This window comes from Empedobacter sp. 225-1 (genome assembly GCF_030328185.1).
Classification (GTDB): Bacteria; Bacteroidota; Bacteroidia; order Flavobacteriales; family Weeksellaceae; genus Empedobacter; species Empedobacter stercoris.
Genome location: NZ_JACALO010000003.1, coordinates 57,672 through 114,030 on the forward strand (window position 1 = coordinate 57,672; position 56,359 = coordinate 114,030).

The following is a 56,359-nucleotide window of genomic DNA, read 5'->3' on the forward strand; positions in this document are numbered from 1 at the left end:
TTAGGATTTAGATTATACCATTAAAAAAACTCTCCTAAAGAGGAAAGTTTTTTACTATTTCGTTACATCTGCTGAGCCTTATTTCCTTCAAAATGAATCATCCAAGGAATTCCAAATTGATCTATAAATGATGCAAATAATTCCGCAAATAACTGTTCGCCTAAAGGCATTTCCATTACTTTTGCATGTACAGATAATCGATCATATAATTTCTTAGCTTCATCAGCAGTCTCTGCATCTAACATAACATAAGAGTTATTTCCTTGTACATATTTCTGTCCAAATTCTTCTACAATATCTGATCCCATAAGCATTGTTGATTCATTGATAAATAGAGCAGTATGCATTACTTTATCTTTTGCATTTTCTGGTAATTGGAAATCTGGACTTGCAGGCATATCTCCCATTTTATGCATTCCAATATTTTGCGTATCAAAAACAGTTTCATAAAATTTGAAAGCTTCTTCGCAATTTCCATTAAAATTTAAATAAGCGTGTACTTTAGCCATAATAATTTATATTTTTTTGTGATTATTTATTTAAAATAAAGGTTGACCATTTTCGTCAGTAGTTAAAACCTCGGTCATATAATTTAGAAAAGGTTGTAAAACTTGTATTGATTTTGCAACTTTTTTCGGAAAATCTTCTGCTAATACTTCTTCATCTGTAAAATTTTTAATGAAAAAATATTGTTTTTTACGGAGTAAAGCAATTCGTTCATGATCTTTCGAAAAGCCTTTTGGTGCAGACTTCACTTCCTCTCCTTGCATTTCACCAAATTCTTTGATAAGTGTTTTAGATTGTAAAATCTTTTCCAATTCATCGGAAACTTCAATATCTTTTCTGATTCGAAATAGATCATCTCGTTCTGGTCCCCAAAATCCTATTCCAATAAAATTATGATTCGGTTGAATATGAAAATAATATCCACCTCTATTGTGTGGTTTTTTACGACCCGATTGTGCTGAAAAATGTATTTTATATGGCGTTTTATCATTCGAAAAACGAACATCTCTATAAATTCTATAAATTTTCAGTGGTTCTAATTCTTCCTTTTTAATTAATTCTTGGTAAATCGCATTGAAGATTAAATCAGCTTCAGCTTTTGCGGTATCAAATTCATTTTTATGTGTATTAAACCAATCACGGTTATTGTTTTTTTCTAATTGTTTTAAAAAATTAGTGATGTTTGACATGTATTATTTATTTCGAGTTAGAAGATTTTTTTCATAAGTTGCTATCCATTGATCTGGCGTAATTTTAGATGCTAATTTGCCAATTAAATCATACGGAATATCATCTGTTTTTTTGAATCGAATACAGCTTTTTCCCATATCCAATTTTCTTTTTGCATGTTTTGGATATTCTTCTATAAACCAATTTAATAACTTTTCATCCGAATAAATTCCCATATGATACAACGCAATAAAATTCTTTTGTGAAGCTAATCCAATAAAAGGTAAAGGAGATGTTGGATCGCAATGATAGCCATTTGGATACATCGAATGAGACACAACAAACCCTATATGACCATAACTTATTTGTTCTTCAAACCCATTAGGCAAATTCATTTTCAAGGTTTCATATATTTTTTTTACAGCTTCTTTTCTTTCTGGAGGAATACTTTCAAAATATTCATCTAATGTCGAGACTTCGTATTGCATTATTTCGGTATTAATTGTACTATTTCATTAAAACTCTTGTTATAAATTAATTAGAAAGTTTAATCTTCACAAATTTCTTTCAATTTTCGCAACGCTCTCAACCACATTTCCCTCATTTGTATTTCAGAAAAAATTGTTTCTTCTACATCAACGGAACAGATTAAACGCGTGTGTCCTTCTACATTTTCGAACTTATAAGATTCTTCATTATTTTTCCAAGAATCAATTTCAGGACCATCAAAAACCTCTTGTCCATTTTCTTTTAACATTCCGATATGCCGCATTTTGATTGATTCTCCTAATTTATTTTCTTCTATTTTAGCGATCATTGCAGCTGTACCTTTTTCAGTTTTATAGGTAAAATATACATTCGAACCTTCGGACCAATCACCTTTATAATCTGAATTTTCGCTAAAAGGTTTTGTCCAAATTCTATACGAATCTGGCGCTAACATGATTTTGTGCACATGTTTTGGTTGTGCATAAATGACTTCGGTAAATGATACTTTTTTCATAATAATTATGTATTTGTTAATCCAAAACTGTTTCGACAGGTTTTTCTACAATTACTACCTGTAATGCACAATTTTTCTGGTTGAAAAAGCGATAAAATAGTTATTCATTTTAAAAGGATTTATAATCGCATCGAAAACTTTATGTGGTAGTTTTTGAATTTGAATAGATGCTTTTGTAGTTAAGTTCATATCCTTAAAATTTAGACTAACTAATTTAATCAAAAAAAGTATTTAATTTTCTATATCATAGAAAAAACATTTAACTATTATTAAATTCTGATTTCAATAATTTACTTTTCTATCAAAAAATTAGAATAAATATGAAAATATATCAATAGAAACTCATATTTTATTTCGATCTTAAATTTTTTACAACGTAACTTTAGCTATTTTTCCTTTATTTCCAACTAAAATTACATATTTTTTGTCCGGTGAAACAGTACACGTATTGTAACTATCTTTAGTAATATTTACCCAATTATGTCCTCCATCGGTAGAGTAGTCAACTCCAGAATAGCCACAAACTAAAACTTTATCTTTAGAAATTATTGTTACACCAGATTTATATCCAATAGGATATTTCCATGAATCTTGAAAAGAAATTTTCCCATTTATCATTTTAAATTTATAAAAATTATAGCTTGAATCTTCTGGTTTCATAAAATCACCTCCTACCAAATACCCCACATTATTCGCTGCGTCATAAGCCATTCCATTTATTCCAGAAGTCGTACTTTTAGTTTTTTCCAACGTATACATTTGTCCACCTTTTGGTGTGTAATAATACAAATTAGACAATTCTCCACCCGTAACTATTAACGTTTGTTTTGTATCAACATACAAATTACTTCCACTCGATGCAAAAAAAGCTTCTTTTGGATTTTTCAATCTTAAAGGTTGACCGTTAAACGATTTAGCAACCTCCCATTTTGTAGGATTTGTCATCGTAGAAGTTAAGACAAATGGTTTATCTGGAGACATAGGATCGCCCAAAACAGTAATCTTTTTAGAATTTTTATCCACATAAATGGCATCTAAAAAAATTCCTTTTTCATTATTTTCATAAACTTTATTCCACGTATGACCACCATCTTTCGTTTGTAAAATATAAGCAGGAGAATCGATTCCTAAAGCCAAATAATTACCTTTACTTAAAACTTCAATATCCCTGAAATCTCTATTCTCTACAACTTTCGGGTTGATCCAAGTAAACGTTTTTCCTCCGTCAATTGTTTTTCCAATGGTATTTTTAGAACCCGAGACTACAAATGTTTTAGCATCCTGAAAAGCTAAACCTCTGTAACTTACGTCTAAATTTTCTTCATTAATGATTTGATACGTTTGTGCAAAAGAAAGGCTCGAAAGCAATAGGAGAATATATTTCATGTATTATAATTTTTGATTAAACATTTATATAAAGCTATTTTAACTAAACGAATCAACCAAATATTTTTTAAGTTTGTGTTTTAGTAAAATATAAATGAAGCGATATACATTTTCAACACTACTTTTAAGTTTAACCTTAACGTGTTTTAATCCAATTAATCAACAGGTTTTTGGGCAAAAAACAACAATAAATACAGGAAAAAGTTTACAAATTACTGAAAATGCATTAACTACGATTCTCGAAAAAAATAGAGCAAATTATAAAGAAGGAAAAGTTGCTGATTATATTCCTGAACTTGGAAAAATGAAAGCAGATAAAATTGCCTTTTCTGTGGTTGATGAAAATGGAAAAGTGATCAATGTTGGCGATGTTAATCAAAAATTTACCATTCAAAGTATTTCTAAAATCATTGCTTTAATGATTGCAGTTTCTGAAAAAGGAGAAGAAAATGTATTTTCTAAAATGGGATATTATGGAACAAATATGCCTTTTAATCATTTTGCGAATCTCGAAACAACTGGAAAACCATTAAATCCAATGATGAATGCAGGTGCAATTTTAACCACTTCTATGATTGATGGTGAAGGAGAAATTCCTTTTCAAAAAATTCTTAAAATGGTTCGTTATATCACCAAAAATAATTCGATAGATTATAGTAAATCAGTTTACAATTCTGAAAAAGAAACAGGACATCGAAACCGTGGAATGTTTTATTTGATGAAAAACAATGGATTGATTGAAGGTGATGAAGAAAAATTAAACAATTATTTCAAACAATGTTCCATCGAAATAACAACTGAAGATTTAGCTAAAATTGGTTATTTCTTTGCACATCAATGCACACGTTTTGATGGTGATACTACTTACAAAAACGCTCAGATTTCACAATTAATTCAATCGCAAATGTTAACTGCCGGTATGTATGAATTTAGTGGTGAATATGCACGAACTGTTGGTTTACCAAGTAAATCGGGTGTTGGTGGAGGAATTACAGTTTCTGTACCAAATAAAATAGGAATTGGCGTTTTCAGTCCGGCATTAGACAAACACGGAAATTCTGCTGCAGGTTATCACATGATTTTAGATTTAGTGAAACAATATAATTTAAGTTTATTTCAATAATTTATATCAACCATGAATTTTCAATTTATAAAAAATATTGCACTCGGAATTGGATTATCATTTTCGAGTTTTGTTTCTGCACAAACGTATACCTTAAAATTCAAAACAAATTACGGAAAATTTGATGTGATGCTGTACGATTTCACGCCAAAACACAGGGATTTAATTTTAAGTGAAATAAACAAAGGAACATATACTAATGCTCAATTTAACCGAGTTGTAAAAAATTTTGTGATACAAGGTGGAGAATTAGACGATCCTATTTTGGCAAGAGAAGCTGAAAATCCTGAGCAAAAGCCAATTCGTTTAGCTCCTGAATTTAATCCAAAAGCTTTTCATAAAATGGGTGCATTAGGCGCTGGTCGAGATGACAATAAAGAAAAAGGATCGTACTATAATCAACTCTATTTTGTAGTTGGAAAGATAATTACAGCAAAGGAATTGGATGATTTAGAAAATAAAAAAGGAATTAAATATACAGCTGAACAACGTGCTGAATATCTGAAGAATGGTGGTTTACCACGTTTGGATCATGATTATACAGTTTTTGGAGAAATTACAAAGGGATTGGATAACGCAATAAAAATAAGTGAAGTCGAAACTCAAGACGAATTGCCATTAAAACCAGTTATATTTTCAATTAAAGTAAAGAAGAAAAAAACACCTTCTAAATACAACAAAACAAGTATTTCTTTGGGTGGTACAGCAATCGGTTTTTAATTATCCAAGACATTAATAATTGTTTATTTTTGCTCGACAATACAATTTTATGCAACCATCAATTTTATTAACGACTTTAAACGCAAAATACATTCATCTCAATTTGGCGATTCGTATTCTTTACGATTTGAACCATCATCGTGGCAATATTTATTGGAAAGAATTTACGATAAAATCCGACTTTGATGATGTTGCTGAAAAATGTGCTAAATATAATATTGTTTGTTTTAGTTGTTACATCTGGAATATCACGCAGACATTAGAAGTTTGTAAACGTATTAAGCAAGTTTCACCTGAAACCAAAATTTTACTTGGCGGTCCTGAAGTTAGTTACGAATATGATGATGTAATTGCAAATGATTATATCGATTATATTATTGTAGGTGAAGGTGAAATACCTTTTCAAGAATTTGTTTCGAACTATCCAACAATTGATAATGTTCCAAATTTAGTTTATAAAAAAGAAAACGAAGTTGTTTTTAATGCACAAAACATTCAGTTTGATATTAATCGATTAGAGGGTCGAAATCCTTATCAATACGATCACCCTGCGGATTTGGAAAAGAAGGTTTGTTACATCGAAACTTCTCGTGGATGTCCATATAAATGCGAGTTCTGTTTAGCCAGTTTAGACAATAAAATGCGCTATTTGCCAATGGAAACCATCAAAGAGAATTTGTTGTATCTCATGAAACATGGAAAAACGATTAAGTTTTTGGACAGAACATTTAATATAAAACGTGATTTTACGATCGAATTATTTCAATTTATTTTGGATAATTATCGAGAAGGAAATGTTTTTCAGTTCGAGATCACAGCCGATATTGTTCATCCAGATATTATTAAATTCATCAACGAAAAAGTTCCAAAAAATCTTTTCCGTTTTGAAATCGGTATTCAAACTGTTAATCAACAAAGTAACCGAGAAGTTTCGCGTAAGCAGAACTTTGAAAAAACATCGAATGTTATCAATCAATTGAAAGATCGAATTGAGATGCATTTAGATTTGATTGTCGGTTTACCTTTAGAGTATATTGATGATTTGAAATTTAGTTTCGAAGAAACATTCAAACTTTACCCACCAGAACTGCAATTAGGTTTTTTGAAGTTTTTAAAAGGTACACCAGTCCGTCAAAAATATGAGAAATATGGTTACCAATTTGATCCACTTCCGCCCTATCAAATTATAAAAAGTGATTTTTTAAGTGAGCAAGATTTAGCGAATATTACAGCTTTAGAAAATGCTTTAGAAATTTATTGGAACAAACCGAGAACGCCAGAAACCTTAAAATATATCGCTCAAAAATATTCTATTTTCGACTTTTTATTGGGATTAGGTCAGTATTTTGAGCAACATCATCTATTTCACAAACATACGTTGAATGATGTGTATCAAACGATCTATAATTTTGCTAAAACATTTTCAAACGATAAGATGATCTTAGAATTAATTGCGATTGATTACTACAGTTTCCATAAATCAAAACCAAAAGATTTGTTTAAAATGGAACAAAAAATTGAAAACGATTTGAGCGAAATTGCTTCGCATCCAAAAAGTAAATTTGTTTCGATTCCGATTTCATTTCATTACCCAAATTGGAAAGAAAATAATCAAATTGAACAAACTCAAGAAAATTGGTTGATCGAATTTATAGGAACCTCGCATAATATCATTCACTGCGAAGTTTTTGAATAAAACTAAAAAAGATGTCTTTACAGACATCTTTTTTAGTTTATAAAATTCCCATTAACTCTACTTCGAAAATCATCGTAGAAAAAGGGCCTAATTCTTTTGATATTTCACGGTCTTTATAGCCTAATTCTGGTTTTACAACAAACCTAAACTTACTACCAACAGGCATTAATTGCACACCTTCTGCCCAACCTTTAATCACATTTTCCAAAGGAAAAGCTGCAGGTTTTTTGCGTTGTACCGAACTGTCAAAAACTTCTCCGTTGATATTTGTTCCATGATAATGACATAAAACGGTATCAGACAAAGTTGGTTTTACACCTTCTCCCAACGTGATTACTTCGTATAATAATCCACTTTCGGTTTCAGTAACACCTTCTTTTAATTTATATTCTTCTCGAAAAGCCAAACCTTCAGTTTTGTTCTTTTCGATTAATTCTTGTTTACGTTTTAATAATAATTCTGCTACTCCCATACCACAAAGTTAAAAGGAATATTTTAAATATATTATCGAAATAATACATCTAAACAAATAAAAATATAATTTTTAGAATTGTAAAACTCAGATGAAATATAATTAAAGTAAGGTTTTATTTTGATTTGAATTGATTAATTGCGTTGATTGTAAATTCTGATAAAACTAATTCACCCGAAATTTTTGCTCTTTCGATTAATAATTCGTTCCAATTTTCTGTTCCTTCCCAAGAAACACGTTTTAAGTATTTCATCGCTTCTGGATTAGAATTGGCTAATTTTTTGGCTAAAATTTGGATTCCTTCGTCCATTTCTTCTGCATTTGCATAGACTTCTGCGTATAAACCTTTTTCTTTTGCCCATTCCGCAGACTGAAATTCTGTTGCATTAATTGCCATCTGCGTAAAAGCAGAAGTACCTACTTTACGTTCTACAGCTGGTCCTACTACGAAAGGTCCAATCCCTACCGCTAATTCAGATAATTTAACGGCAGCAAAATCTGTTGCAAACGTGTAATCAGCAGCTGAAGCAATACCAACTCCTCCTCCAACAGCTTTTCCTTGAATACGTGCTAAAACAAATTTTGGTGCTTGACGAATTGCATTAATCACATGTGCAAATCCAGAGAAAAACTCTAAACCTGTTTCACGATCTTTAATAGAAATTAATTCATCAAATGATGCTCCAGCACAAAATGTACGGTCACCAGCACTTTTTAAAACTATAACTTTCACTGCTTCATCGTTTCCTAATTTTTCAATTTCAGCAGCTAAATTTCTTAACTGAGAACCTGGCATCGAATTACTTTGAGGGTGAAAAAATTCGATTGTACCAATTCCGTTTTGTATATCTGATTTTACGTAAGCTTCCATTATATAATGTGATAATATGTTAATGAGACAATTAGCTAATTTACCAAATTATCTCATTAACGAATTAATTTTAGTCTTGATTTAATTTTTTAACCATTGTTAAGATAGTTGCGATACCAACAGTTTCACCTGTTTGGTCGTAGATATCCACTAACCAACGAACGATTCCTTTTGCAATATCGTTTTCGTCTTTTTTCTCTTGTTCTATTTTCTCTTTACATGTAAAACGAACGCCAATAGTTGTTCCTGGATAAACAGGTTTCACAAAACGACACTCGTCTACACCATAGTTTAATAAAACTGGTCCTTTTTTCGCTAATACGAATAAACCTGCCGCTTTCGACAATAAATAATAACCGTGCGCAACATTTTGTTCAAAAACTGTCCCTTCTAAAGAAGTCGCATCAACGTGAGCATAGAAATTATCTCCTGATAAAGCTGCAAAGGCATTGATATCTGATTGTTGAACTGTATGTTTTGATGTAATTAACGTATCACCTACTTTAATTTCTTCAAAATGTTTAGCAAATGGATGTTTATCTTCTTCGATATAATCTGCACCATATTGATATTGTTGAGTGACAGCTGTTAATTTGTTTGGAGAACCTTGGAGTGCTGTACGTTGCATATAATGGAATACACCACGTTTTCCACCCATTTCTTCTCCTCCACCTGCACGACCTGGACCTCCGTGTACTAATAATGGAAGTGGAGAACCGTGACCAGTTGATTCTTTGATACATTCAGCATCTAAAATTACGATACGACCATGTAAAGAACTTGCATTTAAAACAAATTCAGTTGCGACATCATTATCTGCTGTTACAATAGAACACACTAACGAACCTTTCCCCATACGAACTAACTCAACTGCTTCTGCAGTTCCGTTGTAAGGTATAATTGTAGAAACCGGTCCGAATGCTTCGATGTTGTGAACATCAGTTTTATTGAATGGATCGTTGTTGAAGAATAAAATTGGAGAAATGAATGAACCTTTGTTTTTATCCGCTCCTTTTACTTCAAAATTATCTAAGTTTCCAAAAATAATTTCTTGTGATTTAGCTAATTCTTCTACTTTTTCACGTACTTCTTTTACTTGAGCAGCACCAGCTAAAGCGCCCATGCGAACACCTTCTACATTTGGATCCCCAATCGTTGTTGTAGCTAATCGTTGTCCTAAAGCAATTTGAACATCTTCAACTAAATGAGCAGGAACCAATGCACGACGAACTGCTGTACACTTCTGACCAGCTTTTGTAGTCATCTCACGTGTAACCTCTTTGATAAAAATATCAAATTCTGCCGAACCAGGTTGTACATCTTCACCTAATACACATGCGTTAAGTGAGTCTGCTTCTAAGTTAAATGGCACACCTTCTGAAGTAATTCTTTCATGTGCTTTTAACATTTGTCCTGTAGATGCAGAACCAGTAAATGTAACAACATCTTCAGATTCAACGTAATCTAAGATTCCATTTGCAGAACCACTAATTAATTGTAGCGCTCCTTCTGGTAAAATTCCAGATTCAATAATAGCGCGAACTACAGTTTCTGTTAAGAATGATGTAATTGTTGCAGGTTTAACGATTGCAGGCACACCCGCTAAAAAGTTAACCGCAATTTTTTCTAACATTCCCCAAACTGGAAAGTTAAATGCATTAATATGAATTGCAACACCACGTTTTGGTGTTAAAATATGTGTTCCTAAGAATGTCCCGTTTTTAGAGATTTTGTGTGTTTCTCCTTCTACATAAAAAGGTTGATCACCAAATTGACGTCGTAAAGATGCATTCGCAAATAAATTTCCAATACCTCCTTCGATATCAACCCAAGAATCTGCACGTGTTGCTCCTGTTGCCCAAGAAACAGTGTAGAATTCTTCTTTTCTTTCCATTAAGTATAATGCTAATTTTTTTAGCATTAACCCTCTTTCTTGAAAAGTCATTTTACGTAAAGTTGGACCTCCAACCGTACGTGCATAATCCATCATCGCACCGAAATCTAATCCAGCTGATGATGCAGTAGCGATTTCGTCACCCGTAATCGCATTATATAACATTTGCCCTTCAGACGAACCTTTTGTCCATTGTCCTAAAGCATAATTTTCTAATTGATTAGCCATTTTTTTATGTTGTTTGTGTATTTTATTAGTATTGAGATATTAGATTTTAGTAATTAGATAAAGTAAGATGAGATTCTGAATCAAGTTCAGTATGACATTTTACATAATACTTTTTACTTACTTTCGTTCCATGTTTTATAATTCGAAGCCATTGAATCAAAATAATAATCTGGCGCTTCGGTCAAAGGTTCACAAGGTTTTAAACTTTCATGACAATCACTTGGTAATTGCATATATTGTTGAGTTCCTTGATCCTTCCACTCAATCATTTGATCAGAAACCTGTTTTACGATTTTAGCAGGATTACCAACAACCACACTTCGGGTCGGAATATGCGTATCTGCTTTTACAAATGCTAAAGCGCCTACAATACATTCATCCTCTACTATTACATTATCCATGACCACAGCGTTCATTCCGACCATACAATTTTTTCCAATTGTAGCGCCATGAATTATTGCGCCATGACCAATATGTGCTTTTTCTTTTAAACGAACCGTTGTTCCTGGAAACATATGAATGGTACAATTTTCTTGCACATTGCAATTATCTTCAATAATAATTTGTCCCCAATCACCTCGTAACGCACAACCTGGCCCAATGTAAACATCTTTACCTATAATTACATTTCCCGTAACTACAGCTTGCGGATGAATAAATGCTGTTGGATGAACGACCGGTTTGTATCCTTTAAATTCGTAAATCATATTTATTAGATTTGAGATATTAGTATTGAGCTATTAGAAATTATTAAAGACATCCTGAATTTATTTCAGAATCATATCAAAATGAATGGGATGTTGAACAAGTTCAACATGACAAATGATTCTGAAAATCTAACTTCTCAATACTAACATCTATTTTTACGCTCTTTCTATAATTGCTGCATATCCTTGTCCTAAACCGATACACATTGTAACCAATGCATAACGTTTTCCTGTCGCTTGTAATTCATACGCTGCCGAATTTAAGATACGAGAACCTGACATTCCAAGTGGATGACCTAAAGCAATAGCACCACCATTTGGATTGATACGAGAATCATTATCAGCTAAACCTAATGCACGCGTACATGCTAAAGATTGAGCTGCAAATGCTTCATTTAATTCGATTACATCAATATCATTTATCGTTAATCCAGCTTTTTCTAACGCAATTTTAGATGCATTAACTGGTCCAATTCCCATGATACGAGGTTCAACACCTGCAACACCTGAACTTACAATGCGAGCCATTGGTGATAATCCAAAATCTTTAATCGCTTGTTCAGAAGCTAAAATATTGGCCGCAGCACCATCATTCAATCCAGAAGCATTACCAGCAGTTACAGTACCATCCGCTTTAAATGCAGGGCGTAACTTAGATAAAATCTCCATTGTTGTGTTATTTTTCGGGAATTCATCTGTATCAAAAATAATCGCATCACCCTTACGTTGAGGAATAACAACAGGAACAATCTCTTTTGCTAAACGACCATTCGCTTGAGCAGCAGCTGTTTTTTGTTGTGACCAAACCGCGAATTTATCTTGATCTTCACGCGAAATATTATCACGTTCCGCTAAGTTTTCAGCTGTATTACCCATTCCATCAACACCCCACATCTCTTTCATTTTAGGGTTGATAAAACGCCATCCAAAAGTAGAGTCATAAATTTTTGCATCACCACCAAATGGAGAAGCTGATTTTGAAACCACTAAAGGAGCACGTGTCATAGACTCAACTCCACCAGAAATCATTAATTGAGCATCACCAACTTGAATTGCTCTTGAAGCAGCAATTGCAGCAGATAAACCTGATGCACATAAACGATTGACTGTTTCACCCGGAACCGTATAAGGTAATCCAGATAATAAAGCTGACATACGTGCAATATTACGATTATCCTCACCTGCTTGATTTGCATTACCTAAGATTACATCATAAAATGCAGCAGGATCAATAGAAGGATTTCTTTTTAATAATTCTGCGATTACCAATGCGCCCATATCGTCTGGACGAACAGCAGATAATCCACCTTTTAATTTACCAATTGGAGTTCTAACTCCATCTATAATATATGTTTGGTTCATTTTTATTTCGTTTAAAGGTTAACGGTTTATGCTTTACGAAAGTCGTTCAGCGTTGACCGTTTAACGTTAAGCTACTTCAATTAAAGGTTTACCTGTTCTAAAGCAAGTTCCTTTAAATAAAGCAATTAACTCGTTATTTTGATTTGTTACTTTAATATCGTAAATACCTGTTCTTTTAGTTGAAGAAACTTCTTGTGATTCAATTGTAAATACATCTCCATCATGCCCAGCTTTTGTAAAAGAAATATGAACGTCTAATGCAACAGATATATTATTGTACATATTACAAGAAAAAGCAAAAGCAGAATCTGCCATTGCAAATGTAATTCCTCCATGAACAGAGCCAACTCCATTCATCATTTCAGGACGAATTTTCGCTTGCAATTTTGCATAGCCTTCTTTTACTTCTATCACTTCAAGACCTAACCATTCGCTAAATTTATCGTGGTCAAGCATTCTATTTAATAACTTTTGTGGTTCCATTTTTTTGTGTGTTCGTATTGTGATATTTTTTAGTAGAATGTTTTGTTTTCTTTCACCATATTACGGATAATAGGGCTCAAACGGTAACGATCTTCATGGTAATAATTGTACAATTCATCTAAATCGTTTTGTACATTTTTGATACCATATTCATCTGCCCATTTCAATAAACCTTTTGGATAATTAACCCCTTTCGTCATCGCTGTATCTAAATCCTCACGATTTGCAATGTTTAAGAATAAAGCATCTGCTGCTTCGTTAATCAACATAACTAAAACACGCTTAAAGATTTTTTCTAATAAAGCTTGATCTTGAACTGGTGCTTTCTTTTCGATGCCTTCGGCATAATTGTAAAATCCACGTCCTGACTTACGACCGTAAAATCCTGCTTCGAATAATCTTTTTTGAGAAAAAGATGGTTTAAAACGAGGATCGTAAAAGAATGATTCGAAAACCGATTCTGTAACACGGTAATTTACATCATGACCGATGAAATCCATTAATTCGAAAGGTCCCATACGGAAACCTCCTACAGATGTCATTGCGTAATCAATCGTTTCTGCATCAGCAACACCTTCTTCTAATAAACGAATTGCTTCGCTATAAAATGGACGAGCTACTCGATTGACAATAAATCCAGGTGTATCTTTTGTGATAACAGGTAATTTATTTACAGATTGAATTAACGTTTTAATTTCTTCTGCCAAACATTCGCGTGTTTGCACAGCTGGAATAATTTCTACCAAAGCCATTAATGGTGCTGGATTGAAAAAATGGATCCCAATCACACGTTCAGGTTTAGAACATGCCGATGCAATAGATGCAATGGATAATGATGAAGTATTTGAAGCTAAAATACAGTCTTTAGAAACAATTTCTTCTACTTGTTTGAAAACCGATTTCTTGATATCTAAATTTTCAATAATTGCTTCAATGATTAAGTCTGCAGATGAAAATGCATCTAAGTTTGCAGCATATTCTATATTAGCTTGAATTTCTTGTGCTTTTTCAGCGGTATATTTTTCTTTAGCGACTAACTTTTCAAACGTTTTTGCTAAGTTTTGTTTTGAACGATCTAATGCGTCTTGGTTAGTGTCATATAAAACAACGGGATGACCTGATTGTGCAAAAACTTGCGCAATACCAGACCCCATTGCTCCACCACCAATAATTCCTATTTTTTTCATGGCTTATTCTCCTTTAAAAACTGGATTTCTTTTTTCTAAAAATGCATCTACACCTTCTTTGTAGTCAGCTGTATTTCCTGCTTTTGCTTGAAAAAGACCTTCTTGTTTTAATTGTTCTTCAATTGAATTTTGAAATGATTGGTTCAATAATTTCTTTGTATAAGCCAATCCTTTTGTAGGTAAATTAGCTAATTTATGAGCAATTTTGGCTACTTCTGCATCAAATGTATCGTCTGCAAAATAATCGTAAATCATTCCGATTTCTTTTGCTTGTTCAGCCGAAACTTTATCAGCTAATAACATTAATGCTGCTGCTCTTTGAAAACCAATTAAACGAGGTAAAAAATAAGTTCCTCCACAATCAGGAATCAAACCAATTTTAGAAAATGCCTGTATAAAGTTAGCAGATTCTTTAGCTACCACTATGTCACAAGCTAAAGCTAAATTTGCTCCCGCTCCGGCAGCAACACCATTTACAGCAGCAACAACTGGTTTGTCCATGTTTCTAATTTTAAGAACCAATGGATTGTAATTTTCGTTGACGATTTTGTTGAAGTCGATTTCTTTTTCATCTAAAACTTCACCTAAATCTTGGCCAGCGCAAAACGCTTTTCCAGTAGCAGTTAATACAACTGCACGAACTGAGGCATCTTGAGCTGCAACATCTAAATGATGTTGTAAGGCTTTAATCATTTCGTGATTAAAACTGTTAAAAACAGAAGGACGATTCAACGTGATCGTAGCAATTCCTCCCTCTTGTGTGTATAGGATTGATGTTGAATTTTCCATAATTTTTTAGTGATGACATTTGAAATAGTCAAACGGTTCGTGGCAACTATTACATTGATACATAGCTTTGCAGGCCGTTGAACCAAATTGACTGATAAGACGCGTATCGTGCGAGCCACATTGTGGACATTCGATATTTTGTTCGTCTGAAAAGAGCGCATCGCTCGAAGGATTTTTTGTTGGAGGCGCAATTCCGTACGCTTTCATTTTTTGTTTTCCTTCTTCAGTCATCCAATCAGTTGTCCACGATGGGCTCAACTGATTGATGACATTGATATTTTTTAATCCTTTCTCTACTAATTTTAGTCGAATAGAAATAGAAATCGCACTCATTGCAGGACAACCAGAGTATGTTGGTGTGATGGTTACATTGACTTTTTCATCTGCTGTAATTTCCACCTTACGTACTACTCCTAAATCAAGTACACTAATCACTGGAATTTCAGGATCAGGAACTTCCTCCAACCATTGCCAAATTTCTTTTTCTGTTACCATTGTAAATTAGGATATGTTCTTTGCATATATTGTAAGTCAGTTAAGATAAAACCTAAATGTTCTGAATGAACTCCTTCTTTACCTCCTTTTTGTGCAAACGTATTTTCGACATCAGCTTCTATTGTTGCTTCATCCAAAACAGCTTTTACATTGGCTAACCAAGTTGCTTTAAAATCGATTGGATTATCAATCAAACCTTCTTCGATTAATGCTTTTTGATAAGGAGCTAAAATAAATGCTTCACCTACATAAGGTAAAATATCATAAACTGCTTGTTGAATTTTATTGTGAGATTCTTCTGTTCCGTCTCCTAAACGAATCATCCATTCTGCAGACCATTTTAAGTGATATTTCACTTCTTTTAATGATTTTTCAGCGATTGATTGTAATTTAAGATCTTTTACTTTTAAGAATTGCTCTAACAATAATGCATGGTATGAATCGTAAAAAAACTGACGTGCAACTGTATCACCGAAATGTCCGTTTGGTTGCTCTACTAACAATAAATTTTTGTATTCGCGTTCTTCGCGTAACATTGCTAAAGTATCTTCTGTTGTACCATTACCGATTATTTCGGCTGCATAATTGTAATAGTTAGAGGTTTGTCCCAATAAGTCTAAAGCCATATTCGACATAGCGATATCTTGCTCTAAAACTGGTCCATGACCACACCATTCGCATAAACGTTGTGCCAAAATCAGATTTGTATCTGCTAAATGCAAAATAAAATCGATGTAATTTTGGTTGTTTTGATAAACTGTACTTGTCATAAATTACATGTTTTTAATTTCTTCTGGAACATCATAAAAAGTTGGATGACGATATACTTTGTCTTCCGCAGGATCAAAGAATTGCTCAGATTCATCTGGGTTTGATGCGTGGATATTCACTGATTCTACAACCCAAATACTAACACCTTCTAAACGACGTGTATACACATCGCGCGCATTTTGTAATGCCATTGTAGCATCTGCTGCGTGCAAACTTCCTACATGTTTGTGATCTAATCCTTGTTTACTTCTAATAAATACTTCCCATAAAGGCCAATCTCTATTTTCCATCTTTTTATGCGTTTTTGCGTTGTTCTTTTTCTAATTCTCTTTGTTTTCTTTTTTCGTGGTAAGCTGTTGCTGCATCACGAACCCAAGCTCCTTCGTTGTGTGCATTACGACGTGCATCTAAACGTTGTTTGTTACATTTTCCGTTTCCTTTAACGACATTCCAGAATTCTTCCCAATCAATTTCTCCGAATTCGTAATGACCTGTTTCTTCATTAAATTTAAGATCTGGATCTGGAATTGTTAAACCTAAATATTCGGCTTGAGGAACAGAAACATCTACAAAACGTTGACGTAATTCATCATTCGAAAAACGTTTAATTCTCCATTTCATTGATAATTCTGAGTTAGATGATTCTTCGTCTTTTGGACCAAACATCATTAATGTAGGCCACCACCAACGATTCATTGCATCTTGCATCATCGCTTTTTGTTCTTCTGAACCACGTGATAACACAACTAACGCTTCGTAACCTTGTCTTTGGTGAAAAGATTCTTCTTTACAAACACGAACCATTGCACGTGCGTAAGGTCCGTAAGAAGTTCTACACAATGGAACTTGATTTAAAATCGCTGCTCCATCAACCAACCATCCAATCATTCCGATATCAGCCCAAGTAAGTGTTGGGTAATTGAAGATTGAAGAATATTTTGCTTTACCAGAATGTAAGTCATTTAAAGTTTGGATACGAGATGTTCCTAATGTTTCTGCTGCACAGTATAAGTATAGACCATGGCCCGCTTCGTCTTGTACTTTCGCTAATAAAATTTTCTTTCTATTTAACGAAGGAGCTCTTGTAATCCAATTTGCTTCTGGTAACATTCCAACAATTTCTGAGTGAGCATGTTGAGAAATTTGTCTAATTAATGTTTTGCGGTATGCTTCTGGCATCCAATCTTTTGGTTCGATACGAACTTCATTTTCAATCTTTTGATCAAAGATTTCTTGAAAATCAATTTCTTTTGCACTCATTTTAAAAAGTTTTTAAAGTTGATTATTTGGCATCAAAATCTACCACGACTTCGGCAGAACGAGGATGCGCTTGACACGCTAATACAAAACCTCTTTCTAATTCATCTGGTTCAAGTGAGTAGTTGATGTCCATTTCTACTTCACCTTTCTCTACTTTACACTTACAAGTTGCACAAACACCACCTTTACAAGCGTAAGGTAAATCTGCACCATTTTGTAAAGCCGCATCTAAGATTGTATCGCCGTTGTAACCTAAGTCAATTTGTAAGGCTGTTGCATCTAATTTGATGGTCACTTTACTCATCGTGTCATCCGACTTTTTGACTGCTTTTTGACGTTCAACCTTTTTCGCTTCAGCTGTTGCACTGTAGAATAACTCGAAATGCAAATGTTTTGCATCTACACCTGCTTCTACAAAAGCATCGCGTCCGCTTAAAATCATTTCTTCAGGACCACAAAGGAACACTTCGCTTACATCTTCTGGTTTGATGATATGTTGTAAGAAATACTCAATCTTAGCTTTATCAATTCTTCCACTCAAAATTTCAGCATCAGCTGTTTCGCGACTCAAAATATTGTAAACGCTAAAGCGTTGCATGTATTTATTTTTAAGTGCTTCAATTTCTTCTTTAAAGATAATTGAACCTTTATTTCTATTCCCGTATAATAGCACAAATTCGCTATTTGGTTCTGCTCTAAGAACTGTTTTGATGATAGAAAGAACTGGTGTTATTCCTGATCCTGCTACAATTCCTACATATAATTTTTTGTTATCTTCGTGTACTTCTGTAAAGAAATTTCCTTGTGGAGTCATTACATCAAGAACATCACCAACTTTAACTTGTTCGTTGATAAATGTTGAGAAAACCCCGTCTTCTATTTTCTTTACAGCTACTCTCAATTCTTCGTCCATTGGGCAAGAACAGATCGAGTAAGAACGTCTAATTTCTTCGTTATTTTGAATATTTTTAAACGTTAAATATTGTCCATGTTTAAATTTGAATTCTTGATTCAATTCTTCAGGCACATCAAATGTAACGGATACACAATCTGGTGTTTCCTTTTTAACATTTTTAACGCGTAGTTTATGAAAATTTACTGCCATATTATTTTTGAAATCCGTTAATTAATAATGTCATCAAATCGTTTTCTAATTGATCAGGTGTTATATCTCGCCCTGGTTTGTACCACAACTCTATCCAACGAAGAGATGATAATAAAGTAAATAAAGCAACCGATACATTAAGATTTTTGAATTCGCCAGATGCGATACCTGCTTTGATTAAATTAGCAATCCGTTTTTCATACCCTTTTCTAATTGTTTTATACAATTCTTTTTTGGTATCGGATAAATTTTTCCAATCGTTATTTGCTACAGATACTTCGTTTGGCTCGTCAATAATCATTCGAACGTGAAGTTGAATTAAATCTCTTAATTTCTGAACATTTGATTCTTCAGTATCTTCAATCGAGCTAATGTGCGAAACATATTGATTGGCCACTTTAAAACAAATTTCTTCTAAGATTTCATCTTTCGAGCGAATATGATTATACAAACTCGCGGCTTCCATTCCAACTTTTTCAGCCAATTCTCTCATCGACGTTGCTGAATAACCTTTTTGTTTAAAGATTAAAGCAGCTTCTTTAATAATCAGTTCTTTTTTACTTTGCTTAGGCATATAGTTTTATAAATGTCTATTATCTATAATTCGGTTCAACTTTCCTCCTTCACTTTTAGGAAGTCCATCTACTTGGTATAATTTGACATTCATTCCTAATCCAATGTTGTCTCTTATTTTTTTATGAATATTTGCGACTAATTTGCAACACGCAACATTAGATTCGTCATTCAAATCATCACAAGTCAAACCTTTTTCTGCAAAATAGTCAGGATTTATTTCAAATCCAACTTCTACTGCATCCATATTTTTTGGTTTCGTTAAAACTACTTGATAATTTGGTGATAATTCAGGGAAATCTGGAATAAAATCCGCGATTTGTGTATGAAAGAAATTCACACCACGAATAATCATCATATCATCAGCACGACCAATAATAGGTCCCATTTTGACATGTGTTCTTTTCTTAGAATGTTCGTACGTTAATGTTGTAATGTCTCCTGTCCAATAGCGCACTAATGGTAAGGCTTCTTTTGTAAGTGTAGTGATAACTAAAACACCTGGTTGTCCATAAGGAACTGGTTCACCCGTTTTTTCATCTACGATTTCTGGAAAGAAATGATCTTCCCAAATATACGATCCTGTACCTTGTTCTTCGAAATCTTCATTTGACACACCTGGACCTATGATTTCGCTTAATCCATAGATGTTAGAAGCTTTGATATCTAAACTTCCTTCTACTTCTTGCCGTAATGCTTCTGACCAAGGTTCAGATCCTAAAATAGCAAACTTTAAATTGTAATCTGATAAAGTTTCACCTCTTTTCTTGATTTCTTCAGCAACTGTTAACGCATAAGATGGTGTTGCACAAATTGCATCAGCTTGAAAATCTTTCAATAACATAATTTGTTTTTCTGTGTTACCACCAGAAATTGGAACAACAGTCATTCCTAATTTTTCAGCACCATAGTGCAACCCTAAACCTCCTGTAAATAAACCATAACCATAGGCATTTTGTAATGTCATACCTGGCTCACATCCTGAAGCAGCTAAAGATCTTGCTACTACTTCTGAGAATAATTCGATGTCATTCTTAGTATACCCTACTACTGTTGGTTTTCCAGTTGTTCCACTTGAACAATGTAAACGAACGACATTCTCTTTAGGTTCTGCAAATAATCCAAATGGATAATTTTCTCTTAAATGATTTTTCTTTGTAAAAGGTAATTTGTGTAAATCTTCAACACCTTTAATATCTTCTAACTTGATACCAGCTTCGTCAAAAGCTTGTTTATAAAAAGGTACATTATTATACACTTTTTTTAACATTGATTGAAGTCTCTCGTTCTGAAGAACACGTAATTGCTCAATAGGCATCTGTTCAATCCCAGGATTAAATATCATAATTTTTGCAGATTTGATTTTTGATAATAACAAATTTAATCAAAAAAACTAAAAAAACTAACGTTTGTTAGTTTTTTTAGTGTAAAAAGTACAATTATTTATCAATTGATGACTTTTAGTATTTTAACACACTGCTAATCAATGTTTTTAACTTTTCTGAATTTGGTAACATTTCTATTTCTAAGGTAGAATTTAATGGAATTGCAGGCATGTCTTGTGCTCCTAACACTCGAATTGGTGCATCCAAATACTCAAAACATTCTTCATTAATTAAACCCGCAAGGCTTTGAGCAAAAGAGTTTTGCTTAGCTTCTTCAGTTAATACAATACAATGATTGTGTTTTTTTACACTATTAAAGATTGTTTCCTCATCTAAAGGAACCAATGTTCTTAAATCTATAATTTCAACTTGATTTGGAAATGCCTTTGCAGCTTCTTTAGCCCAATAAACTCCCATACCATAGGTAATGATAGTTACAGAGTTATGATTTTGAGAGGATTCTGCCAATAAAACATCACGTGCTTTTCCAAAAGGTAATATATAATTTTCATCTGGTTCAACTGTTGCAGCATCTTCCGTTCCTTTTATTTTACTCCAATATAAACCTTTGTGCTCTAACATCACCACAGGATTTGGATCGTAATAAGCAGCTTTCATCAAACCTTTTAAATCTGCTCCAGTAGACGGATAAGCTATTTTAATCCCTTTTATATTGGTCAATACACTTTCCACTGAACTCGAATGATAAGGTCCTCCACTTCCGTAAGCACCAATCGGAACACGTAAAATCATAGAAACTGGCCATTTACCATTTGACAAATAATTTGAACGAGCCACTTCAGTAAATAACTGATTAAGACCTGGCCAAATATAATCCGCAAACTGCACTTCTACAATAGGTTTCAAGCCTACCGCAGACATTCCAACCGTAGATCCAACAATAAACGCTTCCTGAATTGGTGTATTAAATACACGATTTTTTCCATATTGTTTTGCCAAAGTTGCTGCTTCACGAAAAACACCTCCTAAACGCAAACCAACGTCTTGTCCATATAATAATGCTTCAGGATGTTTTGCCATCAATTCGCGAATTGCAAAAAGAGCAGAATCTACCATTACCGTTTTATCCTTCCCTTCAGGAGAGCGATTTCCTTTTTCTTCGGTAATTAATGTTGGAGCAAAAACATGTGTATATAAATCTTCAGGACGAGGATCATCTGCTTTTAATGCTTGTTGATATTCTGCCTGAACTTTTTGTTTAATCGTGTTTTCGACTTCAATTAACTCTTTTTCGTCAAAACCTTCATTTAATAAAGTATCCCTTAATTTATTATAAGGATCTCGAGCTTTTGCCTCCTCTAAATCGTCACGGTACCATTCCATACGAACCCCAGATGTATGATGATTTAATAATGGAACTTTTGCATGAACCAAAATCGGACGACGTTCTGAACGGATAGTGTCAATTGCTCTTTGAATAGTGTTATAGGATGCTAAAAAATCAGTTCCATCAACTACAAACACTTCTAACCCTTTAAAACCTTTCGCATAATGCGCTATATCTTGAGCTCGAATCTCATCTGCTGATGCTGAAATATCCCATTCATTATCTTGAACCAAAAATAAAATAGGTAATTGTTTCAAAGCTGCCATTTGAAAAGCTTCTGCTACCTCACCCTCTGTGCATGAAGCATCACCTAAGGAGCATACTGCGACTGGTTTAACCTCATCACGACAAAGACCTTCCAATTCTTTGTATTGCATTCCCATCGCAATTCCAGTTGTAGGAATAGCTTGCATGCCCGTTGCACTACTTTGGTGCGGTATTTTTGGCATATTATCACGACGCAAACTTGGATGAGAATAATAGGTTCTTCCTCCCGAAAAAATATCATCTCGTTTTGCTAATAGCTGCAACATCAATTCATAAGGCGTAATTCCTATCGATAATAACATCGCATCATCACGGTAATAGGCGCTTAAATAATCTTGTGGTAATAATTGTAAACCTGTTGCAATTTGTATCGCTTCGTGTCCACGCGAAGTTGCGTGTACATATTTACTTGTTGTAGTTTTATTTTCTTCGTATAATTCGGTTAAAGCCTTAGCTGTAACTAATAATTCGTATGCTTTTTTTAATAATGTTGTTGATGCTGTTGTGGTTTCCATTTTTAATTAAATTTGTGTATTAACATCCCAATTCTCCATGTAATCTGAAATTCGTTTCAAGAAAACTCCTCCTAATGAACCATCGATTACACGATGATCAAAAGAAAGTGATAAATACATAAATTGTCTCGCCACGATAATATCACCAAATTCAGTTTCTAAAACTGCAGGCTTTTTCTTAATTACACCTGTTGCTAAAATGGCAACTTCAGGTTGATTAATAATAGGCGTTCCCATTAAGTTTCCGAACGTACCAACATTACTTATTGTAAATGTCCCGCCTCGAACATCATCTGGAGAAAGTTTATTTGTACGCGCTTTATCTACAATAGTATTAACATGTTTTGCTAAGCCTTCTAAATTCAATTCATTGGCTTGATGAATCACCGGTACAATCAAATTATTATTTGGTAATGCAGTAGCAATTCCAATGTTTATTTCGTTGTGTTTGATTATTTTAGTCTCTGTTTCATCAACTGATACATTAATCATAGGAAAGTCCTTTATTGCACGAACAACGCAATCAACAATCAAAGGCGTAAACGTTAATTTTTGTTTATATTTTGCTTCAAAAGCACCTTTATTTTCTTCGCGCCATTTTACAAAATTTGTCACATCTGGTTCAACATAAGCTGTTACATGAGGGGAAGTCTGTTTACTATGTTTCATGTGTTTTAAGATCATTTGACGCATTTTATCCATCTCAATGATTTCATCTTTTGCACCAATAGAAGTACTTGAAACAACTGTATTTTGACTTAAAGTATTACTTGAATGATTAGATGTAAATGATTTATTTTTAATGTAATTCAACACATCATTCTTAGAAATCCTTCCATCTTTACCAGATCCTATTATTTGAGAAATATCTTCTGTTTGTAAGTTTTCTTTTTGAATAATACTTTTAACTAAAGGTGATAAAAATTGATTACTATCAACTTTATTCGTTGGTTGAGAAGTTAAATTCGGTTGAGTTGTTTTTTCTTCAATAATTGTGCTATTGTCAACTAAATTTAGTTCATTTTCAGAAGGTTCTATAATGGCAAAAACTTCTCCAATTTTGATCTCATCACCTTCATCAAATTTAAATTCAATAATCTTTCCAGCCTTTGTAGAAGGTACATCTGAATCTACTTTATCCGTCGAAACCTCAGCTATTATTTCATCTTCATTTATGAAATCGCCAATGTTTTTTGTAAAACGAACAAGTTGAACAGACGCAACACTTTCTCCCAATTTTGGAATCGTTAGTTCTATATTTTTCATTTTATTTGTTTGCAGTTTTAATGCGTTGAAGATAATCAATTTTTATAAAACTAATTAATGTTAGTTAAATATTAACCTGCTATTTAGCATTAAAATTTAAGCTATTCTATCAACTTATTTTCAATAAAAAAACCATTAGAATTAAACCAATGGCTTTAAAAATTTATAAATTTCCTCTTCTGTCTTGCTCTCTTTCTAAGGCTTCAAACAATGCTTTGAAATTACCTGCTCCAAAAGATTGTGCTCCATGACGTTCGATAATTTCATAAAATAATGTTGGACGATCTTCAACAGGCTTTGTGAAAATCTGTAACAAATAACCCTCTTCGTCACAATCAACTAAGATTCCAAGATTTTGTAACTTTTTGATATCTTCATCAATTTCTCCAACGCGCTCCGGAATCATATCATAATATGCCTCTGGTGGAGCTGATAAAAACTCTACACCGCGTGCTTTTAACTCTGTAACAGTTTTGATAATATCCTTAGTTGCAACAGCAATATGCTGCACTCCTTCTCCCTCGTAAAAATCTAAATATTCTTCAACTTGAGACTTCTTTTTACCTTCAGCTGGTTCATTAATAGGAAATTTAGAATAACCATTTCCATTACTCATCACTTTCGACATTAATGCCGAATATTCTGTATTAATTTGTTTATCATCAAATGATAAAATATTAACAAATCCCATTACATCTTGATACCATTGAACGGTCTCATTCATACGATTCCATCCTACATTCCCAACACAATGATCAACATATAACAAACCACAATCTGTAGGTTGATACGTTGACTCAGATTTTACATAACCTGGCATAAAAGGGCCATTATAATTTTTACGCTCGATAAACATGTGAATTGTTTCTCCATACGTATAAATTCCTGCCATTTTTACTTCACCAAATTCATCTGTAACAGTAGTTGGTTCCATGTAAGGTTTTCCTCCACGCTTTGTTGTTTGCTCAAACGCATCATAAGCATCATCTACCCAAAGTGCTAAAATTTTTACTCCATCTCCATGTTTCATCGCATGTTGGCAAATTGGCGAATCTGATTTTAATCCAGAAGTTAGAACCAAACGAATTTTACCTTGTTGTAAAACATAAGAAGCTCTATCTCTTACACCAGTTTCTGGGCCGGCATACGCAACTTCCTGAAATCCAAATGCTGTTTTATAATAATGTGCAGCTTGTTTTGCATTTCCTACATAAAACTCGATGTAATCAGTTCCATTAATGGGAAGGAAATCTTGTGCTAATGCAATCTTTTCTGCAAATGTTTGTGTACTCATTTTTATTGTGTTTTTATTTTTATTGTATTATGTAAAATGTATTAAGTTTTACTATTTTATCATTTATTGTGATATTGAATTTATTTCAGTTTCTTTTTATTATTATATTGTATCAAATGTATTTCGAGATTCTTCGACAAGCTCAGAATGATAAAATCCACATCTTAGAACTTAGAACAAAACTCTAATCGCACTATTCATAACCTTTAATAAAGCCACGATTTATAATAATCTGGATCTTCTAATTCTATCGCTTGCTCTGTTAACATTAATGGTCGAAATGGATCAATCATCACAGCTAATTCGTGTGTTTCTTTTGCGCCAATCGATTTTTCTACTGTCCCTGGATGTGGTCCATGTGGAATTCCTGCTGGATGCAAGGTAATTTGTCCTTTCTCAACCGATTTTCTCGACATAAAATCACCGTCTACATAATATAAAATTTCATCTGAATCTACATTACTATGGTTGTAAGGTGCTGGAATTGCGTTCGGGTGATAATCAAATAAGCGGGGAACGAAACTACAAATTACAAATCCTGCTCCTTCAAAAGTTTGATGAACAGGAGGTGGTTGATGGATACGACCTGTTATTGGTTCGAAATTATGAATCGAAAAAGCCCAAGGATAATGATAACCATCCCATCCAACAAAATCGAAAGGATGTGTACCATAAACATAAGGGTAAATCAATCCTTCTTTTTTAATCATTATTTTAAAATCCCCGTGTTCATCATTCGTTTCGAGATTTTGAGGACGTTTAATATCTCGCTCACAAAAAGGAGAATGCTCCATTAATTGACCAAAATGATTGCGGTAACGACGAGGTGTTTCTACAGGGCTAAAAGATTCTGTAATAAATAATCGATTATTTTCGTCATTAAAATGAAGTTGATAAATAATTCCACGTGGAATCACTAAATAATCACCATATTCAAAATCAATTTGACCATAACCTGTTTTTAAAGTTCCAGACCCTTCATGAATAAAAATCACTTCATCCGCCATAGAATTTTTATAGAAGTAATCTGTCATTGATTCTTGTGGCGCTGCTAATGAAATATGCAAATCGTTGTTAACTAAAACGGGTACTCGAGATGCTAAATAATCTTTTGTTGGTTTGACTTTAAACCCTTTTAAAGAAGTATGTTTTAAATGTTTTGCGCGAGCTATTTTCGGTTCTACCGAATAAGGTTCATTAATTTCTTTAACCAAAGTTGGCGGATAACAGTGGTAAACGTTAGAATACGTACTCGAGAAACCATGCGTAGAAACTAATTCTTCTGCATATAATTCTCCATTTGGTTTTCGGAATACAGTATGTCGCTTTTGTGGAAATTCTCCCAAATGATGATAAAGTGGCATATTTTGTTTGTTGTTTTGATGAAAAGGTAAAATAGATGACGAATTTCGTCAACAAATAATCTGCAATATTCTAAAGTGAATATTGAGCAAATACAATTTTGGAAAGTAAAGCAGAAGTTTGCTTATTCATTCCAACAAATAAAGGTTTTATATTTACTTTAATTGTTTGCATTTCTTTTCTGTGGTTAACTCAAAGATAGAAACTTTTTCCGATTGAGCAAAATAGAAACTCACTATTTTCAACGTTTGCAATGATTTCAGAACCAAATGATGTCCATATCTGTTTTAGATTATGCAATAAAAAAGAATAAGCTTCGTAATTTGTATTGATAAAAAACTTTCAGTTTTAATATAAAACTGATAAATAATAGTACAACAACTGTTAATATCAGATTTAAAATCAATACTTTTGTAGTATGAAGATATGGGCTACAAAGATTTTAATTTTTTTGTACATAACGACATCTACTCAATTTTGTCAGTTATATAAATTGCCTGTGCTTATTTCTCATTTCATCGAGCATGACACCGGAGGAGATTTTATCCATGAAATGAAAGTCTTTTTGGTACACCATTACGGAGGTCATGAAGTGGATGACGACTGGGAAACTGATCAAAAACTACCTTTCGTAAAAATAGAAACTGTTCATATTGACTTTTTTTATTCTCCAATTATCTTGTTTGATGTACTCCACTTAGATAAGGAAATATCAACTAACTCTATTAAATCTTTTAACGAAGATTTTCTTTATTCGCATTATTTAGATTCTATTTGGCAACCGCCAAAACAAGCGTAATACATTTAGATTTTCAAGATAAATTGATCGTTTAATTTATCTATTTTCAGCTATTTACATTTTATATATAGCACATTTTTAATCTATACAATTTTACGATGTTAAATAAAATTATTGATTTTTCAATCAAGAATAAATTTATCGTGGGTTTGTTTACTGTCGCGTTGTTGATATTTGGAATTTACGACGCAACAAAATTACCCATCGATGCACAGCCTGATATCACATCGAATCAGGTACAAATTATCACCGTTGCGCCTTCTTTTAGTGCAGAAGATATTGAGCGTTTGGTGACTTTCCCTATCGAACAAGCCAATTCTAATATTGGTGGAATTTCGGAAATTCGAAGTTTTTCACGTTTTGGTTTATCTTTAGTTACCATCGTTTTTGATGATGAAACAGATGTTTATTGGGCAAGACAACAAGTTAGTGAGCGACTGTTACAAGTTCAGAACGATATTCCAGAAGGAATTGGTGAACCACAACTTGGTCCAATTTCTACAGGTTTAGGTGAAATTTATCAATATGTCGTTCGACCTGCTGAAGGTTATGAAGACCAATATGATGAAACAGAATTAAGAACCATTCAAGATTGGATTGTACGTCGACAACTTTTAGGGGTTCCTGGCGTAGCTGATGTCAGTAGTTTTGGAGGAAAACTAAAACAATATGAAATCGCAATTAATCCACAACGATTGCAATCGTTTAACCTAACCATCAATGATTTGTTTGATGCATTAAGTGAGAACAATCAAAATACAGGAGGAGCTTATATTGAAAAAGGCCCTACTTCATTGTTCATTCGTTCTGAAGGTTTAATAGGTAAAATAGAAGATATCGAAAATATCTTAGTGAAACGTTCTCAAAGCGGATTACCTATTTTACTGAAAGATGTAGCGGATGTTAAAACTGGTTTTGCAACACGATATGGCGCAATGACATATAACGATACCGGAGAAGTTTCTGGTGCAGTTGTTATGATGTTGAAAGGTGCAAATAGTAATGAAGTTGTCAAAAATGTACAAGAACGTATCGAAGAAATTAAAAAAACGTTACCTGAAGGTGTGATAGTTGAACCTTTCTTGGATCGCAAAAAAATGGTTGATAATACTATTCGAACTGTAGAAACCAACTTACTTGAAGGTGCTTTAATGGTTGTTTTTATTTTAGTTATCTTCTTAGGAAATTTACGTGCCGGATTCATTGTTGCTTCTGTCATTCCTTTGTCATTGTTGTTCGCTATAATCATGATGAACATCTTTGGCGTTGGAGGAAATTTAATGAGCTTAGGAGCATTAGACTTCGGATTAATTGTCGATGGAGCAGTTATTATTGTTGAAGCCGCTATGCATCAATTGGCACATAATAAAAAGTTTGGGTTGAAGAATAAATTAACGCAAACAGAGATGGATCAAACGGTTGGTTCTTCTGCTAAAAAAATGGTCAATTCAGCGGTTTTTGGTCAATTTATTATCTTAATTGTTTATTTACCAATCTTCACATTACAAGGAATCGAAGGAAAAATGTTTAGACCAATGGCGCAAACTGTGGCTTTTGCTTTAATCGGAGCGTTTATTCTTTCGTTGACTTATGTTCCAATGATGACCAGTTTATTCTTAAGTAAAAAGAAGAAAGTAAAACCAAATCTTTCGGATCGTGTAATGGCAAAAGTTGAAGTTTTTCATCAAAAATATTTAATGAAAGCATTACGCGTTCGAAACCTTATTTTAGTTGTTGTTTTTTCGCTTTTTGCAATTGCAATCTTTGTCATGTCTCGTTTAGGTGGTGAATTTATTCCAGCTTTAGAAGAAGGCGATTTTGCTGTTGAAGCACGAGTTTTACCTGGAAGTAATCTTTCGACAACCAAAGAATATACAACCAAAGCTTCTAAAATCTTAAAAGATGAATTTCCTGAAGTTGAAATGGTAGTAACCAAAATTGGTAGTGGTGAAATTCCTACTGACCCTATGCCAATGGATACAGGTGATATGATTGTTGTTCTTAAACCGAAAAAAGAATGGACTTCTGCAACAACTTTCCCTGAATTATCAGACAAAATGAGCAAAGCTTTAGAAAATATTCCAGGTCTTTCTACTGGTTTTCAATTCCCTGTTCAGATGCGTTTCAATGAGTTAATGACTGGTGCGCGTCAAGATGTTGTCGTAAAAATATTTGGTGAAAACTTAGATAGTTTAGCGAGTAATGCAACCAAATTAGGAAAAATAATTAATACGGTTGAAGGTGCGCAAGATTTGTATATCGAACCAATTAATGGAATTCCACAGGTAGTAATCGAGTTTGATCGAGGGTTATTAGCACAATATGGATTGACTGTTGGTGAAGCAAATCGAATTATCAATATGGCTTTTGCTGGACAATCCACAGGAATGGTTTTCGAAGGTGAAAAACGTTTTGATTTAGTTGTTCGTTTGGCAGAAGAAAAACGCACCAATATAGACGACATTCGAAATCTATTGATACCTACTGCTTCTGGAGTACAAATCCCTTTGAATCAATTGGCTAAAGTAGAATATAAAAATACGCCAAACCAAATTCAACGAGAAGATGCAAAACGACGAATTGTTGTTGGTTTTAATGTAAAAGACCGAGATGTAGAAAGTGTTGTTCAAGAATTACAACAAAAAGTTGATGAAAAAATCAAATTTCCTACAGGTTATTATGCAACCTACGATGGGGCTTTCGAAAACTTAAATCATGCCAAAGCGCGTTTAGGTATCGCCGTTCCTATTGCATTAATCCTAATTTTTATATTATTATACTTTGCATTCAAATCAGTTAAAGAAAGTTTATTAATTTATACAGCTATACCACTATCCTCTATTGGTGGAATTTTATTCTTAGCTGCACGTGATATGCCTTTTAGTATTAGTGCGGGTGTAGGTTTTATTGCGCTATTTGGGATTTCTGTTTTAAATGGAATAGTCTTAATTTCAGAATATAATCGTTTGCGTGATCATGGCATCAAAAATACGACTCGAATTGTAATTATGGGAACACGTACACGTCTTCGTCCCGTATTAATGACTGCAACAGTTGCCTCTTTAGGATTTTTACCAATGGCAATCAGTAATGGTTCTGGTGCCGAAGTGCAACGTCCGTTAGCAACAGTCGTAATTGGAGGTTTAATGGGTGCTACTTTCCTAACTTTATTTGTTTTACCAATCTTATATGTTATGTTCGAAAATATTCATTTTAAAAAGAAAAGAATAAATAAAAAAGCGCTTCCTGCTGCTTTAGTTATTGTTTTTACAATGTTTGGAGCTTCTGCTCAAGCACAAAACCGTATGAGCTTTGATGAAGTTGTTGCTTTGGCGGATGCGAATAATCTTGAAGTGAAACAAGCTGAATTGAATACGGTTTATCACGAGAAAAATATCTATGCGAATCGTTCACTTTCTCCTTTGGATATCTCGACTGAATTTGGACAAGTCAATTCTGCTGAGTTTGATAATGTCATTTCAGTATCACAATCTTTTCAATTTCCTGTCGTTTTCAAACGTCAAAAAGCATTAAACGAACAAATGATTAATGCTTCGAAAGCAAATGAAAAATTAACAAAAATTGAGATCAAACAACGATTAGCAAATTTGTATGTAAACATGCAAAACAATGAATCTAAAAAGGATTTATTAAAAGAAAACGAAGCAATTTATGACGAGTTTTTAAAGAAAGCTAATCTACGTCTGAAAAAAGGAGAATCGAATCGTAGTGAAGTTTCAACAGCAATTATTCAATTAAAATCGATTCAGAATCAACTCAAGTTAATGGATGTTGAATTAGAAAACTCATCACGACAAATTCAATTTTTAACGAATTCTACAGCTAAAATTTATCCAACTCAAGATGGTGTAAATTGGAGTCAAATTGCAGGTACTGCTGTGTCAAATTCTCATCCATTGTTAAAATTAGCAGAGGAAACGATACAAACCTCTACATTAGAAACTGAGGTAGAAAAATCGAAAAAAATTCCTGTATTTACGGTAGGTTATTCTAATCAAAGTTTTTCTGATTTAGACAACAATCGATACAATTCATTTCAAGTTGGTGTTGGTCTACCTTTGTTTAATCGTGGAATTAACTCATCTATAGAGGCATCGAAAGTTAAGGTTAATCTTGCAAAACAAGCTTACATCTTGCAACAAGCTAAAATGCAACATGATTATGATGTTTTAAAAAATCAAGTCAATATGTATGATGAAATCGTCCATGATTATGAACAAACTCAACTTCCAGCATCTAATGATTTACAAAAAACGATTAATCGTCAATTGTTAGAAGGAGAAATAAACTTTTTGGATTGGGTGATTTTAAATAATCAAATCATCGAAGTGAAAACAACATTTTTAGAAGCTAAAAATTTACGTGAACAGGCATATGCCGCAATGACTTATTATACCGCAGAATAACATGAAAAAATATATTTTAATGCTTTGTACAGCTCTTGTCGTTATGAGTTGTAGCAAAGAAGAAGCACAACCGCAAGAAGATCAAAAAGAAGAAGTTTCGACTTCTATTTTGAAATTAACAGATGCACAATTAAAGAATTTTGACATTGATACCGTTTCGTTTCAACATCAAAATTTACCAACAACTATTCGTTTGAATGCGAAAACAGCAGTAACGCCTGAAAATACAATTTCGATTACGAATGCGTTTGGTGGTTATGTGAAACAAATTGCCCTTATTCCAGGAAATTATGTGAATAAAGGACAAGTTTTGGTCGTTTTAGAAGATCCGCAATATATCCAAATGCAAGAAGACTATTTAACGACAAAAGCTTTATTAGAGCAGGCAAATGCAGATTATATTCGTCAAAAAGAGTTGAATGCTGAGCAAGCTGCAAGTGATAAGGTGATGCAACAAGCCAAAGCAACGCGTCAATCGTTAATGGTGAAAAAAAGTTCGTTGGAACAAAAATTACGATTAATGAACATCAATCCATCTTCGGTTTCATTGAGTAACATTCGTCGTACCATCAATGTTTATGCACCAATCAGTGGAATGGTAAGTCAAGTTTTTGCAAATAAAGGACAATACATTTCACCTGCTGATGCGATGTTAGAAATTATTAATCCAGATCGTTCTTTATTGAACGTAAAAGTATTTGAAAAAGATTTGGGTAATATTCAAATTGGACAAACTCTAAAAGCTTATACCAATACGAAGCCTGATCAAAAATTGGATGCCAAAATAACGTCTATTTCTAACCAAGTAAATGAAGATGGAACAGTAGATATTTTTGCTAAAATTACCAATGCAAATGGAACACGTCTGACAGCTAATATGTACTTTAATATTGAGTTAGAAGTAAACTCTTTGGATGCAAATGTGTTACCAGAAGAAGCAATTGTTCAATTTGAAGGTAAAGATTATGTTTTCGAAAGACAAAACAAAAATCAATTTCGTTTAGTTCCTGTAGAAATCGGAATCTCATCAAATAAAATGGTAGAAATAAAATCGCCTCAAAACTCAAATAAGGTTTATATAGCAAAAGGATCTTATAATCTATTGAATGCGATGAAAAATGAAGGTGAAGAAGAATAATACTTTCACTAATTTAATTACAAAAAACGAGCGATATTTATCGCTCGTTTTTTTTTCTATTCTTTTTTATCTGTACTTCGAAAAGGCATTTCCTCTATTTTGAAACTTCCTTCGATTACAGCTTTTTCAAGCAATAAAATAGCTTTTAAGGAAGTATAGTCAATTTTTTCTGCGTCATCAGTTGGTTTGTGATAATCATCGTGTCCACCCGTATGAAAAAACAAAACAGGTATATCTTTTTCGTAAAAAGAAGTTTGATCCGATCCACCTCTCCCCTCGTATCCTGTATAAAATTTGACATAATTCGTGGAATCAATCTCATTGAAAATTGTTTCAAAAGTTGGCGAAGTTCCATAACCTATAATCGAAACACCTGTTTCTTTGTTCAAACGACCAATCATATCCATGTTCAACATCCAATGAATTTTAGTTAAATCATACGTCGGATGTTTGACAAAATGTCGAGAACCTACCAAACCTAACTCTTCAGCACCGAAAGCAATGAATAAAAAATTAACAGGTTCTGTAATTTTATTTTTACTATACACTCGCGCAAGTTCTAACAAACCTGCTACTCCCGAAGCATTGTCATCAGCACCATTGTGAATAATTCCATAACTGTCTTTCGCTAACGAACTTCCTTGTTTTCCTTCGCCCAAATGATCATAATGTGCACCAATTACTATCGTTTTTTTCGCCTTGTTATCTAAAAAACCAATTACATTTTTAGCGGAGCGAATACTATCCACCACTTTTACTTTTCTCACTTTTGCATCAAATCCCTGAAAATAAACATCTTCTCCTAACGGTTGTAGTTTATATTTTTTGAATTCTTTGGCAATGTACTTTGCAGCTTTCAAATTTTCATCACTTCCCGTTCCTCTACCTTTCATTTTATCATCGGCAAAGTAATAAATGTGCTTTTTAAGATTCTTTACTTCGATAACTTGTGCATAAGATTTAGTTGCAACAATCAAAGAAAGAAGGACTATTATATTTTTCATATATGAGTTTAACGATTCCCAAAAATAAACCTTTATTTAAACAATCAACTCAAATGAATGTATAATAATTTAACATCAACTCGTCTCTATACACTACCGAATAAATGTGAGTTATAAATAATTTTTAACTAATTACTTTCATTTTAAACTATTATTTTCAATTAATTAAGAATTTTTACGTATTTTTATGTGACTAACCAAACTCACTTATGAAAATTTTTATTTTAGACCAACATCAAATTGTTATTGATGGATTAATCTCACTACTACATAAGCGAAGAAACTATCAAATTATAGGGTATTCTACGAATATCAATGAGGCAATCCTCTGGTTGAGTAGAAATGAAGTTGATTTAATCATTACCGAAATAACCTTCAATAATGATGATGCTATTGATTTAATTAAAACAATAAAAAAACACCACGATTCTGTTAAAATACTTATTTTAACTGGCGATAATAGAATAAAAAAAGTAGCCGAACTTTTCAAATTAGGTATTAATGGTTTTTTAGAAAAACACAACGAAACAAAATCGCTAATTGAGGCTATACAATGTATCTCTAAAGGCGAATCTTATATGGGTGAAGATTTGAAAAATCGGATCATTCAAAATTTCAGTAACGAAAACAAAACCGGATATAAGAATTTAGGTGATGTATTAGATAGTATTACGAATAGAGAGTTGGAGGTGATACAGCTTATCTGTGATGGATACAACAGTAAAGAAATATCCAGTAAACTTTTTATTAGTTTTAATACTGTGGAAACGCATCGAAAAAGAATCTTTCAAAAATTGCAAATTAAAAATTCTATTGGATTAATTAAATTTGCTATAAAACATGATTTAATCGAATAAATAAATCCCTTCAGTTAAACTACTGAAGGGATTCTTAACTAACGATGTAACCTACTCCCAATCGGGCATCCAAGCATTTTCAAACAATAAGGTTCTTTTGAAATTACCTTGATTGTCTTGACTCAAAGAAATTTTATAAATATCTTTTCTAGAAATTCCATCGTTGGAAGTTTGAGTAAATATTACCTCTGCTTCGTTGGGAGAAAATCTAGGGTCAACATCTATAAACCCGTTTGGTATTTCTGATAATTCTGATATATCCTCTACAGTATCAGTATTTAGATTATATATGAACAAATGCGTTCTCAATTGACGATAATTGTAACTCTCGAAACCAGAAACATCTCTTGCGTATAATATTTTTGAACCATCTACAGAAATATCCAATCCTCCTGCTGCGCCAGTTACATTTTCTAATATAGTTTTTATGGTATTTCCCATAAGATCTATTACAAATATCTTAACATTATACCCTTCTATATTGTTCGTTTTTAAAACAATTTTAGATCCGTCATTGCTCCAAGCACATTCTGTAATGTAGCTATTGTCGCTTGTTGTATAGATTAATTGTGTGCCACTTCCATCTTTGTTTATTCGATATAATTTGTTGTAATTTGGATAAATAAATTCACTACCATTTGCACTCCACGCATAGTCAATTTCATTGTTATTAAAACCTGCTAAAGGAATTTCAGTTACTTTGAAAACATTAGATCCATCTAATTTGGCTGTAAATAAATGTACATTTCCTTCAACCATTCGCATAAAAGAAACAAGTCCTGCCGAATTATTTTTTCTTGGACGAAATGAATTTACTGACTCTTGTGTGAATTTGAAATGATCTCCTTCTTCATCTGTTGAATAGATGACATGATTTTCATCAAATAAGCGTACAAAATGAATTCTATTTGGTGGAATAGCACTTGTCGTAAATTTGTTCGTACTGCTGTACACTTCTTCGTTAATTTCATCAGTTGCCACAACTTGCCAAAAATAACTTGTTCCAAAACTTAAATTTTCAAACGTAAAATTTTGTTCTTTTATGTCTTCAAATACTTCTACATTGCTATTTTTATTGTTCTTTAAAATTACTTTGTAGGTAATTTCATCATCGTCCGAATCAGTACAATTCCATGTTACATTTACATTTAACCCCAAATCAGTAGCATTATCAGCTGGAGTTAAAAGAACAGGAACACTTGGCGGACTATTTAATGCGTTATCGTCCTTCATCTCAAAAACCAAACTTACGTTTTGACCAAATTCTACAATATTAGCACCTTGTACTTCCATTATATAGCCTTGCAATTCTGCTTTAACAGAATAATCACCAATAGGAACATCTTTAATTTCGAAGCTACCATCGTTGGCTGTAAAAATCGTACTCGTTGTTGGAGCAGTTGATATTTTGACATTTGCCAAAGGTTCGTTGGTATTGTGTTTCACCACAATCCCTTTTATAACACCTTTTTCAGAGCCTTCAACATAATCTTCGCTACATTGTAAAAAAAGGAAACATAGAAGGAGTGTTTTCAAAAAAAGGAATAGTATTTTTTTATAATTTTTCATGATTCAATTGAGTTTATTGTTTCTTACGACCAAAATAGAAGCTTAATCCACCTCCAAATACAATTTTATTGTCTTTTCGATTTCCACCCACATAATTATCCCAATCATCATTGAAACCAAAATCATATTCTCCAAAAGCTCGAATACCAAGTGATGGAATGGGCATATATTCAAAACCTGCTCCTACATTCGCTTTTCCTTTTGGATCTTTGTTTATTTTCTCGGGAGTAATCATACCTACACCTCCGTATACAAATGGAGATAAATTGTCTTCTGGTAAAAAAATGTACTCAAGATTTAAATCAACAATCGTAAACTTTTCATAAAAAATTGCTGAATTTTTCAAAGAAGACTTTGTGAAACTTGCCCCGAAATTAATATTCTTTGTGAAAAAATATTTTGCGCCTACTGTTAAACCTGGTTTAATCTCGCTATTGCGATAATCTCCTTGAATTGAATTTCCTGTAAAATTTCCAAAAATCGCAAAGGTTCCTCGTCTTGGTTTTAAAATTCTATTATCTACTCTAAAATTATTAATTGAATCTTCTACTGCAGCTGAGGCTACAATCTCTTCAAATTCCGTTTTCTTATTTTGCTCAACTTTCCATAAATCGTCTTTTGCTCCTTGTATAATTAAATCATAAACAGCTTTTTCTATTGCTTCTTTAACTGCCAAATGAACGGGCTCGTTCTTCGTAATTCCTATTTCCGCTTCAAGTAATCTTTCTACATCCACATACCTAAAAAAACCTCCACTTACACTTTGTGACAAAATGGTCTTTGAGGTATAAACCGTTTTCAAAATTTTACCATTATTTGTAGAAACAGCTCTTAGATACACACTTATCCGATCTTGTCTATATTCTGTATTTCCTCCGACACCAAAATACCTGGCACCTGCTCCTCCTGTCATTACGTTAGAATCATAGGATACAATACCACCCTCAAGTATAATTCCAGCAAATAAAAGTGGCGGAAGCACCTGATTAGTTGTTTTTTTATCTTCTTCTGCTTGATAAGCAGCATATTCTTGTCGTGTTGATTTAATGATTTGTCTCTCATTTAACAAATCACTAATATTTTCTCTCTCAATTGTTGTAAACCATTTCGAATCTTCTAATGCTTTTAATAAAATAGAAGTTGTTCCTTGTGGAATTGCTGTACTCCAGTTCGCATTAAATTCTGATGGTTTATATTGTCCTGTTTGATCTTTAAATTTGTAAACAGCCACAACTACTTTTTCTCTTGGATTAGGTAAAGATTTTAACTTTTTTGTATAGGGAGTTACTTCACCTAATGTTGAATTTTCTTTTTCTGTTGGTGCATTTAATAAGGCATGACAACTGCTCAGAAATAGAATGATTAAAAAAGCAAGAGAGAAATGTATTGTTCTTCGGTTACATATTAGTTTATACATTTTTTTCTTTTTTTACTTAGTACGAATTGGGTAAATTGATAGTAGTTTGTTCACCAGTTTTTGTGTCAATAACACTGATATTTACTCCTCCAAAATAATCCTTTATAGTGACATATAAATTTCCGAGATTATATACACCCGGTTCAAATCCTTCCTCGTTATAACCTGTTCCAGTTAATCCTGTGGTAAGTTTGTTTAATAATTGTCGATGCAAATTATCCTCAAAACTGCCTACTGCAGTATTCGGTTTGAAATTATTAAACCCTGAATCTATTTTGAATTGATTCTGAGCATTTGCTGAATTTAACAGCCAACTGTAGTTATAATTATCGCCCCCAAAGGCGGAGTTAATTGGTTTGTATACCAACTGCTGCGCATTGATATAGGAGCCCATAAATAGGACTGTAAAAAGAATAAAGTTTTTCATTGTCGTTAGTTTTTATGGAGCAGATAATTGCTCTTTTATAAATTTTAATTCATTGTTGTATTGATTTAATCGCTTCAAAGTATAGTCAACCTGCATTTTTACATACTCTTCTTTAGGTTCTACTCTAAAACTGTGTAACAATTTATCTCGATCTTCTATTTGTATAATGGACGTTCTTCCTATTGATGGCGTTTCTGTTATCGTGACAATAAAAGGAAACTTCTCATTCATTAAATTATAAGCAGAATAAAATGAATCAAAAAAATCTCGTCCAAATTTGGTCTTCGTTTGGTCGATTACTACACCTTTAAGAACAAATTCTTCTTTCAGAAACGATGCTTCAGGATTTGATCCATTTGTTGTTCTCAAACTTTTATCATCATAATTTAGTAGAATCGAATCCTTCGCTATCAATTCATTTTTTATTTCATCTCTGATAAATAAATACGATTTTATTTGATCTCCTTTGCTAATGTTTAATCTTATTTCTGAAAGATGCTTCTTTTCAAAAGCTGCTATAACAAATTGACCTTCTTGTTTATTCGTAGAAAAATTAGAACTTCCATTTTTCTTTATCGCGACTAATAAATAATTTAAATCGTGAAGAACTTCATCATTATTTAAGACAAAAGCTTTTAGCGACAGCATATTTTCTACCTCACTAACCTCAATAGATGGTTGAATATTGATTTGCTGAGCTGAGGCTAAATTTATAAGAAATAGGACAAATAAATACACTGTTTTTTTCATTTTGTAGGATTATCTGTTATTAATGATGACGGTTTTGTTATTCCCAAATAATTCAATGCTCATTCCATTCGAAATTGAATTTACACCTGTAACTTCAATCCGATTATAATTTCCTCTCATATAAATATCCAGTGAATTATAAATGCCGTTCGTATGACCTGAGTTGAAAAACAAACTATTTTGATTACCTTCTTGTTGAATAGAAATAGCTGAATTTTGCATCAGTACATTTACCAAATTATCGTTTCCTATTTGGTAGATGTTACTATAATATCCACTAAAATTATTTTCTTCTGATTTTGAAATAAAATCTAATACCGTATTTGAATTTACTGCTTCAAAATCTTGCGCCATTAGACTTAATTTTATGAATAAGAAAAAAAGAATACAATCTACTTTTTTCATACCTCAATTCATTTAATAAAGGGAAAGATCTGTATTGACCTTTCCCTAACATTAACACCTATTGACTTTACAGATTTGATTGATTAACAACCATCATATTACCTGCCCCAATTTGAAGACCTGTGTGGTTATGCCCTAAACCAGTTTGTGTAATTATTGCTGTATTTGAAGTTCCTATTTGAATATCATTTGCTGTATTAAAAACGCCTAACTGAGATTGTATTAACATATTATCGTCACCCCATTGGAATCCATTCGCAGTATTTAATAACCCAACTTGAGTTTGTTCAGATGTATTACTTGTACCCCATTGTGTTGAACTTGCAGAGTTAAGTGCACCAATCTGTAGTTGAGTTGCTTTATTTAAAGCTCCTACTTGTACAACATCTGCATCATTCCAACTACCCCATTGAACTTGACTTGTTGAGTTCAAAACTCCGATTTGGTCATTCGATGCACTGTTGTTATCTCCCATTTGTAATTGATACGAACTATTTGCCCATCCTAATTGGCTATTTTCAGCCATATTACTATTCCCTAATTGGATTTGAGTTGAAGTATTAAAGAAACCTTCTTGTTCATTAACTGCACTATTTCCATTTCCCATTTGAGTTTGAGAGGAAGTATTAAAGTAACCATCTTGATCGTTCCAAGCTAAGTTTCCATTTCCTGTTTGAGATTGCGAAGAAGTATTAAAACCTCCATTCTGAATGTCTACACCAATATTACTATTTCCAGATTGTAATTGAGAAGAAGTATTAAAAGCTCCAATCTGAGAGTTAAGTGCAATATTACTATTTCCAAATTGAGATTGATTCGAAACATTTCCTAATCCCATTTGATAAGAACCAGCTATATTTCCAACTCCTACTTGTAATTGATTAGCTGTATTTCCTATCCCTATTTGCATAACATAAGCTTGGTTTAAAATCCCAAACTGTGCTTGGTTAGATACATTAAATAATCCCAATTGATCCACATCAGCTAAATTTCCAGCTCCTAATTGATAAGTAGTATTAGAATTTGCAAAACCAACTTGATTGACAAGTGAACGATTAAGTGCGCCTAAACTTGTTGTGCTATTCGAATTCAATATTCCGTATTGATCCACGTCAGCGTAATTCATTAATCCGTCTTGTAATATTGAATTACTATTTGCTATTCCTACCTGGTCTACATGAGCTTCATTAGAAATTCCTAATTGGACTGTAACATCTTGGTTAAACTGTCCGAATGCAACTGTCGCCGCGAAAGCTGCAATAAAAGATAAAGTGATTTTTTTCATAACTTAAAATATAAATTTGTTAGTGTTATAAAATTAGAATATTATAAAACATTATTTATCACTTAATTAGCTAATTTAAAACTTCACCGTTTTCAGTTACAACACCATTCATTGTTTACCTATAAACTGGAAAACACCCTTAAATTTAATTTATTTAGTTCGCTTATTTTGAAAAATCAATGCTATAGAAACTAAAAACTTTCCATTCGCAGAATAATTATGCTCAAAAAATTGTTCTTTTAAGCCTATTTCTTGTTCTAATATTTCGGCAAAAGTTCAAGGTGCATAAAACAAAAAACCTTTAGCATTACAGTTAAATTATGGTTTAAAAGGATAAAACTTTACAAATCAGTATTTTAAAAATAAGGTTATCCATATTCCAAGTACAAAAGGAAAAGTCAGAACGCCACCAAACTCACTAAAAATAGCAGATTGGATGAACAAAATTTGAAGCAATACAGTTATTACAACACCAATTAACACCCATAATCCATCTATTTTTTTATTCCCTGCAAATACAATCGAAGTCAATACAGCATTAAAACCAAACAATCCCATCAAAATTTGATCCAATGGAGCACCAAGATAAAATGCGAAAATTGCACTAAAAACCGAAGCTGCTACACCATACAAAGCCGCAATTGGAGTACCAACAAAAACAGCAACAAAAAAAAGGATACCAGATAACGGATTAGACTGAAAAATCACCTCACCAAAGCTATTTGTCGGAACAAGAAATTGATTGACAGCCAACATAAGGGAATCCTCACTTGAAACAAGAGGTTTTATAGACGTAAAATGATGAATACCATATATTAAAACCCAAGTTAAGATGATAAACGGAAAGGTATATCCTGCTATATTTCTTTGATTAAAAAAATGCTGAATAACCGTAGCCAAAGCAGAAAAAACAACTAATAAAACCCATAAAAGAAAAGTAGACTCAAACAAAACAGTTAAACCAACACCTACCAAAGCCGCACTAAAACCATATAATCCTGCATTTATTTCTTCTGAATTGTACTTCAATATAATCGCTGTAATAGTCCCAACACATGTTGCCATCAACACCCCTATACCTCCTATTGTACTACCCAAAAAAATACCAATCAAAAATAATAATCCAGTACCACTATTTTCTTGTAACATGATTTGCCCTATGCCTTTCAAAACTTGATCAACAAAAGGAAACCTTGTTCCTAATTTATATCCCATTTATTCTATAACTAACTTCTTTCAACTATACCATTCTACTAAACTACAACTGTTTTTAAAGCAGAAAAAGCCAAAGTTAAGCGGAAAAATTCACTTTGTCCATAACATTAAAGTTGAGGTTGAGCATAAAACTGAGGTGTAGAAGTTGTGAATTGATTTCAAATCTTGGTATATTTTAACATTTATAATAAGGTTTTCCGTAATATAGATTATTGTTTTTTTATTAATTTTGTAAATTACTAATATTTAGAATTTTACTATATGAAAAATAAACTTTTACTTTTATCAACTTTATTAATCAGCACAACTGCATTTTGTCAATTAGATACAATTTATTCTAACAACGAAAGATTGGCTGTAAATGTCAAAGAAATTACAGAAGATGCAGTTAAATATACTTACCCGAATGAAGATTTAATCAATACTTCTTATAAAAATACAATTCAAAAAATAGTTCTTAAAAGTGGTCGAGTACAGATTTTTAATGAAGGTTCAGCTTTTAATAAAGTAAACTCAATTCAAGATTTTGAAAAAGTAACAATTTCAAATGTAGAATCAGAAGTTAAAGGTTTATTCAAACTTGCTGATATAGGTGCAAAAGCAAAAGGAGGAAGTACTTTTTCGAGTATGGAGAAAGTAAGAAATAGAGCCTATAATAAAATTAAAATTCAAGCAGCTATGATGGGAGCAAATGTTGTTTATTTAGCTCATCAAAATACAGAAGGTAATAAAATGGGAGGATATTGGCAAGCAGGTAGTACAACTGAAACTATTTTAACTGGTGTTGCCTATTCTAACTCAGTTTTAGATTTTAATGCTTTTAAATCTAAGCTATCTGATAAAATGACTTTTGATGTTGTAAAGGAATATAGATTAGGTACAAGTAGTATGGAGTATTCAGAAATCAAAGCTAAAAAAACGTTTACGATAAAAGAAGTTTTAAAAGAAAATACTGGGATTTACATTTTAGGGAATTTAGATAAAAAAGAGATGAAGTTTAGAGTTGCTTATTTTACTGAAGATGCTTTTTACTTGTATTACAAAGATAAAAATGATGCAAATTATCAATATGAAGTAAAATTTTAAATCATATACTTTTCACAAAAGTTGAATTTTACTTTTTTCCCTTTTCATTTCATTCTTAAAAACAATACCTTTAGGCAATAATAACAACAATACAATGTCAGAAGAACAAAAACGAATCCTAGAAGGCAAGCTATGGGATATTGCTAATATACTACGTGGTAAAATGAATGCGAATCAATTTCAAGATTATATCTTGGGATTTATTTTTTACAAATACCTTTCAGAAAAAATACTAACAGAAGTAAATGAAGTTTTAGCACCTGATGGAATTACCTATTTTGATATAGAAGAAGGAACAACGCAAGGCGATGCTGATTTAGAAGAACTAAAAGCAATTTTAGTAGAAAAGGTTGGTTATTTCTTAAAACCTTCTGAATTGTTTTCGTCTTTAGCTAAAAAAGGAAATGCAAAAGCAGAAGATGAAAATGAAGAAAGCATTGATGTTTTTATCTTAGAAGATTTAGAAAAAGTTTTGCGTAATATAGAACGTTCTACACTTGGAACAGAATCGCAAGATGATTTTGATAACTTATTTTATGATATTGATTTAAACTCGCAAAAAATAGGTAAAACACCATTAGAGCGTAACCAAACCATATCTAAAATAATGAATGCCTTAAACGAAATTGATTTTGATTTAGCCAATACCGAATCTGATGTTTTAGGCGATGCGTACGAATATTTGATTGGTAAATTTGCCGAAGGTGCTGGACAAAAAGCAGGCGAATTTTATACACCTCAACAAGTTTCTACCATTTTAGCACAACTTGTAACGGCCGATAAAACCAAACTAAAATCGGTTTACGACCCAACGTGTGGTTCGGGTTCTTTGCTTTTGCGTGTAGCGAAACAAGTAAATGAGGTTGGGCAGTTTTACGGGCAAGAAATGAACAGAACAACGTACAACTTGGCTCGAATGAACATGATTTTGCACGATGTATCGTATTTAAAATTTGATATTAAAAACGATGATACATTAGAGCGACCTCAGCACAAAGAACAACAATTTGAAGCCATTGTTGCCAACCCACCATTTTCTGCCAATTGGAGTGCCAATCCGTTGTTTATGGACGACGAACGTTTTTCGCAATTCGGAGCATTAGCACCAAAAGGAAAAGCAGATTTTGCCTTTGTGCAACATATGTTTCATCATTTAGCTGATAACGGAACTATGGCAACCGTATTACCACATGGCGTTTTGTTTAGAGGAAGTACAGAAGAAAAAATTCGTAAACATTTTATTGAAGAATTAAACGCTATTGATGCCGTAATTGGCTTACCTGCCAATATCTTTTTTGGTACAGGTATAGCCACTTGTATTTTGGTATTAAAAAAATGCCGAAAAGACAGCGAAAATATTTTGTTTATAGATGCAAGCAAAGGTTTTGAAAAACAAGGCAACCAAAACGTTTTATTGCCCGAGCATATTAATGCCATTGTAGAAACATACAAAAACAGAACAACTGTCGATAAGTTTTCTTACTTAGCAACGCTTAACGAGGTACGCAATAACGAGTACAACCTAAACATACCGCGTTATGTAGATACGTTTGAAGAAGAAGATGCGATTGATATAAATGCGATTGCAGAAGATATAAAACAGTTGGATATAGATTTACAAACCAACCAACAAACTATTACAGATTTTTGTAAACAACTTAATATAAAAACACCTTTTTAAGCAATGGAAAATTTACAACCAAAATTGAGATTTCCTGAGTTTAAAGAAGAATGGAAAATGTACTTTATTTCAGATTTTTTTAAAGTAGGTTCAAGCAAAAGAGTAAAGCAAGAAGATTGGAAGACCGAAGGAATTCCATTCTATAGAACGCGTGAATTGGTTAAGTTATCTAAAAACGAAAAAATTGAAAACGAAATATTTATTTCAGAAGAACATTATAACGATTTAAAATCTAAATATGGAGTTCCAAAAATAGGAGATTTACTTATCAGTGGTGTTGGAACATTAGGTATTAGTTATGTTGTAACTAATAATAATCCATTTTATATAAAAGATGGAAATGTTTTATGGTTTAATAAAGTAAAGAATATAAATTCTTTATTCTTTAATTATAACTTTAAAACAAGATTTTTACTTTCTCAAATATTAAATAATGCTTCTGCAACGACCGTTGGAACATACACAATTGATAATGCGAAAAAAACAAAATTCTTTTGTACTGAAATACAAGAACAAACCAAAATCGCTGATTTTTTAGGATCAGTAGATAAACAGTTGGATATTCTTAACCAAAAGAAAGAAAAACTAAACCTTTACAAAAAAGGAACAATGCAACAATTGTTTTTGCAACAAATCCGCTTTAAAGACGACAACGGAAACGATTTCCCTGATTGGGAAGAGAATACTTTGGGAGAGGTTGGAGTGTTCTTAAAAGGGAAAAATATTTCAAAATCTGATATTAGTGAAGATGGATTAATAGAATGCATTAGATATGGAGAATTATATACAAGATATAATGAAATCATTTATAATGTATTTTCAAAAACTAATTTAAGTAAAGAAAATTTAATATTTTCTAAACAAAATGATGTTATAATACCAGCCTCTGGTGAAACAGCAATTGATATTTCAACTGCATCTTGCGTTCAAAAAGATAATGTTGCTTTAGGTGGCGATATTAATATTTTTAGAAGTAATCATAATGGAATTTTTTTAGCTTATTATTTGAATAATCATTGTAAGCAACAAATTGCTTCATTAGCTCAAGGAAGTTCAGTCATTCATATTTATCCAAATCATTTAAAAATATTAAAGATTTCAATTCCATCATTAGAAGAACAAACTAAAATCGCTAACTTTTTATCGGCAATAGATAAACAAATAGAAACTGTAGAAAACCAAATAACAAAAACCGAAACGTATAAAAAAGGATTGTTACAACAAATGTTTGTGTAAATAATACAACTTATGACCACCCAATCAGAACAAGCACTAGAAAATAAAATGATTCAACAATTGGTTAGCAATGGTTACGAGCGTGTAACCATTACTAACGAAGATGATTTAGTTGTCAACCTAAAAAAACAACTAGAAAAGTTTAATCATACTACATACTCAGATTCAGAATTTAAGCAAATCTTAAATCATTTAACCAAAGCTTTAAATCCGTTTGATAAAGCAAAGGTTTTACGAGATAAGTTTTCGTTTAAAAACGATGAAAACGAAACTGTTTACGTCGATTTCTTAAACATGGAGCATTGGTGTCAAAACGAATACCAAGTAACTCACCAAGTAACCATGCACGGCAAGTACGAAAACCGTTACGATGTTACTATTTTAATCAACGGTTTGCCATTGGTACAAATCGAATTAAAAAAACGCGGTTTAGAAATTAAAGAAGCGTTTAACCAAGTGTTGAGGTATCATAAACATAGTTACGGTGCAGGTTTAGGGTTGTTTCAGTACGTGCAATTGTATGTGATAAGTAACGGAACAAATACAAAATATTATACCTACAGCAAAGAACAAGATTTTAAATTTACGTTCTATTGGACTGATGAGAAAAACAAACGTATTTCTGATTTAGAAGATTTTACCAATACATTTTTAGATAAATGTCATGTAAGTAAAATGATCACACGTTATATTGTTTTACACGAAGGCAATAAACAAATTATGGTTTTACGTCCGTACCAATATTATGCGGTAGAAAAAATAATTGATAAAGTAAAAAACAGCACTACCAACGGTTATATATGGCATACAACGGGTTCAGGGAAAACGCTGACTTCATTTAAAGCAAGTCAAATTTTATCTAAACTACCAAAGGTAGATAAGGTTGTTTTTTGTGTAGATAGAACCGATTTAGATTATCAAACATCAAGAGAATTTAACGAGTTTAGTCCTGGTTCTGTAGATTCTACAGATAATACTAGGAAATTAGTACAACAATTTGCCGATGTAAATACTAAACTAATTGTAACCACCATTCAGAAATTAAACACCGCTATCAGCAAAGAAAAACATACAAAAGTAATGAATGACTTAGCGGATAAAAAAGTGGTTTTTATTTTTGATGAATGCCACCGTTCACAATTTGGCGATACACATCAAAGAATTGTAAAGTTCTTTAAAAATCATCAAATGTTTGGTTTTACGGGAACACCAATTTTAACTGAAAATGCACATTCAAGAAACGGAGTTAAGAAATTAACAACCGATTTGTTTGGCGAACGTTTGCACGATTACGTTATTACCGATGCAATCAATGATAATAATGTACTGCCTTTTGCTATAGAATATGTTGGAAGATATAAATACAAAGAAACGTCTAAAAACAATTTAGATATTGAAGTAGAAGCTATTGATACCAAAGAACTTTTTGAAAGTGATGAACGTATTGAGAAAATAGCCGATTACATTATAAACAACCACGACACTAAAGCAAAAAACAAAGGCTTTACAGCGATGTTTTGCATTAGTAATACCAAAACATTAATTAAGTATTTTGATTTATTCAGAAAGCTAAAAAACGAAGGAAAACACGATTTAAAAATTGCAACCATCTTTAGTTATACAGCAAATGAAGATGCCAATGAAGATAAATCAGGAGAAATTCCTGAAGAAAATTTAGACTTCAGCAATGCAAAAGTTGATATTCATACAAGAGATGTTTTAGATAAATACATAGAAGAATACAATAAGGAATTTGGTACAAGCTATTCAACAAAAGACAGCAAATCGTTTAACGATTATTACAAGAACGTAGCAAAACGAGTAAGAGAAAAAGAAATTGATATTTTATTTGTTGTAAATATGTTTTTAACGGGTTTTGATTCGCCAAACTTAAATACCTTGTATGTTGATAAGAATTTAAAATATCATGGCTTAATTCAGGCTTATTCACGTACAAACCGATTAAAAGGAGAGAATAAACCCTACGGGCAAATTGTTGTTTTTAGAAACCTTAAAAAAGCAACTGATGATGCAATTGAATTGTTTTCTAATAGAGAAGCTAAAGAAGTTATTATTGTACCACCTTTAGAAGATTATATTGACCAATTTAATGAAGCAGTAGCAACACTTTTAGTAATTGCTCCAACTTATCAAAGCGTTGATGATTTTTATTCAGAAACTCAAAAATTACAATTTGTAAAAGCGTTTAGAGAATTATTGAGGTTAAAAAACCGTATGGATACCTATGCAGATTTTAACTTTGCAGATTTAGTTATAGATGAACAAGCGTTTAATAACTACAGTTCTAAGTACCAAGATTTAAAACGTGAAGCAGAAAACGCACCTAATAAAGATTCAATTTTAAACGAAGTTGATTTTCATTTAGAGTTGATTCATAAGGATATTGTAAACGTAGATTATATTTTACGTTTGTTAGCCAACTTAGAAGAAGAAGAAATTGAAACAGAAACCAAGAAAAAACGTCAGTCAGAAATTTTATCAATGGTTGATAATGACCCTGTTTTAAGAAATAAACGAGATTTAATAGAAAAGTTTATAATTGAGCAACTGCCAATCTTAGAACAAAATGAAGACGTTACAGAAGCGTTTAGCGATTTTATTAACACAGAGAAGGTAAAAGAGTTCAAATACCTTGTAGAGGAAGAAAATATCAACGAAAATAGATTAGAAGAAGCAATGGAATCTTATATGTTTTCAGGGAGATTTCCCACTAACAATGAATTGGTTGAAACCTTGAAAGAAAAACCATCGTTTAGAGAGCGTAGAACAATAGGTGAACGATTAATATATAAAGTAAATTACTTTGCTGATAGATTTTTGAGATAAAAAAAATAAACAAAAAACCTCATCAAAATAATCTGATGAGGTTTTTTTAAAACGTACATTTTTTACATTATCTACATTAATTTAGTTTTCGGAATGTTTTCCAATTGTAGTTGGTTAAAATATTGGATATACTAACTTAGCTTTCAGTTGAAGTTAAGACTAAAATCTTAAATTTATCACATGAAACAAGGATGAAAATCTATGACACCGCTTTTAAAATAAGAGCAGTAGAATTAAGTAATGATAGAAGTAATTTATCAGAGCTAGCGTGAGAGCTTGGTATAAAAGTTTCTTTACTTTATAAATGGCGAAAAGAATATCAACAATTTGCTCGATCTCATCTTGAAGTTTAGCAATGTTGTGAATTGATTTCAAATCTTGGTATATTTACCGAAGTAATTACAACTAAAATCGGAAGTCTTTTTTAACATTCAACCCTGTATAAAATATTAATTGATTTATCTGTTTTTTTAATTGACTGTTGGTAAAATAATGTGACAAATTTTTGAGGTTTAAATAAGAATATAAATATCTCTTTAATCCATAAAACAACTTGCTCTAAATTAAAATTATCAATGATATCTTTTAAAAACTTTGGTAAAAGGTCCATTTTTAAGGTGTTATTTTAAGCTTTCCCATAACATTGTTTTTTCACTAAACAACTATAGCTTTAGTTTTGTAAAAAAATCAGCTATATCTATATTTCGTAATATTATTCCAAACATACAACAACCATCTCACAATAAACTACGGTTTCCCGCAAAAACGAAAAACCTCCCTAAAATTGCTTCTAAAGAGGTTACTATTTTGTGTTTTTGTACCAAAAATTGAAGTTGTGCAAGATTTACCCATATTAGTGGCTGGACTTTAAAGTTCTCTGGCAATTTTTATAAACTCAGAAAGACTTTTTCCTATTATTGCCATTCCAGCATCATGTGGGTTTTCTAACTTATACCTTCCTTTTGCAGAGCCATTTAATGAATAGTCATAACTATCAATTGTTATTATGCACCAATGTTTGTGTCGGCATTCTACGGTAACCTCATTACTATAAAATGGCCAATCTTCTTTGAAATCTTCTTTTTTGATAACTTTAGATTTGTAATTTGGATTTACACGTCTTTCTAAGTCGTCTAAAATAGTTCTTTTATGTACTCTTTTTGGCGTTTCAGAGTATTTGGTAGTTATTTTTCTATAATCTGTGTTGCCAAAATCTTTATCATATAATAAACCAAAATCAAAAATATTGCTTGTGGTCAATTGTTTTCCAATTTGACCTAATTTTCCAAAAATTATTTGTCTCGAAAGAGCGGAAACAAATCTTTCAAAGATTATAATAATGTGTCTTGAAATTTCATAATACACTTCGTTATTTACATTACTATCAAGACTTAGAATTTTTTCAGGAGAAATTTCTAGTTTTTTTATTAATTCATTTTCATAATTCTGCCATTCTTCAATCGTATTGATACTTGGCTTGTTACTATCTGTTATGACATCGAAATTGTAATAGCGTGCGTGTTTACCAAATTCAGAGATTATGTGCAATAAATGTAGAAAATCCTTATTATTTGTCAAAAACTCTTTATCACATTTATATTGTATTCTACTATAGTCATAATAGTAATTTTCAATTATTTCAGTCAAAAGTTTATCTAAATCGTGACCTAGTTTTATAATGTATTTAAAATCAGGTAAAGTGTCGTTTCTTTCATAGAAAGCAATACAAATATAAGCTTTCATTAATCTTTCAAATCCTTGTGATAATAGTTGAAATGGTAAAAAATAAAAGCTATTAGAAATATTAAGGTTTTGTAATTCGCCAAAACCAAGTCGTATTAACTTATTCGATGTTTCTAATTCTTCAAGAAGTGCAAAATGTTTTGAAATATCCATTTAGGTTACGATTATTTAAACAGTTTGTATATCTAATATAGTAATTTACGAAGTAAATAATATAAAATTTTTGTAAAAAAAAACAACTATATCTACATTTCGTTATATTATTCCAAACATACAATAACTATCTTACAATAAATTACGGTTTTACGTAAAAAACAAAAACCTCCCTAAAAAAGCTTCTAAAGAGGTTATTATTTATACTATTTTGTGTTTTTATGACTAAAAATAGAGTTGCGCAACAGTTACCGATGTTATAGGCAGTAATTATTGATCACTTATCGGAACATCAATTCTATCTCTTGCAACACAGAATCCATCTTTTATTATATAACACTCTACAAAATGTGCTCCTTCAAAGTTTGAATTCTCTTTTCTTCTATTTTGGTCTTTATTTGGTGAGATGATTTGACCTCTTAAACAATTCCTTTGTTTAGCTATCTCTCCTTCGTTTTTAACTTTCCAAAATACTTCATATGGATGTTGTACATCTGTTTTATCTATGAAGAATATTAGTTCTTTCTTTTTTCTTAAAAATCTTACTTGTCTTAATAATTCTGTTCTAAAACCTGCCTGAGAAACTATACAATCAATGCGTAGGGTATTAGAAATATTCAAAGAATATTTATCCTCAATATATTCCTCTTCGTTTGAATAATTATAACTAGACTCCTTAATAGATTGAGGGTAAGGAAATGCTTTACCAAATACTTTTCTCCAAATTTCATAAACAGTTTTATTGTTATTCTTTTCAATCGCTTTTTCAACATTTTTCAATGCTTTTTTAGCTTTTGATTTGAAATTAGAATTTTTCTTGTAGACGTGTTGATTACTTCCTGGTGCATACCAATACTTTCTGTCGTCATCAAGGTTTTTTAAAAATTCAAAAAAGTCTCTTACAAGTAAATCGTGTTTATCATAGTTATAAGCTTCATATTTACTATTTGACTTGAAAAAATTATATACTAAAGTATCTATCAATAAGCCACCGATTTTTACACCACATTTATTTTTCCAAGCTCTTACATATCTACAAAGTAAAATTAAATTGCCTTTACATTTGTTATTATAGCTTGAAATTTCTTGTGCTTCAGGAGAAGGATTTGTTTTCTTCCAACTCCCACCATTATTAGAGTCAGGATATGTAAAACTACCATCTGATTCTAAAAAGCAAGGACAAACTTCAATATGATCATTAGTAAACTGAATAACCACAACTTGTCCATCTCCTCTTACCTTTGAATTTGTATAAGTTTTGTAGATTGAATTTCTTACGTCTTGTAATAATTGACTTTGTTTGTTGCCCTGTCTGTTATTATATTGTGTATACAAGTAATCAGGTAAAATAAAAATCATATCAAGGTCACTTACTCCATTTATAGCCGTATCACGACCATAGCTTCCAACATATACACCATTTTCTGTTTTTGATTTAATTCCGTGAAAATCTTCATTTAAACGTTGAGTAATTAAACCAAATCTATTTTCAATACTTTCTTGATTATTTACAATTAAATTGTTCGAAAAATCTTGAAATGTCTGCTCTATATCCATAAATTATGATTAGTATTATTAAAAGAAGAATTATAAAAAGTGTTGATTTCAATGAATTTGGAACTTTATCTCTAAAGAATTTAAATTTTAATTCTTTATCAACCCAATCAATTTGTAGTTCATAAAAAAATTTATAATGAGCAAACCATTGTGACATAAAAACTTGTTTGCTTATATTATTACTATAAAAATCATTTAATATTGTTTGATATTGATTTTCGTAATTAAAGTAATTGTAGTTATTATCATTTTCAACTGAATAATATAAATCCCTCATTTTATTAAACAAACGAGTTAATCTTACACCTTCTTTTTCAAATTTTTCTGTATCATTTTTAAAAGGTTCAATATAAATTATTGCAATACCTACAAAAATCAAAAGAATTGATAATTCTTTATTCAAAGGAATATTTTCATATGCTATTTGAATAATACCAATAGCTAAGGAAATAAAACCAACCCAAGTTGGCAATTTATTTATAATATCAAAAGAGGCAAAATTCTTCTTTGCCCCAAACCCAATGTCATAGCCTTTTTGGGCAATTGTATTTAGAAAATTTGATTTATCCACAGTCTTGGTTAATTATTGCCTATAACGGAAAAGGCTTTGCGAAGTGCGGGAATTCGAAGAACTTTAGTTCAAGGATTCACAAACGTAGCAAATTGCTCTTTATTTTAATAAATTTAAGAAATAAATTGAAATAAGAGCAATTTTGTGATGAGAAAAAAATAGGCTTAAAGTTTACTTTCTGACCGTTTTTTGCAAAATGATATGTTAGCTAACGTATTTATTTTTTTTCCTTACAAGCTTTGAAAAATAACTCACCTAATTCAGTTAGTATAATTTCTGTAAATGATTCCATATCTATATCTAAATCAACATTAGTGTAGCTAGAATATGAATATTCATCTTTATCTAAAGGAATTTCTAAAACTTGACTCTCGGCATAAAATTCTTTAATTTCTTTAATTAATCCTAAACGAGTAAGGTTGGAAATTTCATAATTTTTTAAAAATCCATCTGGAATTTCTTCATGTTTTTTTATTGAATATAAAAGTTTATTTTCTTCGGAATCTAAATTTTTAATTTCAATTTCAAGTTTTCTTTTTTGACCTTCTAAATCCCACAATTCTTTATTCCATCCTTGTATTTTACTTTTTTTATTCTCTTCAATAAGAGTATTAAGACGTTTAATCTCTAAATTATATTCATCTAATCGTTTGATTTTAGTTTCTTTGAAATTTAAAAGTTCTTTTGTTAAATTTTCTCTTCTTGAAATACATATTTCATAAACATCTTCTAAAGGTTGAAATTCATCACTTGAAAGTTGACTTAATATATAAGGAAATACGTGATTTTCAATATTTTGTTCTGAATCTATAAGGTTTGATAATAATATTGACCATTTATCTTGCATATAATTTTCCTCTTCAAGACTTGAATATTCTAAAAGAGGTGATAACACTTTAAGGGATATTTTTTTAGGTTCAATATTATGTTTATCACAATATGATTTAGCATTATTTAAAATTTTAATTTGATTTTTAAAACGCCACATAGTAATTTGATCTTTTATTAATAAGCCAGTTTCTTCTACTGCAGGCGTTATTAGTTTATCTACAAAATCTTTAGCAATTTCTAAACCTTTTTCAATTGTAGAAGATTTAATATTATAATTATTATCCATAAGTTTTATTAAGTATGTGTAGCTAATATTGTTTTTTTAAGAAATTACAATAGATTTAGATTCGTTTAAATAACAAATATACAAACAAAACTAATTTATAACCATTATTGTGTAAATAAGCATAGGGTTCTATATAGAACCCTATGTTTATATTTATCTGATGTATTTATGTAAAATAAAATACTCTGGAGTTAGACAAACCTAAAATTAACTCCAGAGTACTATTACTAACTTTAACCATGCTTACTAGTTAATACTACTAATTTAGTATATTGTTTTTAAATATAAGTTTTTAATTACTTAATATCTTTTACTTTTTTTACAAACTCCTCATAGGTATTAGATTTTTCATTTCCCCAATTAGTTGGTTCTATTAAATCATAAATACTTATTCTTAATAGTTTTACAATATATTATTTTATAGAATAAAGAAGCTTAGATATTATGAGTAATTTATATTAAAAGTTATTTTTTGACCATCTTGTAAATCTTTAATTTGAAATGCTAAATCTGAAGAAAATTCAATTAATTTATTAAAAGATATTTTTATAATATTCTCTAATTCATATTTACCACCTAACACAGCAGGTTTTATAAGCGTGAATTTCTCATTTTCACTTAGTTCACCAAATTTTCTTATTGCATCAGTTTTTAAAAAATTAAGATTCCAATCTTCGATAAATTCCTCAGTTTTTTGAATTTCTAGAAACTCTTCTAGACTTTCAGAAATTTTTTCACATTGTAATTCTTCAGGACAAATTCTCCAAATAGATTTATCATTATTTAATAAAATTAAATTACCAAAGTCATTTTCATCAATGATTTTAATAAATTTAATATTTAGCCATTCCCATTTATTGTTAATAATTTCAAGCATATAGTGAAGTAAAAAAATAAAGCTAACATACTAATAACAAAATTGAATATACTAGCTTCAAACTCATTATGGTATTATAATTAGTTCTTAGGCTTTATATAAATAGCCTTTCTACCTGTTGTTTCTTCTGAACTGACCAACTCATCGTTTTTTAAGTTCCTCATAACACCAGCAATAGCAACAGAAGTTATTTCTTTTGGTACTAATTTCAACCGAACTAACTCCTCTTTTATTTCAGCAACAGTTTTACCTTTATTAAGAAAGTTTGTATTTACTATATGCTCTCTAATTTTTGATGTCAATTTTAAAGATTCTATCCTATCTTTTGGTAATTCATTTAGAGGTTTAAGAGGAATTTTAAAATCTAATAATGTTTCTAACGGGTACTGAACAGCTTTTGCATATTCAACGTAATAATCTATATTGGTAGTTATACCTTTTTCAATACTATTAATTGTGTTTTCTGTTATAGTTGTTAATATAGAAATATCTTTTCTAGTATAGTTTAATTCTATACGCTTATTTAATAAAGACTTACCTAACTTTTCTCTATAAACAGGTGAAACTAATCTATCTTTTCTATTATTACTACTCAATTTTAATGTTATTTTAAATTAATTAGATATAAATTTGCATGTAACAAAATATTTATCTATATTTGACTATAATTAATTAAGCGACAGTTATTAAACTCGAGTCTTGTTATCGAAAACGGCTAATTTAAGATGACGCAAGACCAATAGGGTTGTCGCTACCTCATATTTTGTATATTTGCATTCTATGGGGTGGTTTTCTCTATCGGATATTTCGTCAAAGGTTCTTAGCCGTACCTCGATTTAAATTGAAGATAGGAAATCGCCCCTCTTCATATCTCGACTCGTTCAATAAAACCCAACACAAAATGAGAACGAAACAATTACCATTCATCCGTAAAAAACCACCAGACAAAGTCTGTTTGTTTTTTCCATTCTTTTAAAGAACAATACTCCGTTTTAATAACATTTAACGGAACGTAAAGCAAAGGGCTATCCTTTCTTTACATGCTCTCTATCAGAGCCTCGGTAATGAGACTTTGACAGTAACTGTTATACTCTTTTTTTCGCACATTAAAAGTAAACCCTTTATTGCCATTTTCCAAATTTATTGGGGCTACTACCTGTTTTAAGTTGTAAGTAATGAGTTAAATGTATGATGTACAGATTAGATGTTAGATATGAGAATTGAGATTTTAGAGTTGTACTATGTAAAAAGTACAATGTATTATGTATTTGAAAAAGGATTAAAAAAATATCATATGATTTGGAGGCGAGTGTCAAAAAGTTGAAGAGAATGGTTAAAATGTTTTACTGTTTGCGTAGCAAATGATTTAAAACATTGAATGGTTGAAACTTATTTTGACCGTCGAAAATCAAAGACTTGATGTTTTGTAACTTTTGCATTAAGGTAAAAGTTAGAAGAAA

The 56,359-nt window shown here is 31.7% G+C and carries 51 protein-coding genes (1 of these 51 running past the window's edge); 12 read left to right on the forward strand and 39 right to left on the reverse strand.

The genetic code is table 11. The features are described from left to right. Window positions 1-24: the 3' end of a DUF6642 family protein gene (locus HX088_RS01670; RefSeq protein ID WP_284583652.1), read on the forward strand. The gene continues 555 nt to the left of window position 1, outside the view; the window shows 24 of its 579 coding nt (coding positions 556-579); its start codon lies beyond the left edge, outside the window; its stop codon occupies window positions 22-24. Between the two features lie 38 nt (window positions 25-62). On the opposite strand, the gene HX088_RS01675 is transcribed toward HX088_RS01670, so the two are convergent. The 5 genes from HX088_RS01675 to HX088_RS01695 form a co-directional block, all read right to left on the reverse strand. Next, window positions 63-509: a VOC family protein gene (locus tag HX088_RS01675; RefSeq protein ID WP_284583651.1), complete on the reverse strand. Its 447-nt coding sequence runs from the start codon at window positions 507-509 to the stop codon at window positions 63-65. A 30-nt stretch (window positions 510-539) separates the two neighbouring features. Beyond that, the gene (locus HX088_RS01680) at window positions 540-1,196 is read right to left on the reverse strand and encodes a DUF2461 domain-containing protein (RefSeq protein WP_286483116.1); all 657 of its coding nucleotides are present in this window, start codon (window positions 1,194-1,196) and stop codon (window positions 540-542) included. Window positions 1,197-1,199: 3 nt separating this feature from the next. Beyond that, window positions 1,200-1,664: a DUF1801 domain-containing protein gene (locus HX088_RS01685; RefSeq protein ID WP_286483117.1), complete on the reverse strand. Its 465-nt coding sequence runs from the start codon at window positions 1,662-1,664 to the stop codon at window positions 1,200-1,202. A gap of 59 nt (window positions 1,665-1,723) precedes the next feature. Further along, complete coding sequence (locus HX088_RS01690) at window positions 1,724-2,179, reverse strand: hypothetical protein (RefSeq protein ID WP_284583648.1); 456 nt, start codon at window positions 2,177-2,179, stop codon at window positions 1,724-1,726. A 369-nt stretch (window positions 2,180-2,548) separates the two neighbouring features. Beyond that, window positions 2,549-3,565 carry a YCF48-related protein gene (locus tag HX088_RS01695; RefSeq protein WP_286483119.1) on the reverse strand — a complete coding sequence of 339 codons (1,017 nt, stop codon included), beginning with the start codon at window positions 3,563-3,565 and terminating at the stop codon, window positions 2,549-2,551. A gap of 94 nt (window positions 3,566-3,659) precedes the next feature. Here HX088_RS01695 and glsA point away from each other — a divergent pair, with 94 nt between their 5' ends. From glsA to HX088_RS01710, 3 genes are read left to right on the forward strand one after another with little or no spacing between them, the layout of a single operon-like run. After that, window positions 3,660-4,688 (forward strand): glutaminase A, encoded by a 1,029-nt coding sequence (gene glsA / locus HX088_RS01700; protein ID WP_171622493.1) that lies wholly within the window; start codon window positions 3,660-3,662, stop codon window positions 4,686-4,688. Window positions 4,689-4,700: 12 nt separating this feature from the next. Next, complete coding sequence (locus HX088_RS01705; RefSeq protein WP_286483122.1) at window positions 4,701-5,408, forward strand: peptidylprolyl isomerase; 708 nt, start codon at window positions 4,701-4,703, stop codon at window positions 5,406-5,408. A gap of 49 nt (window positions 5,409-5,457) precedes the next feature. Then, a complete protein-coding gene (locus HX088_RS01710) occupies window positions 5,458-7,104 on the forward strand; it encodes a B12-binding domain-containing radical SAM protein (RefSeq protein ID WP_286483125.1) in 1,647 nt (548 codons plus the stop codon). Window positions 7,105-7,141: 37 nt separating this feature from the next. Here the strand turns inward: HX088_RS01710 and HX088_RS01715 are convergent, their stop codons facing one another. The 19 genes from HX088_RS01715 to HX088_RS01805 all read right to left on the reverse strand — a co-directional run bounded on the left by HX088_RS01715 (window position 7,142) and on the right by HX088_RS01805 (window position 26,740). Further along, the gene (locus HX088_RS01715) at window positions 7,142-7,576 is read right to left on the reverse strand and encodes an FKBP-type peptidyl-prolyl cis-trans isomerase (protein ID WP_171622490.1); all 435 of its coding nucleotides are present in this window, start codon (window positions 7,574-7,576) and stop codon (window positions 7,142-7,144) included. A gap of 115 nt (window positions 7,577-7,691) precedes the next feature. Beyond that, the gene (locus HX088_RS01720) at window positions 7,692-8,447 is read right to left on the reverse strand and encodes an enoyl-CoA hydratase/isomerase family protein (protein WP_286483127.1); all 756 of its coding nucleotides are present in this window, start codon (window positions 8,445-8,447) and stop codon (window positions 7,692-7,694) included. 70 nt (window positions 8,448-8,517) lie between these two features. Beyond that, the gene (paaZ, locus tag HX088_RS01725) at window positions 8,518-10,569 is read right to left on the reverse strand and encodes a phenylacetic acid degradation bifunctional protein PaaZ (RefSeq protein ID WP_260543058.1); all 2,052 of its coding nucleotides are present in this window, start codon (window positions 10,567-10,569) and stop codon (window positions 8,518-8,520) included. 113 nt (window positions 10,570-10,682) lie between these two features. Further along, window positions 10,683-11,276, reverse strand: a complete 594-nt coding sequence (locus tag HX088_RS01730) for an acyltransferase (RefSeq protein ID WP_171622487.1) — start codon at window positions 11,274-11,276, stop codon at window positions 10,683-10,685. A 156-nt stretch (window positions 11,277-11,432) separates the two neighbouring features. Further along, on the reverse strand, window positions 11,433-12,638 hold the full coding sequence (pcaF, locus tag HX088_RS01735) for a 3-oxoadipyl-CoA thiolase (RefSeq protein WP_286483131.1): 1,206 nt from the start codon (window positions 12,636-12,638) through the stop codon (window positions 11,433-11,435). A 66-nt stretch (window positions 12,639-12,704) separates the two neighbouring features. Beyond that, on the reverse strand, window positions 12,705-13,121 hold the full coding sequence (gene paaI / locus HX088_RS01740) for a hydroxyphenylacetyl-CoA thioesterase PaaI (protein WP_171622485.1): 417 nt from the start codon (window positions 13,119-13,121) through the stop codon (window positions 12,705-12,707). A 29-nt stretch (window positions 13,122-13,150) separates the two neighbouring features. Beyond that, window positions 13,151-14,308 carry a 3-hydroxyacyl-CoA dehydrogenase NAD-binding domain-containing protein gene (locus HX088_RS01745; RefSeq protein ID WP_225541960.1) on the reverse strand — a complete coding sequence of 386 codons (1,158 nt, stop codon included), beginning with the start codon at window positions 14,306-14,308 and terminating at the stop codon, window positions 13,151-13,153. A gap of 3 nt (window positions 14,309-14,311) precedes the next feature. Continuing rightward, window positions 14,312-15,097 (reverse strand): enoyl-CoA hydratase-related protein, encoded by a 786-nt coding sequence (locus HX088_RS01750; RefSeq protein WP_225541959.1) that lies wholly within the window; start codon window positions 15,095-15,097, stop codon window positions 14,312-14,314. A 6-nt stretch (window positions 15,098-15,103) separates the two neighbouring features. Continuing rightward, window positions 15,104-15,592, reverse strand: a complete 489-nt coding sequence (paaD, locus tag HX088_RS01755) for a 1,2-phenylacetyl-CoA epoxidase subunit PaaD (RefSeq protein ID WP_171622482.1) — start codon at window positions 15,590-15,592, stop codon at window positions 15,104-15,106. Further along, complete coding sequence (paaC, locus tag HX088_RS01760) at window positions 15,586-16,362, reverse strand: 1,2-phenylacetyl-CoA epoxidase subunit PaaC (RefSeq protein ID WP_286483138.1); 777 nt, start codon at window positions 16,360-16,362, stop codon at window positions 15,586-15,588. The genes paaD and paaC overlap by 7 nt, the downstream gene beginning before the upstream one ends. A 3-nt stretch (window positions 16,363-16,365) precedes the next feature. Beyond that, the gene (paaB, locus tag HX088_RS01765) at window positions 16,366-16,653 is read right to left on the reverse strand and encodes a 1,2-phenylacetyl-CoA epoxidase subunit PaaB (RefSeq protein WP_188320061.1); all 288 of its coding nucleotides are present in this window, start codon (window positions 16,651-16,653) and stop codon (window positions 16,366-16,368) included. Between the two features lie 4 nt (window positions 16,654-16,657). Then, on the reverse strand, window positions 16,658-17,623 hold the full coding sequence (gene paaA, locus HX088_RS01770) for a 1,2-phenylacetyl-CoA epoxidase subunit PaaA (protein WP_260543050.1): 966 nt from the start codon (window positions 17,621-17,623) through the stop codon (window positions 16,658-16,660). Between the two features lie 22 nt (window positions 17,624-17,645). Continuing rightward, entirely contained in the window at window positions 17,646-18,728 is a 1,083-nt protein-coding gene (gene paaE, locus HX088_RS01775) for a 1,2-phenylacetyl-CoA epoxidase subunit PaaE (RefSeq protein WP_225541958.1), read from the reverse strand. A 1-nt stretch (window position 18,729) separates the two neighbouring features. Then, window positions 18,730-19,302, reverse strand: coding sequence for a TetR/AcrR family transcriptional regulator (locus tag HX088_RS01780; RefSeq protein ID WP_171622477.1), 573 nt, complete (start codon window positions 19,300-19,302; stop codon window positions 18,730-18,732). A gap of 6 nt (window positions 19,303-19,308) precedes the next feature. Further along, window positions 19,309-20,646 (reverse strand): phenylacetate--CoA ligase family protein, encoded by a 1,338-nt coding sequence (locus HX088_RS01785; protein WP_225541957.1) that lies wholly within the window; start codon window positions 20,644-20,646, stop codon window positions 19,309-19,311. A gap of 115 nt (window positions 20,647-20,761) precedes the next feature. Continuing rightward, window positions 20,762-22,816 carry an alpha-ketoacid dehydrogenase subunit alpha/beta gene (locus HX088_RS01790; RefSeq protein ID WP_286483145.1) on the reverse strand — a complete coding sequence of 685 codons (2,055 nt, stop codon included), beginning with the start codon at window positions 22,814-22,816 and terminating at the stop codon, window positions 20,762-20,764. 6 nt (window positions 22,817-22,822) lie between these two features. Next, on the reverse strand, window positions 22,823-24,082 hold the full coding sequence (locus HX088_RS01795) for a dihydrolipoamide acetyltransferase family protein (RefSeq protein ID WP_188320063.1): 1,260 nt from the start codon (window positions 24,080-24,082) through the stop codon (window positions 22,823-22,825). A 163-nt stretch (window positions 24,083-24,245) separates the two neighbouring features. Then, window positions 24,246-25,376 (reverse strand): 4-hydroxyphenylpyruvate dioxygenase, encoded by a 1,131-nt coding sequence (gene hppD / locus HX088_RS01800; protein ID WP_171622473.1) that lies wholly within the window; start codon window positions 25,374-25,376, stop codon window positions 24,246-24,248. A gap of 206 nt (window positions 25,377-25,582) precedes the next feature. Beyond that, a complete protein-coding gene (locus HX088_RS01805; protein WP_171622472.1) occupies window positions 25,583-26,740 on the reverse strand; it encodes a homogentisate 1,2-dioxygenase in 1,158 nt (385 codons plus the stop codon). Between the two features lie 416 nt (window positions 26,741-27,156). Here HX088_RS01805 and HX088_RS01810 point away from each other — a divergent pair, with 416 nt between their 5' ends. From HX088_RS01810 to HX088_RS01820, 3 genes are all read left to right on the forward strand, one after another. Beyond that, window positions 27,157-27,537: a hypothetical protein gene (locus tag HX088_RS01810; RefSeq protein ID WP_284583637.1), complete on the forward strand. Its 381-nt coding sequence runs from the start codon at window positions 27,157-27,159 to the stop codon at window positions 27,535-27,537. A 98-nt stretch (window positions 27,538-27,635) separates the two neighbouring features. Next, a complete protein-coding gene (locus tag HX088_RS01815; protein ID WP_286483149.1) occupies window positions 27,636-31,964 on the forward strand; it encodes a CusA/CzcA family heavy metal efflux RND transporter in 4,329 nt (1,442 codons plus the stop codon). A 1-nt stretch (window position 31,965) separates the two neighbouring features. Further along, window positions 31,966-33,102 (forward strand): efflux RND transporter periplasmic adaptor subunit, encoded by a 1,137-nt coding sequence (locus HX088_RS01820; protein ID WP_188320067.1) that lies wholly within the window; start codon window positions 31,966-31,968, stop codon window positions 33,100-33,102. Window positions 33,103-33,158: 56 nt separating this feature from the next. Here the strand turns inward: HX088_RS01820 and HX088_RS01825 are convergent, their stop codons facing one another. After that, window positions 33,159-34,106, reverse strand: coding sequence for a M20/M25/M40 family metallo-hydrolase (locus HX088_RS01825; RefSeq protein WP_286483152.1), 948 nt, complete (start codon window positions 34,104-34,106; stop codon window positions 33,159-33,161). A 209-nt stretch (window positions 34,107-34,315) separates the two neighbouring features. Between HX088_RS01825 and HX088_RS01830 the strand changes: the two genes are divergently transcribed. Beyond that, a complete protein-coding gene (locus HX088_RS01830; protein WP_284583633.1) occupies window positions 34,316-34,963 on the forward strand; it encodes a response regulator in 648 nt (215 codons plus the stop codon). 51 nt (window positions 34,964-35,014) lie between these two features. Here HX088_RS01830 and HX088_RS01835 read toward each other — a convergent pair whose 3' ends face one another. The 7 genes from HX088_RS01835 to HX088_RS01865 all read right to left on the reverse strand — a co-directional run bounded on the left by HX088_RS01835 (window position 35,015) and on the right by HX088_RS01865 (window position 42,031). Beyond that, on the reverse strand, window positions 35,015-36,499 hold the full coding sequence (locus HX088_RS01835; RefSeq protein ID WP_284583632.1) for a carboxypeptidase regulatory-like domain-containing protein: 1,485 nt from the start codon (window positions 36,497-36,499) through the stop codon (window positions 35,015-35,017). A gap of 46 nt (window positions 36,500-36,545) precedes the next feature. Next, window positions 36,546-37,949, reverse strand: coding sequence for a CsgG/HfaB family protein (locus tag HX088_RS01840; RefSeq protein ID WP_284583631.1), 1,404 nt, complete (start codon window positions 37,947-37,949; stop codon window positions 36,546-36,548). Between the two features lie 16 nt (window positions 37,950-37,965). Then, complete coding sequence (locus HX088_RS01845) at window positions 37,966-38,343, reverse strand: curli assembly protein CsgF (protein ID WP_286483158.1); 378 nt, start codon at window positions 38,341-38,343, stop codon at window positions 37,966-37,968. 45 nt (window positions 38,344-38,388) lie between these two features. After that, window positions 38,389-39,126, reverse strand: coding sequence for a CsgE family curli-type amyloid fiber assembly protein (locus HX088_RS01850; RefSeq protein ID WP_284583629.1), 738 nt, complete (start codon window positions 39,124-39,126; stop codon window positions 38,389-38,391). A gap of 9 nt (window positions 39,127-39,135) precedes the next feature. Then, window positions 39,136-39,531: a hypothetical protein gene (locus tag HX088_RS01855; RefSeq protein ID WP_284583628.1), complete on the reverse strand. Its 396-nt coding sequence runs from the start codon at window positions 39,529-39,531 to the stop codon at window positions 39,136-39,138. Between the two features lie 67 nt (window positions 39,532-39,598). Next, window positions 39,599-40,816 (reverse strand): hypothetical protein, encoded by a 1,218-nt coding sequence (locus tag HX088_RS01860; RefSeq protein ID WP_284583627.1) that lies wholly within the window; start codon window positions 40,814-40,816, stop codon window positions 39,599-39,601. A 348-nt stretch (window positions 40,817-41,164) separates the two neighbouring features. After that, window positions 41,165-42,031, reverse strand: a complete 867-nt coding sequence (locus HX088_RS01865; protein ID WP_284583626.1) for an urea transporter — start codon at window positions 42,029-42,031, stop codon at window positions 41,165-41,167. A 261-nt stretch (window positions 42,032-42,292) separates the two neighbouring features. Here HX088_RS01865 and HX088_RS01870 point away from each other — a divergent pair, with 261 nt between their 5' ends. The 4 genes from HX088_RS01870 (at window position 42,293) to HX088_RS01885 (ending at window position 48,881) form a co-directional block, all read left to right on the forward strand. After that, window positions 42,293-43,117: a hypothetical protein gene (locus HX088_RS01870; protein WP_286483162.1), complete on the forward strand. Its 825-nt coding sequence runs from the start codon at window positions 42,293-42,295 to the stop codon at window positions 43,115-43,117. Between the two features lie 94 nt (window positions 43,118-43,211). Next, on the forward strand, window positions 43,212-44,798 hold the full coding sequence (locus tag HX088_RS01875) for a type I restriction-modification system subunit M (protein WP_286483163.1): 1,587 nt from the start codon (window positions 43,212-43,214) through the stop codon (window positions 44,796-44,798). A 3-nt stretch (window positions 44,799-44,801) separates the two neighbouring features. Further along, a complete protein-coding gene (locus HX088_RS01880) occupies window positions 44,802-46,034 on the forward strand; it encodes a restriction endonuclease subunit S (protein WP_286483165.1) in 1,233 nt (410 codons plus the stop codon). 12 nt (window positions 46,035-46,046) lie between these two features. Beyond that, complete coding sequence (locus HX088_RS01885; protein ID WP_286483167.1) at window positions 46,047-48,881, forward strand: type I restriction endonuclease subunit R; 2,835 nt, start codon at window positions 46,047-46,049, stop codon at window positions 48,879-48,881. Between the two features lie 424 nt (window positions 48,882-49,305). Here HX088_RS01885 and HX088_RS01890 read toward each other — a convergent pair whose 3' ends face one another. The 7 genes from HX088_RS01890 to HX088_RS01920 all read right to left on the reverse strand — a co-directional run bounded on the left by HX088_RS01890 (window position 49,306) and on the right by HX088_RS01920 (window position 55,495). Then, window positions 49,306-49,491 (reverse strand): hypothetical protein, encoded by a 186-nt coding sequence (locus HX088_RS01890; RefSeq protein WP_286483169.1) that lies wholly within the window; start codon window positions 49,489-49,491, stop codon window positions 49,306-49,308. 257 nt (window positions 49,492-49,748) lie between these two features. Further along, window positions 49,749-50,777 (reverse strand): hypothetical protein, encoded by a 1,029-nt coding sequence (locus HX088_RS01895; protein ID WP_286483171.1) that lies wholly within the window; start codon window positions 50,775-50,777, stop codon window positions 49,749-49,751. A gap of 270 nt (window positions 50,778-51,047) precedes the next feature. Next, window positions 51,048-52,334, reverse strand: coding sequence for an SMODS domain-containing nucleotidyltransferase (locus HX088_RS01900; RefSeq protein ID WP_286483173.1), 1,287 nt, complete (start codon window positions 52,332-52,334; stop codon window positions 51,048-51,050). Continuing rightward, a complete protein-coding gene (locus HX088_RS01905) occupies window positions 52,282-52,905 on the reverse strand; it encodes an SLATT domain-containing protein (RefSeq protein ID WP_286483175.1) in 624 nt (207 codons plus the stop codon). Before HX088_RS01905 ends, HX088_RS01900 begins: the two co-directional genes overlap by 53 nt. A gap of 217 nt (window positions 52,906-53,122) precedes the next feature. Then, the gene (locus HX088_RS01910; RefSeq protein ID WP_286483177.1) at window positions 53,123-54,022 is read right to left on the reverse strand and encodes an Abi-alpha family protein; all 900 of its coding nucleotides are present in this window, start codon (window positions 54,020-54,022) and stop codon (window positions 53,123-53,125) included. A 442-nt stretch (window positions 54,023-54,464) separates the two neighbouring features. Next, window positions 54,465-54,899 carry a T6SS immunity protein Tdi1 domain-containing protein gene (locus HX088_RS01915; protein WP_286483179.1) on the reverse strand — a complete coding sequence of 145 codons (435 nt, stop codon included), beginning with the start codon at window positions 54,897-54,899 and terminating at the stop codon, window positions 54,465-54,467. 80 nt (window positions 54,900-54,979) lie between these two features. Continuing rightward, window positions 54,980-55,495 carry a hypothetical protein gene (locus HX088_RS01920; protein WP_286483180.1) on the reverse strand — a complete coding sequence of 172 codons (516 nt, stop codon included), beginning with the start codon at window positions 55,493-55,495 and terminating at the stop codon, window positions 54,980-54,982. Between the last annotated feature and the right edge of the window lie 864 nt (window positions 55,496-56,359).

Coding starts and splice junctions, on each gene's coding strand:
- paaI (WP_171622485.1), bottom strand. CDS start 13,121: ATGGAACCACAAAAGTTATTAAATAGAATGCTTGACCACGATAAATTT.
- paaD (WP_171622482.1), bottom strand. CDS start 15,592: ATGGTAACAGAAAAAGAAATTTGGCAATGGTTGGAGGAAGTTCCTGAT.
- glsA (WP_171622493.1), top strand. CDS start 3,660: ATGAAGCGATATACATTTTCAACACTACTTTTAAGTTTAACCTTAACG.
- paaE (WP_225541958.1), bottom strand. CDS start 18,728: ATGGCAGTAAATTTTCATAAACTACGCGTTAAAAATGTTAAAAAGGAA.
- HX088_RS01845 (WP_286483158.1), bottom strand. CDS start 38,343: ATGGGCTCCTATATCAATGCGCAGCAGTTGGTATACAAACCAATTAAC.
- HX088_RS01870 (WP_286483162.1), top strand. CDS start 42,293: ATGAAAAATAAACTTTTACTTTTATCAACTTTATTAATCAGCACAACT.
- HX088_RS01830 (WP_284583633.1), top strand. CDS start 34,316: ATGAAAATTTTTATTTTAGACCAACATCAAATTGTTATTGATGGATTA.
- paaZ (WP_260543058.1), bottom strand. CDS start 10,569: ATGGCTAATCAATTAGAAAATTATGCTTTAGGACAATGGACAAAAGGT.
- paaA (WP_260543050.1), bottom strand. CDS start 17,623: ATGAGTGCAAAAGAAATTGATTTTCAAGAAATCTTTGATCAAAAGATT.
- HX088_RS01805 (WP_171622472.1), bottom strand. CDS start 26,740: ATGCCACTTTATCATCATTTGGGAGAATTTCCACAAAAGCGACATACT.
- pcaF (WP_286483131.1), bottom strand. CDS start 12,638: ATGAACCAAACATATATTATAGATGGAGTTAGAACTCCAATTGGTAAA.
- HX088_RS01820 (WP_188320067.1), top strand. CDS start 31,966: ATGAAAAAATATATTTTAATGCTTTGTACAGCTCTTGTCGTTATGAGT.
- HX088_RS01915 (WP_286483179.1), bottom strand. CDS start 54,899: ATGCTTGAAATTATTAACAATAAATGGGAATGGCTAAATATTAAATTT.
- HX088_RS01745 (WP_225541960.1), bottom strand. CDS start 14,308: ATGAAAAAAATAGGAATTATTGGTGGTGGAGCAATGGGGTCTGGTATT.
- HX088_RS01855 (WP_284583628.1), bottom strand. CDS start 39,531: ATGAAAAAAGTAGATTGTATTCTTTTTTTCTTATTCATAAAATTAAGT.
- HX088_RS01865 (WP_284583626.1), bottom strand. CDS start 42,031: ATGGGATATAAATTAGGAACAAGGTTTCCTTTTGTTGATCAAGTTTTG.
- HX088_RS01690 (WP_284583648.1), bottom strand. CDS start 2,179: ATGAAAAAAGTATCATTTACCGAAGTCATTTATGCACAACCAAAACAT.
- HX088_RS01750 (WP_225541959.1), bottom strand. CDS start 15,097: ATGGAAAATTCAACATCAATCCTATACACACAAGAGGGAGGAATTGCT.
- HX088_RS01880 (WP_286483165.1), top strand. CDS start 44,802: ATGGAAAATTTACAACCAAAATTGAGATTTCCTGAGTTTAAAGAAGAA.
- HX088_RS01810 (WP_284583637.1), top strand. CDS start 27,157: ATGAAGATATGGGCTACAAAGATTTTAATTTTTTTGTACATAACGACA.
- HX088_RS01795 (WP_188320063.1), bottom strand. CDS start 24,082: ATGAAAAATATAGAACTAACGATTCCAAAATTGGGAGAAAGTGTTGCG.
- HX088_RS01910 (WP_286483177.1), bottom strand. CDS start 54,022: ATGGATAATAATTATAATATTAAATCTTCTACAATTGAAAAAGGTTTA.
- paaB (WP_188320061.1), bottom strand. CDS start 16,653: ATGGAAAATAGAGATTGGCCTTTATGGGAAGTATTTATTAGAAGTAAA.
- HX088_RS01680 (WP_286483116.1), bottom strand. CDS start 1,196: ATGTCAAACATCACTAATTTTTTAAAACAATTAGAAAAAAACAATAAC.
- paaC (WP_286483138.1), bottom strand. CDS start 16,362: ATGACAAGTACAGTTTATCAAAACAACCAAAATTACATCGATTTTATT.
- HX088_RS01875 (WP_286483163.1), top strand. CDS start 43,212: ATGTCAGAAGAACAAAAACGAATCCTAGAAGGCAAGCTATGGGATATT.
- HX088_RS01815 (WP_286483149.1), top strand. CDS start 27,636: ATGTTAAATAAAATTATTGATTTTTCAATCAAGAATAAATTTATCGTG.
- HX088_RS01860 (WP_284583627.1), bottom strand. CDS start 40,816: ATGAAAAAAATCACTTTATCTTTTATTGCAGCTTTCGCGGCGACAGTT.
- HX088_RS01785 (WP_225541957.1), bottom strand. CDS start 20,646: ATGATATTTAATCCTGGGATTGAACAGATGCCTATTGAGCAATTACGT.
- HX088_RS01890 (WP_286483169.1), bottom strand. CDS start 49,491: ATGGACCTTTTACCAAAGTTTTTAAAAGATATCATTGATAATTTTAAT.
- HX088_RS01840 (WP_284583631.1), bottom strand. CDS start 37,949: ATGTATAAACTAATATGTAACCGAAGAACAATACATTTCTCTCTTGCT.
- HX088_RS01900 (WP_286483173.1), bottom strand. CDS start 52,334: ATGGATATAGAGCAGACATTTCAAGATTTTTCGAACAATTTAATTGTA.
- HX088_RS01705 (WP_286483122.1), top strand. CDS start 4,701: ATGAATTTTCAATTTATAAAAAATATTGCACTCGGAATTGGATTATCA.
- HX088_RS01895 (WP_286483171.1), bottom strand. CDS start 50,777: ATGGATATTTCAAAACATTTTGCACTTCTTGAAGAATTAGAAACATCG.
- HX088_RS01710 (WP_286483125.1), top strand. CDS start 5,458: ATGCAACCATCAATTTTATTAACGACTTTAAACGCAAAATACATTCAT.
- HX088_RS01675 (WP_284583651.1), bottom strand. CDS start 509: ATGGCTAAAGTACACGCTTATTTAAATTTTAATGGAAATTGCGAAGAA.
- HX088_RS01790 (WP_286483145.1), bottom strand. CDS start 22,816: ATGGAAACCACAACAGCATCAACAACATTATTAAAAAAAGCATACGAA.
- hppD (WP_171622473.1), bottom strand. CDS start 25,376: ATGAGTACACAAACATTTGCAGAAAAGATTGCATTAGCACAAGATTTC.
- HX088_RS01695 (WP_286483119.1), bottom strand. CDS start 3,565: ATGAAATATATTCTCCTATTGCTTTCGAGCCTTTCTTTTGCACAAACG.
- HX088_RS01825 (WP_286483152.1), bottom strand. CDS start 34,106: ATGAAAAATATAATAGTCCTTCTTTCTTTGATTGTTGCAACTAAATCT.
- HX088_RS01730 (WP_171622487.1), bottom strand. CDS start 11,276: ATGATTTACGAATTTAAAGGATACAAACCGGTCGTTCATCCAACAGCA.
- HX088_RS01720 (WP_286483127.1), bottom strand. CDS start 8,447: ATGGAAGCTTACGTAAAATCAGATATACAAAACGGAATTGGTACAATC.
- HX088_RS01780 (WP_171622477.1), bottom strand. CDS start 19,302: ATGCCTAAGCAAAGTAAAAAAGAACTGATTATTAAAGAAGCTGCTTTA.
- HX088_RS01685 (WP_286483117.1), bottom strand. CDS start 1,664: ATGCAATACGAAGTCTCGACATTAGATGAATATTTTGAAAGTATTCCT.
- HX088_RS01885 (WP_286483167.1), top strand. CDS start 46,047: ATGACCACCCAATCAGAACAAGCACTAGAAAATAAAATGATTCAACAA.
- HX088_RS01715 (WP_171622490.1), bottom strand. CDS start 7,576: ATGGGAGTAGCAGAATTATTATTAAAACGTAAACAAGAATTAATCGAA.
- HX088_RS01850 (WP_284583629.1), bottom strand. CDS start 39,126: ATGAAAAAAACAGTGTATTTATTTGTCCTATTTCTTATAAATTTAGCC.